Source organism: Tolypothrix sp. PCC 7601 (assembly GCF_025677855.1).
Lineage (GTDB): Bacteria > Cyanobacteriota > Cyanobacteriia > Cyanobacteriales > Nostocaceae > Aulosira > Aulosira diplosiphon.
This window is the reverse complement of record NZ_CP064879.1, coordinates 8996749-9038614: the sequence shown is the minus strand read 5'-3', so window position 1 is coordinate 9038614 and position 41866 is coordinate 8996749. Positions and strand designations below refer to the sequence as shown.

The window sequence follows — 41866 nt, the reverse complement described above, 5'->3', positions numbered from 1 at the left end:
CATTTGGTAATGGGTAATTGGTAATGGTAATTGCTCCCCTGCTCCCTCTGCTCCCTCTACTTCCTCATCCCCCCAGTCCCCAATACCTAATCCCTACCCAGTAAACTTGTAATTACACTAATCAACTCATCCGGCTCAACAGGTTTAGATAGATGCTTTTGAAAGCCTGCTAAGAGTGCTTTTTGCTGGTTGAGTTCTCCTGCATAGGCTGTTAACGCGATAGCCTTCGGCATAGCTTTGCTTACCGCCGGAACCGATTTTCTTTTTTCTGTTAGCAATGCTTTGATCTGACGCATTAACATATAGCCATCCATTTCTGGCATTCCAATGTCGCTAAGTAATATATCTGGCTGTGATTGTGCTAATGCTTGCAGTGCTGCTGCTGCTGATGCTACTGCAGTCACATTTGCACCACTCTGTTCTAGTACAAAGGTGTAGAATTCGCGGGTATCACAATCATCGTCTACAACTAAAATTTTAATTCCCGCCAACACTGCTGTATCAGCAGCCAGGTTAGCTGGCTCACTTTCGCCCTTTAGCCTTCTACCTTCATCCTGCAAAAGTGGTAGCCTAACTGTAAATGTCGCACCCTGTCCTTCCCCGGGGCTTTCGGCGCTGACGGTTCCGCCATGTAGTTCTACTAGATGGCGCACGATCGCTAATCCTAACCCCAAGCCGCCAAATTTGCGAGTTGTGGTACTGTCGGCTTGGCAGAAATATTCAAACACATAAGGTAGGAAACTAGAACTAATACCTTTGCCTGTATCGCTCACGGTAATTTGCGCTTGAGCATCAATGTAATCTAGGCTGATATTTATTTTTCCTCGCTCTGGAGTAAATTTAACGGCATTAGATAACAAATTCCAAACTACTTGTTGTAAACGGCTAGAATCACCCAAAACTAAGCCAAAAGAGGCATCTAACATAGTATGAATTTGAATATTTTTGGCTGAGGCTGCTAGGCGCACTGTTTCCATTGCTGCCTCAATCACAGATACTAAGTCAATAGATGCCATGTTGAGATTAAGCTTACCGCGTAAGATGCGGGAGACATCTAGTAAATCGTCAATTAATTGCACTTGTAATTGAGCATTACGCTCAATTGTCGCCAAGGCTTTCTGCTGACTGGCTGGGTCAAATTTATTAGTTTGTAAAAGCCTTGACCAACCGAGGATCGGATTGAGAGGCGATCGCAATTCATGGGATAAGACTGCAAGAAACTCATCTTTAATGCGGTTGGCTTTTTCGGCTTCGGCTCTTGCGGCTTGTTCTAGTTTCAAAAGGCGATCGCGTTCGGTTTCTGCGGCTTTGCGTTCGGTAATATCAATAACTGAGCCAATGTAACCGAGAAACTCACCATTCCAGCTTAACCAAGGAGTAGCCGCATCAATCACCCAGCGATATTCACCATCCTTGCGTCGCAAGCGGTACTCTATCCGAAATGCCTCATGGCGTTGATTCGCCGCTAAGAAAGCATTTTTGGCTGACTCGAAATCTTCTGGATGCACCGCATCTAACCACCCTAAACCTAGACCTGTGTCCTCGGTTTGTCCGGTGAAATTATACCAACTTTGGCTGAGATAAGTGCAATAACCGGTAGGGTCAGTTACCCAAACCATCACCGGGGCGTTGTCAGCCATATTTCGGAATCGCTGCTCGCTCTCCCGCAGTGCAGCTTCTGCTTGTTTTTGCTCGCTAATATCTGTGACAAAAACACTGACACCATCAGCAAAGGGGTAAATCCGATTTTCCAACCAGCGCCGCCAAGTAGGGTAATAATATTCAAATCGCACTACCTGCTGTTGGGCAAAGGCGTGATGAATTTGGGTATAAAATTCACTGTCAATTACATCGGGGTATAGTTCCCAAACCACTTTACCAAGCAGTTCTGCTTTGGACTTACCCACAAATACGGTTACTTGATCGTTAACAAAGCTGTAGCGCCACTCCCGATCTAGAACATAAAACTGGTCTTTGATACCTGCTAGCACAGTTTCTAGGTGAGCTTTTGCCATCTCCGCTTCTCGCCTTAGCTCCTGCTCCCGTTGCATAGCTTCGTCTCGCAGCCGCGCCAGTTTTAAAGCAGCTTCCACTCGCGCCAATAATTCACGGGCTGAGAAAGGCTTAATTAGGTAATCATCCGCACCCGCTTCTAAACCTTCCACCCTGGCTTCTTCCCCCGCCCGTGCTGACAGTAGAATAATTGGTACATTTTTTGTCTGTGGCTGGTTGCGTAATGCTTGTAACAGTCCAAAGCCATCTAGACCTGGCATCATTACATCCGTTAGGATTAAATCTGGTACAAGTCTTTGAGCCGCAGACAAAGCTGCTAACCCATCCCCTACTGCTTCCACCTGATATTGCTGACTCAACAACCGCTTCACATAATCGCGCATATCAGCATTATCATCAGCCAAGAGAATTCGAGCAGAAGGAGCAGAGGAAGCAGAAGAAGAAAAAGATAAAACTACTCCCTCATCTCCCTCATCCCCCTTATCTCCCTCATCCCCCTCATCCCCCTCATCCCCGACTATGGGTAGCCAACGCAGAGCTTCTTCTAGGTAAGAAGTGGCATTTAAGGCGGTGGAAGCTAGATTGCGAGTGGCGCTGATGCGATCTGGTGGTAAATGAGCCGAACCTGTAGGAATGGATACAGTAAAGCAGCTACCTTGTCCAAAAACACTGGTAACTTGCACATTTCCCCCATGCATTTGCACCAATTCCTGTACCAATGACAAGCCAATTCCTGAGCCTTCAAAGGTGCGCCCTTGCGCGCCTTTAACGCGGTGAAAGCGTTCAAATAAATGGGAAATTTCTTCGCTGGGGATACCAATCCCGGTGTCTTTAACTTGCAACTCTACAGAGTCGTTTAGCCAGTGTAAGCTAACGGTGATTTTTCCGGTAAATGTAAATTTAAAAGCATTTGAAAGCAGATTGAGGACAATTTTCTCCCACATCTCCCGATCCACATACACAGGTGCTGGTAAGGGAGGACAATTAACGACTAACTGCATATTTGCTCGTTCAATCGCGGAACGAAATACGCTGGCTAATTCGGTGGTAAAACTCGCCAGGTCGATAGGTTCATAGGAAGCTTGGACTCTTCCAGCTTCAATGCGGGAAAAATCTAGCAAAGTATTGACCAATTTCAACAGCCGCAGTCCATTGCGTTGCACCATTTCTAACTGTTCGCGTTCCTTAGCTGCAAGCAAGGTAGCAGAGTTATTTAGGGTTTCCTCTAACGGCCCTAACATTAGGGTGAGTGGAGTGCGAAATTCGTGACTGACGTTGCTAAAAAAGACTGTTTTGGCGCGATCGAGTTCTGCTAAAGTTTCCGCCCGTTTGCGTTCTTCTTCATAAGCTTGGGCGTTAGCAATGCTAGCTGCAATCTGCGCTGCTACCAGCTCGATAAATCCTTGATAGTTATTGTCAAACAGCCGAAATGGATTTAAACCGACAATTAATATCCCGGCTTTTCCCGTTTGTCCTGATGGGGCGATGGGTACAGCTACCGCTTGATGTGGTGCTTGTGGCCAAGCACCTGTAGGGAGATTGACAAAATGCAAAGGTAAATCATCAATTAAGCATGGTTTATGAGTTCTCAGCACTTCTGCAAACGGCCAAATCGTAGCGTCATCAATATCAGCAGTTTCAAGAACAGCTAGATGATCACGCCCAATCCCAGAAGTTCCCGCGAGAAACACGCGCTGTTGTTCTGGATCTACCAGATAAATCATCGCCAAGGGTAGATCGTAAGGGTTCGTTGCTAAACAACTAGCACTGAGAGAACAAGCTTCATCGAATGTCCGTGCATCTACAGTTCTCGCCGCTAATTCTCGTAATAATGCTAACTGACGTTCACTAATGATGCGTTGTGTATCGTCTGTGTTAGCGCAGATAATGCCGCCTGTACCACCTTGATCATTAGGAACTGGGCTATAGGAAAAGGTGTAATATGTCTCCTCTGGATAGCCGTTGCGCTCCATAATTAGCAGTAGCGCTTCGTCGTAAGTCCCCTCATTATTCAGCATTGCTGATTCAGCTCTGGGGCCTACCTGATCCCAAATCTCTCGCCATACATAAGCAGCTGGCTGTCCCAATACTTCTGGATGTTTACCACCCAGAATTGCTTTGTAGGCATCATTATAAAGGTTAATTAATTCCTCGCCCCACCAAACAAACATGGCTTGGCGAGAAGTAAGCATAATTCTGACGGCTGTTTTCAGGCTTTGCGGCCATTGTTCTGTAGGGCCAAGGGAAGTTTGTGACCAATCTTTTGCGCGCATCCGCGCCCCCATTTCACCCCCGCCCACCAGAAAGTTAACATCCGCACTGCTGGCTGAAGTTAACTTATTTTTTACACCTCCATCCTGATTAGCCATACAAATAAAGCCTACTCCTATTTGGGAAAATACATTATCCACAGGAATTGACCACGTTCACCTCATTGATTGAGTAGGCTATCAATTCGTTGCATTGCTCATTTAGAAGGTGTGACGCGTCGATTTTCCTTCATAATGCAATATATACTAATTTTTTCTGTAGATTAGGTCTTTTGCGATCAGCCTACAGATAGAGATGTTGTGCTTTGCTGTAATGGCAGGGTAGAGATGCAATTAATCACATTTCTACAAGCGCGGGATATGGGAGAAAAATGTTGTGTTGAGTCCAGAAATGAGAATGATCTGTTGTATGTGATTTGACGATGCGGAATTGCTAATGGGGAATAGAAAATAGAGGGATGAGGAAGAAGTAATCAAAAATCAACCCCAAACCGCAAACAGCAAATGATCAAAGCCAAACACCGCCTATTTTGGGCGATTTTACTTTTAGTTACAGCGCTGATAGTGACGCTAGCGCTTTCCTTGTCTCAAGGTGCAGTACCTTTGAGTTTAAACGAATTGTGGCAAGCTATTCTGCACCAAGGCGATCGCATTAAGCAAACAATCGTCTGGGATTTACGACTCCCGCGGATTGTTGCAGCTTTAATTGTGGGTGCGGCTTTGGGAATGTCTGGCGCATTGTTGCAGGGAATGTTGCGTAATAGCCTAGCCGATCCGTTTATTTTGGGTATTTCCGCAGGTGCAGGGTTAATTGTCATTGTGATGGTAGTGTTGCAAATCTTCCCCGCAGCGATTCCTCTAGCAGCTTGGCTGGGAGCAATTATGACATCGGCTATAGTAATTTTCCTAGGACGTGCAGGGTCAGGAATTGCGGTAGAACGCTTGATTTTAGGTGGTGTGGCGGTAAGTTCTTTATTTGGTGCGGTACAAAGTACGTTACTTTTAGTAGCAGAAGATGGTCAAATTCAAATTGCACTGAATTGGTTAGTTGGGAGTTTGAACGGACGAGGCTGGAAAGAAATTACTACGGCTGGGCCTTACATTATTGTGGCATTACTGGGCGGATGTTTGCTGGCGCGATCGCTTAACGTTCTGGCTTTAGGAGATGATTTAGCTTTAGGTTTAGGCGTATCATTAACGCGATCGCGTTTATTAATTGGTGGTGTTGCAACTTTACTCGCTGCTAGTGCAGTCAGCATTGGCGGTTTAATCGGCTTTGTCGGCCTTGTGGTTCCCCACGGTGTGCGCCTCATTGTTGGTACAGATCATCGCTTCGTATTACCACTTTCCGCCTTAGCTGGTGCATGGTTACTCATCTTTGCCGATTTACTCTCTAGGCTAGGAGCCATAGAATTACCAGTAGGTTCAGTCACCGCCTTGCTAGGTTCACCTTTATTTATTTGGTTACTTTATCGTCGTTCGGCGGGGTTGAATCAGTAGGCAACAAATTTATCAACTAGTATTTCTCACACTTTACTGCTAAATAATTAAGCTAGCACAACAGTGACTAATGTGAGTGTATGATTGACCACGACCGCCTTTTTAAAGAATTGTTATCTACATTTTTTGTAGAGTTTCTTGATTTATTCTTACCACAAATCGTGAGTCAAATTGATAGGAGTTCTATCCGGTTTCTAGCACAGGAAGTATTTACCGATGTCACTTCTGGAGAAAGGAAAGAAATCGATATATTAGCGCAGGTATATTATCAAAATCAGGATACTTGCTTTTTAATTCATGTTGAGAATCAGTCTTACACTGAGTCAGTATTTGCCAAGCGGATGTTTAAATATTTTGCTAGGTTATATGAAAAATATGATCTAGCTATTTATCCAGTAGTCATCTTTTCCTTTGATGAACCCAAGCGCCCAGAACTTCAAATTCACACTGTGACTTTTCCCGATTTAAAGGTCTTGGAGTTTCAATTTACTGCAATTCAATTAAATCGCTTAAGTTGGCGAGACTTTTTACAGCAACATAACCCAGTAGCTGCTGCTCTAATGGCAAAAATGAATATTCCGGTAAACGAAAGACCACAAGTAAAAGCAGAATGTTTACGTTTATTAGCGACATTAAAATTAGATCCCGCCCGAATGCAGTTAATTTTGGGTTTTGTTGATACCTATTTACAGTTAAATGCAGCCGAAGAAACTATTTTTAAAGCAGCAATCGATACAATGAACTTAGATGAAAAGGAGGAAGTTATGGAAATTGTCACTAGTTGGGAACAAAGAGGAATGCAAGCAGAAAGACAAGCAACCATTATTGAGGTTTTAAAACTACGATTTGGTGATATTGATGCTGCATTAGAAGAAATAATTCCTAAGTTAGCGCAGTTACCAAGAGAGGAGTATTTAAGTCTACTTTGGAGATTATCTCGTGAGCAATTGCTGGCAAGATTTAAAAGTGAATAAATCAGAAATGGGGATTGGGGGCTGAATAATGGATAAGGGGGAAATCACCAATACCAAACCCTAAACACTAATTACCAATTACCCAACACTAAATCAAATCTATGCCTTTAGAATTACAAAACCTTACTGGCGGTTACACCTCATATCCCATTATTCAAAACATTAACCTAACATTACAAACAGGAGAATGGTTAAGTTTAGTGGGTGCTAATGGTTCTGGGAAATCTACTTTATTAAAATTACTTAGTCGCATTCTTTCGCCGCAGCAAGGAACTGTGTTATTAGATGGCAAAGAAATTCACTCCCAACCGCCGCATTTAGTAGCTCAAAAATTGGCATTGTTACCGCAACAACAAACTGTACCTGTGGGCTTAACTGTGCGACAATTAGTAGGCTTAGGACGTACACCCCATCAACCTTGGTGGCAATGGGAATTAACAGCTAAAGATAAGCAGAAAGTAGAAGCTGCAATTACTAAAACCCAACTAGAAAAATTTAGCGATCGCCTGGTTGAACAGCTTTCTGGGGGCGAAAGACAACGGGCTTTTTTGGCTTTAGCTTTGGCGCAAGAACCACGGGTTTTATTGTTAGATGAACCGACAACTTATTTAGATATCAATTATCAGTTACAACTATTAGAATTACTCAAAGATTTAAATCAGCAACAAGAATTAACTATTGTCACAGTATTACACGAATTAAATTTAGCCGCGCGCTATAGTTCCCGCATTGCTTTATTAAAACAAGGTGAACTTTGGGATGTCGGTACACCAGCAGCCGTCCTCACCCCAGATGCGATCGCCCAAGTCTTCGGCGTGGAATCCGTTATTATCCAAACACCTGTCGGTTTACAGGTTTGTGCGATCGCGGCTGTGTAATGGGGAGGGGAAAGGGGAAGGGGGAAAGGGGAAAGGAGAAATTATTATTACCCATTCCCCATTACTCATTACCCATTCCCCATTACTCATTACTCATTACCCATTACCCATTCCCCATTACTCATTACCCATTACCCATTCCCCATTACTCATTACTCATTACCCATTACTCATTACCCATTACTCATTACCCATTACTCATTACTCATTACTCATTACTCATTACCCATTACTCATTACTCATTACTCATTACCCATTACCCATTACCCATTACCCATTACTCATTACTCATTACTCATTACTCATTACCCATTACTCATTACCCATTACTAATTACTCATTACCCATTACTCATTACCCATTACCCATTACTCATTACCCATTACTCATTACCCATTACTCATTACCCATTACTCATTACCCATTACCCATTACCCCTTCCCCATTACCCCTCCCATTTGTTATATACCTTCCCATTCATGGGAACACTAGTTAATAAATCAAATTTTATTAACATAGTGAGTTTTAGTGATATGGTGACTGCATTATTTAAAGTTCCAGGGTACCAAATTGAGCAACAAATTTATGCGGGAGATAGAACAGTTGTTTACCGGGGAATTAGAAAGCTAGATTCACATCCTGTAATTTTAAAATTGATGCGGAATGATTATCCGAGTCTCAATGAAGTTATCCAATTTCGTAACCAGTACAATATTACGAAAAATCTCAATATCTGCGGTGTTGTTAAACCATACAGCCTGGAACAATATGGTAATGGCTATGTGCTGGTAATGGAAGATTATGGTGGTGTATCTTTATCCCATTACGTGAAGCAACATCTGGTTGGGGATAAGTTACCTCTAGAAGAATTTTTTCCGATTGCGATCGCAATTACTGCAACTCTGGGTGAATTGCACAGACAACGCATCATTTACAAAGATATTAAGCCTGCTAATATCTTGATTCATCCCGAAACTAAGCAAATTAAAATTATTGATTTTTCTATTGCTTCTTTATTACCAAAAGAAAGTCAACAAATACAAAATCCCAATGTTTTAGAAGGAACTTTGGCTTATATTTCTCCAGAACAAACTGGCAGAATGAATCGGGGTATTGATTATCGCACAGATTTTTATTCGCTGGGTGTAACTTTTTATCAGTTATTGACAGGAAAGTTACCCTTTGAATCAGCCGATCCTATGGAGTTGGTTTACTGTCATATTGCTAAAATGCCTATGGCATTGGGTAACAGCAAAGAAATTCCCCAAGTACTATCTGATATTGTCATGAAACTGATGGCGAAAAATGCCGAAGACCGCTATCAGAGTGCGGCTGGTTTAAGATATGACTTAGAACATTGTTTTAGTCAATGGCAAAAAAACAGTGCGATCGCACCTTTTGCACTAGGACAAAGAGATATTAGCGATCGCTTTTTAATTCCAGAAAAACTCTATGGACGTAAAAGCGATGTTGAGGCTTTACTACAGGTATTTGACCGGGTTGCAGGTAATAGAGAACAGACAGCAAATTATAATTTATTATCTCAAAGTGAACTAGTTTTAATAGCAGGTTTTTCGGGTATTGGGAAAACTGCTGTAGTTAATGAAGTTCATAAGCCAATTGTGCGGCAAAAAGGCTATTTTATTGCAGGTAAGTTTGACCAGTTTCAACGGAACATTCCCTTTTTTGCTTTTGTGCAAGCTTTAGAGGATTTGATGTCACAAATTCTTACCCAAAGCGATAGCCAAATTGCTGATTGGAAAACTAAAATTTTAGCGGCTTTGGGAGATAATGCTCAAGTTATTATTGATGTGATTCCCGAACTGAAAAGAATCATTGGTAACCAACAACCTGTCACAGAACTTGCGGGTAGTGCGGCACAACAAAGATTTAATCGCTTATTTCGCAAATTTATTCAGGTATTTGCCACTCCCGAACATCCTTTAGTGATATTTTTAGATGATTTGCAATGGGCAGATACAGCATCATTGCAATTATTAAAAATGTTAATGAGTGAAATTAAAATTAGGAGTTTATTAATCATTGGTGCCTATCGGGATAATGAAGTTACAGAGAACCATCCCTTAATGCTGACATTAGATGAATTACGTAATACTCAATTTCAAAATAAAATCACCACAATTACTTTAGCACCACTCACCGCTACTGATATCAATCATTTATTTGCTGATAGTTTAAGCTGTACGTTAAAAGAAGCATTACCTCTGGCTAAACTAATTTATCAAAAAACCCAAGGAAATCCTTTTTTTAGCTTGCAAATGTTAAAAAGCCTTTATGCAGAAGGGCATATTAATTTTGCACCGGAATTTGGGATCTGGCGATATGACTTGCATCAGGTAGACAATTTAAAACTGACAGATAATGTTGTGGAGTTTATGGTGCTGCAATTGCAGAAATTACCAGCAGCCACACAAGATATTTTAAAGTTAGCGGCTTGTATTGGTAATACATTTGATTTAGAAACTTTAGCAATTGTCTATGAAAAACCTTTGGTAGAAACCGCCGCTAATTTATGGTCAGCTTTAACTGAAGGTTTAATTGTAGCTAGAAGCCAAACATATAAATTTTTCTACCAAGAAGATAACACATCTCAACTTCATAGTTCTGGCATTTTTTTTAATGGTGATGATTATATTTATGATTTTCTCCACGACCGCGTCCAACAAGCTGCTTATTCTTTAATTGATGAATCCCAAAAACAAGTTACGCATTTGCAAATTGGTAATTTACTGTTAAAAAATATTCCTAATGATGCACAAGAAGAGCATATTTTTGAGCTTGTCAATCATTTGAATATAGGATTACAATTAATTACCGAGCCAACCCAAAAAGAGCAAGTAGCGCGATTGAATTTGCAAGCAGGACGTAGAGCTAAAGCTGCCACAGCTTACGCCACAGCATCCCAATATTTAGCCACTGCTATGCAATTGTTAGTCGATAATAGCTGGGTAACAGAATATGAATTAACTTTTGCAATTTACAAGGAACTTGCAGAAGTTGAGTATTTAAATAGTAATTTTATTCAATCTCATGCCCTGATTAAAGAAGCATTAATCCAGATAAAATCAGCACCCCAGAAAGCTGAATTATATAATCTATTAATTGTGCAGCATACAATGCAAGCTGATTATGCCCTAGCAATTGAGGTGGGTAAACAAGCTTTATCTCTGTTGGATATTAATTTTTCTGATGCTAATATTAAATCTTTGATTGATGCCGAAATTGCGGAAATTACCGCTAGTTTAGCAAATCGCCCAGTCATTTCGCTGTTGGATGCACCCGTAAATACAAATCCAATTTATAGTTCTGCCATTAAATTATTAATTAGTTTAGATCCACCTACTTATATTAGTTCCGCGCTGGATTTATATATTTTTGTGACAGTTAAAGCGACAAATTTGTCAATTAAATATGGTAATGTGGCGGAATCTGCTAAAGCCTATGTTAATTATGGTTTTCTTTTAGGTTCGACTTTAGGAGATTATCGTACAGGATATGAATTTGGCATTCTAGCAACTCAAATAGCTGACAAATTTTACGATCGCGGTCAAAAATGTAAAGTAAATTTATTGTTGGGTAATTGGTTACATAATTGGAGTAAACCCGCGCATTTAGCAATTGCTATTAACAATGCTGGCTACCAAGCTGGTTTAGATACAGGAGAAGTACAATTTGCTGGTTATAACTTGCTGGGTAATATATGCAATCAATATTTTCAAGGCGCTAACTTAAATCATATTCGTGCAGATATTAGCAAATTTCTGCCTTTTACTCACCAAACAAAAAATACATTCATATCTGAGATGTTACTGGAAATCCAACAGGTAATTAATCAATTAATTGGCGATGACTCAGAAACATTCTCACCAGAATTACAACCAATGAGTCAATCAGCTATGACTCTGGCGATCGCGCATATTTTCAAAGCGCAATTAAATTATTTACAAGCACAATTTGATATTGCTTTATACCACATCACCCAAGCAGAAAAATATCTGCCGGCGATTTTTGGTTTTACCACTTCAGCTAGTTATCCTTTTGCTCACGCTTTAATTTTAGCAGCGCTTTATCCCCAAGCATCCCAAGAAAGACAACGTCAATATTGGCAAACTTTAATTACGCATCAAAACCAAATCAAAATTTGGGCAAATTCTTGTCCGGAAAACTTTGAGCATCGCTATTTGTTAATTCAAGCAGAGATTGCGCGGATTACCAACCGAGAATTAGAGGCGATGGATCTTTACGATCGCGCGATCGCCTCGGCGCAAATTCATGGCTTTACGCAAAATGTCGCTTTAGCTAAGGAATTAGCTGGAAAGTTTTGGTTCGCCAAAGGTAAAACCAATATTGCTCAACTTTATCTCAGCGAGGCGGTAGAAGCTTACATCCAATGGGGAGCCATCTCCCAAGTTAAACTTTTAGAAGCACAATATCCACGCTTATTCAAGAAAAATCAAAATTTATCGCTGCTAGCAACTGAATCTCGCCAAAAAAGCACTATATCTACCACTAACATTAATTTTTCAGCACAAATAGACTGTGCTGCTTTTTTGAAAGCCTCTCAAGCGATCGCCTCAGAAATTCAACTCGAACAACTCTTGGCGATTTTAATGCAAGTCATGCTAGAGAATACTGGCGCGAAAAAATGCGTACTGTTATTAACCAAGCACCAGCAGTTAGCGATCGCCGCCACAGCTAGCTTTGATGGAGACAAGATTCTCTCTCAAATTCACCTCTCAGCTATCCCTTTAGAAGCCAGCCAAGACATCCCCCTGGCTGTGATCAATTATGTCAAGCGCACCTTTGCACCCTTGGTAATTGATGACATCGCTAGCGAATCACGCTTTGCTAGTGATGCTTACATCACCTCCCAGCAACCGCGCAGTGTGCTGTGTACTCCCATCCTCAATCAAGGCGAGTTGATGGGTGTATTGTACTTAGAAAACCAACTGACAGCCGGAGTTTTCACCCGCGATCGCTTGGAAGTGGTGCAACTTTTAACCAGCCAAGCTGCTATCTCCCTAGAAAACGCGCAGCTTTACACCGATTTATCACAAACCACAGCCGAACTCCAACAAGCAAATACCCAATTAGCAGCATATTCTCATACTTTAGAGGCAAAAGTTGCCGAGCGCACAGCACAATTAAATGCTCAAACACAACAATTAGAAACAGCATTTAAAAACTTACAAACTGCTCAAATGCAACTGATTCAAAATGAAAAAATGTCGGCTTTAGGACAGCTAGTAGCAGGAATTGCTCATGAAATTAATAACCCCATTAGCTTTATTTTTAGCAATCTTTCCCCTGCCACAGAATACATTAATGATTTAATCCATGTATTGCAATGTTATCGTCAACAATATCCCCAACCCACACCGCAACTACAAGAGCAAATTGCCGATGTTGAACTGGATTTTATCACCCTGGATTTGCAAAAAATTCTCCGTTCTATGGAAGTTGGGGCAGAAAGAATTCGCGATATTGTCGTCTCACTGAGAAATTTTTCGCGTCTAGATGAAGCGGAAATTAAAGCTGTGGATATTCATGAAGGTATTGATAGTACTTTAATGATTTTGCAAAACCTCCTGCAAGCAAAATCCGAACGTCCAGAAATTATTGTCAGTAAAGAATACGGAGAAATTCCCGTAATTGAATGTTATGCAGGACAACTTAACCAGGTATTTATCAACCTGATTATGAATGCCATCGAAGCCTTAGATGATGCCATTATTCAAGGCAAGATGACTGATACTCCTCAAATTTGTATTCGTACAGCACTCGATGAATTAGATAAAATAAAAATTTACATTGCTGATAATGGTATTGGCATTAGCGACAGCATCAAGCCTTATTTATTTGATCCATTCTTCACCACTAAACAAGTTGGCAAAGGCACAGGTTTAGGCTTGTCAATCAGTTACCAAATTATTGTAGATAAACACCAGGGAAAATTAGAATGTCAATCAACACCAGATACAGGTGCAGAGTTTGTAATTACACTACCAATTCGGCGGCCAAGGTTTAATCTCGGTGTAGATATTGAAAATAGCTATATTTTAGAATCTGACGACACCTTGTAATTCTGATAGCATCTGCTCTAAAATATCTGCCATAATTTCCTGGTTCAAATCATGTAATATTCCTGGGCCATTGAGAAACTCTTGAATTGTAATTTTTTGTTCCTTAAAATCTTTTACAAAATCCCGAATTTCTGTCACCATATTCATTTGAGCGTCGATTTCATTTAACATTTGGGAAATCGAGTTTACACCTGCTTTGGCTGCTTTGCGATGATCTGCAACCATTGCACCTTCAGGAGTATGTTTCGCCTGACGCAGTTCCCGTTTTAAATTCTCATATTGATTTTTCAAAATTTGATTTTGCTGTTCTAGAGTCTTACATCTTCTAGTTAAATCATCCTCGCTATTATTATCAATAGATTCGCCTAATTCATGCTGACGTTCAATTTCTAAAAGTCTAGCTAAATCTCCTTCTTGGTAAGCTTTATTAATTTCCTTCATGATTTCTGTGTGGTACATTTGCGTTTCGCTGTCTTTCACCTTATCTGGATGAAAGATTTCCGCTAATCTGAGAAATGTTTGGCGAATTTTCCGAGATTCATCTTTTCGATTTCCCGAATTATCTCCCCATTCTTGCTGTCTTTGGTGATGTTGATCGCGATTTCCTTCACTCTCTTCCTCGAAATCAAACTCTTGTCGCAAATTTTCAAATAGTTCATCGAGTTCTGTATCTTCTTGCTGACTTTCAATCTTAGGACTAATCACTCCTGCCAACTGGAGATTACGATAAAGTAATTTAATATTTTTTAAGCTTTGTTTACCTAACTTCCTGGTAGTAAATATTGCCTCAAATAGCGCATGAATTTCCTGATCAATATCAGTCATTTGCTTTAACTTGGGAGTAGCGCGATGAAATATCTCCGTTGCTAAAGAGCGCATTTTTTCGACAAAGTTTTTTAATTCTGTGCGCTTGCGCTTAATCTGTTTTAGTAGCGATTGATGTTCCTTTTCTAACGCATCTAAATAGATATGTAACTCCGAGAGTGCTAATGGTGTAGCTGGAACTGAGTGAGATTTTGACGATTTTGTTCGCGGCATAAAATACCTAAAAAACTCAAGGGTTAAATAAATAACACAACTATTAAGTTTAGAAGTTATTAGTTACAGAAGATACTTTCTAGATGATACATGATTGCTGTAATCAGTAATCACCCAAAATTAAATTTCTGCGTAGAGGTAAACCACAATAGGCGACAAGTATATTTAATTTCTCAGGTACAAGGGTGGGTGAGCGCAGTGAGTACGGCATCATCTAAAACTTTTGGTATTATCAAGCAAGAAGTTATTAAATTGTTGTAAAAGCTACATTTTCGCGATTGAAGGCGGCTTTGTTAATTGCCAACTATGACTACAGACGTAGAAGTTAAACAATAAGAATAAATTTTAGGAAAAATTTAGAATTTTTATCGGCTTTCCTTTTCAGAATGAGCGCCATAGCTGTTGTAGTTCTTTAGATAATCAAGTACTATCTGACGAAATATCAATAAACCCCACTGGTTAATTCTAGAGGAGGTGATGCTTAAGAGGTTTGAGGTGCTATTTATGGTAATAGCAAATGTAATTCTAGCTATGCAACTGTCAAAACCATTGAGAGCATAGGGATTTCACACTTTAACTGAGTAAGACTTCTGATATTGCCATGTCTACTACTATTAGGTAGGTAACATTATGCATATTTCTATTTGGCTATTTATTGCCGCTACTTCTTATACTTTAGGTGCTATTATTCAATGGCTGCAACTGAGAAACAAACTCACCGAGATATACGAATATACTAATTTTCCCATAGTTTGGGCAGCAAATTTAGTTGCTATGTTTGTCTGTTGTATTAAAGCTTTACTTTGGCCTTATATTTTGTTGCTCGATCAAGAAAATTAGTACCGCTGTGCGGAAGTCAAACTTTGTACAGTTGATATTTTTTCAGGAATCAAATCGGATTCCTATATATAGCGTTTCGTAGTTTAGTGAAAGTACAAATTTATCAGCGTTTATCAGCGTTTATCCTCTATCATCTGCGGTTAATTTTTTATTGCTGTACCTTACCAATATCGGAAGCGCGATATTTAGCTATGCTGGTGCGTTGCGCTGCGCGACAACGCACCCTACGGTAATTTTATTTTTAAATAAACTCTAATGTCTTTTGAGAGCTAAAGTTAAACCATCACCAATAGGAACTAGAGAAATTGTTACCCGTTCGTCGTCGCGTAACTTTTGATTGAAGATGCGAATAGCTTGGGTACTTTCATTTTGAATTTCTGGATTGGCAACTCTGCCTGACCATAAAACATTATCGATCGCAATCAATCCCCCCGGACGGATCAATTGTAAAGCGCGCTCGTAATAGCCGTCATAATTGACTTTATCGGCATCAATAAAAGCAAAATCAAAGGTATGAGCTTGCCCAGTGGCTAACAAATTATCTAAAGTTGCTAAAGCTGGTGCTAATCGCAGGTCAATTTTATCGGCTACTCTGGCTTCTTGCCAATACAATCGCGCGATTGCAGTATATTCTTCGCTAACATCACAGGCGATAATCTTACCATCAGCCGGCAGCGCCAAGGCTACCGAAAGCGAACTATAACCCGTAAAAACGCCAACTTCCAAGGTTTTCTTCGCACCAATTAACTGCACCAGCAATCTCATAAACTGTCCTTGTTCGGGAGAAATTTGCATATTCCCGCTAGGATGGCTGGCTGTTTCTTGACGCAATCTCTGCAGAATTTCTGGTTCTCTGAGGGAAACTGCTAGCAAATAACTGTAGAGTTGTTCATTCAGTCCAAGAGTTCGCGTTGACATAGTAGATTAGAGAATTTGGCTCATCAACCGCTATACTATCGCTGGAGAGTGATCTGTAAAAAATAACTATGTTGCGGTTAGTGTTGACAGCTTTACTAGTGCTATTGACAGCCTGTGGTACGATTGGGCTGCTACCCACTAATCAGTTAGTGCAAAAAGCGATCGCACTTCAGCTAGAACAAACGCAACAACAACTTAGCCAAAAGCTGGATTTAGACTTAAAAGGCTTTGATATTGAAAAGCTAGCAATTAGCGAACAAAAACCCCTGACTATCGAAAATTTACCTGCTTTCCGGGTACGGGGAACCTACGACTTAATTATCAAATTACCTAAGAGACGCTTGACGCAACTGCAACAACCTTTTGAAGTTTATCTGCAAATTCAACGAGAAGGTAAAACTTGGCGATTGCTTTTACCAGAAAGGGTAAATAAAGATACTCAACCTATTTGGCATAGCTATCTCATCTTGTAGCTAATTGTGCAATTCTAAAAACTATCATAGGGATTACCGTAAAACTGCCCAAGCCTAGCCATGATTGAGGTAACAATTTCACTATAGGCAGGGCAATATGTATATTAATTTTTTTGTGAGTTCTATTGTTGGAATTTTAGTGATCGTACTGGGGACTTTTGGTATCCTGCAATGGTTGCACATCCCGGCTGGTAGCTTTCTCGATTGGGCTATTGGTGGCGCAAGCTTTTGGTGGCTATTGGTAATTGTTACCGTACCCTGGAATGTACATTTTCAAGCGAAAGAAGTGTTAGCAGAAGGCGCACAGTCCAAAGAAAAGGGAATTCCTGTAGATGAGAAACAATTAAAGTATGTCAAACTTTTAGCCAAGCGATCGCTGTGGTTGGCGATCGCTTTACATATCATTTCCACCATTGGACTTTATACCCTCGCCGCCACAGGTATTAGTGCTGTAGGATACATCAGTTCCGGTGCAGCTTTGTTACTAACTGTTCTCCGTCCAGCAATCCGCGCCTACGAATATTTATACACAAGATTGCGGATGATTCGTCAAGAATGGCAATATCCCCGTGAAGATATTGTGGAACTGCGCGATCGCTTTTCGATATTGGAAGAAAAAGTCAAATCCTTAGAAGAACAGCTGAATTCAGAAAACTCTTATTCAATTCCCGCAACTCAACAACGGTTTAGTGAAGAAACCCGCCGCGACTTAGCCAGAATCGCCGCCAATCTAGAAGAACTGCGCGCCACCAACCAAACCGAACACGAACGATTATCGAGAGAAGCCAGAAATGCGATCGCGCAACTTTCCACAGACGGACAATTTCTCGATCATGTGCGCGAAATTATCCGCTTTTTCAAAACAGCATAATGAGTGCTGATACCAAATCAAATAATGTTTGCGAAAACCTTAAATTGTAGGGTGCGTTACGCTATCGCTAACGCACCGAGAAAGATGGTGCGTTACTTGCTACAACGCTCTTAACCCGTGCAACGCAGTGGCTTCCCTACTTAATATTTACTGCTATATCAGCTGTTATTATTGGAAATCAAGTAAATTGACGAGGAAAAACAGCAGCTAAATCTAGCGTTGGAGATAAAGGCAAAGGTAATTCTACTGATTGATTCGCTAAAAATATCCGTTTGAAGCGATAGCCAAAATTACCTTGAGAATCTTGATAAGGTTCGCTGTAGGCTTCTAATTGCTTAACAACTAAATTAAATATCCAGTAATGAGGAATTTCAGCCTCAGCATATAAAGGCATTTTGACATTACGATCGTAATCTAAAGATGAATCCGCAATTTCAATAACTAAAAATATATCTGGCGGCGTAGGGTGTGCAGATAAATAGTTATCTGCTGTCGAACGAACTATAGCAAAATCAGGTTCTGGTTCACTACCTGATGGTAAATTTATAGGGTCTTGACACTGTAACTCAGCTTTCCCTGCGACTAGTTGACCTAGTTCTCGAATTAGATTTCTGCAACAGGTTGTGTGTGCTGTTCCTTTAGCTATCATCTGCACTAGTTCGCCGCGAATGAGTTCGACACGTTCGTCTTCGTGGAAAAAACCTAATTTAATTAAACGATGGTATTCGTTCACTGTAAAGCGTCGCGTTGTTATCTGACTCAGCATTTGAATTACAGTTGATGTTTTACGTCTTTTCTATTTTTACAAATTTATTACTTTGGTGCGATCGCCATTAGTAATTTCAATCCGGCTAATTCAAATACCATATAACCGTTTGACCATAGCTGTAATTTTCGCACCATAATCTAAATCTGCTGACCAGCGCCCGGATAATTGATCAATTAAGGGTGCAATTCCCCGTGTCACAAACCGAAATCTGGGGTCTACAACTTCATTTACTAAAGGTTCTAAACTAGCATAAGCTTTTAAATGTTGGATATGTGCCCTCACACCAATTCTGGCACTTTCAAAAGATGCTGCTTGTGTAGCGCCGCCAATTGTCCCTAAACCAGCAAAGTTATTTTGCTCGGGTTTAATATCACCACCAAAGCGTAAAAATCCAGTTTCTACACACATTTGGCAAAAGGCTATATCGTAATTAACTCCTTCTACGCTGGCTTCTTCTCGGTAGAGTTTTGGTATATCAGGAAATCTTACTAAAGCATTCTCATTATTATTTCTCAAGAATACTTGTAACTGCACTTCTGAAGTGTTGCCATTCGAGACTATTCTATCTAACTGTCCGGGGCAAACTACCAAAATAGAACGCAATTGTACAGTTTTTGTTGCCGCATCCCAACCCACAGAAACATTAAAGTCTCGCAGTTCAATTGCTTTAACATACACTACTTTATGATAGGTAATACGGCGAACTTCGGGAACTTTTGATAAATCAACTCGCAAGCGGTCTGCTAAATCAATGGGGATGTAAGCATTACCATTAACAAGTATGCCTTTTTCGGCGTAATTTTGCCCATTAACACTAATATTAATCGGAGGATAAGTTACCTCTGGTGTATTACCTTGGCTGGGGTCAACTACACGACTCCAGGATGCCAAGCCATCGGCAATCCCTAAAGCAAAATCACGGCGACGGGTTTGCAATAAAGACCTATCTTCTGGACTGCTGAGAAATCCTACTTGCATCAACAAAGCCGCGATCGCAGTTTGTCGGCAAAATGCTAACTTACCTAATCCACTATCAGTATCAGGTCTAACTCCGCGATTTGGTAATTGGGGTACACGGCGTACAAGTCCTACTAAAAGCAGTTCCGCATTGCTTTTACGCTGATCGTTACTCGCAATATAGAAGACGCTAGCCCCGCGCACATTTGGGCTAGTAGCTGCATCAGCGTGAATTTCTAACGCCACATCGGTGGAACGTCCACGAGCATTAATCCAGGCGATTGTATCCGCTGCACTCAAATCATCGGGAACAGACAAAACTTCAAAACTCCGCGCCCGCAGTTCTGTTACAATCAAATCCCGCAACAGAATCATTTCTCTAGCTTCTGTTGTCCCGCCTGCGATCGTCCCTGGATCGATTCCGCCAGCTTCTTTACCACCGTGAGCAGCAGAAATAAAAATACGCCCCATCTTCAGTATTTCCTCTTATAAGACTCAGCCTCAGCCATACTATCTATATTTCTTGGTTGAGCAACAACAATATAATATCCATCAGGAGTACTTAATCATTTGTCCTTTGTCTTTTCTCCCAAGTTGGTTGGGGATTGGGGATTGGGGACTGGTGATTGGGGAGATGAGGGAGATGAGGGAGATGAGGGAGCAGAGGGAGCAGAGGAAGCAGGGGTGCAGGGGAGAATAGCCATTACTCATTACTCATTACTCATTACCCATTACCCATTACCAATTACCCATTACCTAACGACAAATGACAAAGGACAAATAACAAACTATGCAAATCCCCCGCTTGCACCCGGATACAATTGAAGAAGTTAAACAACGTGCTGATATTGTAGATGTCGTCTCTGAGTATGTAGTTTTACGCAAGCGCGGTAAAGATTTTGTGGGATTATGCCCGTTCCACGATGAGAAAACCCCTAGCTTTACTGTTAGTCAGACTAAGCAAATGTATTATTGCTTCGGCTGTCAAGCGGCGGGAAATGCGATTAAGTTTGTGATGGACGTGGGTAAGCGTTCCTTTGTGGAAGTGGTACTAGATTTTGCACGGCGTTATCAAGTACCTGTACAAACCTTAGAACCTGAGCAAAGACAAGAATTGCAGCGTCAGCTGTCTTTGCGTGAGCAATTATATGAAGTTCTCGCTTCTACAGCACAGTTTTATCAACACGCTCTCAGACAATCTGCGGGGCAAAAAGCTCTACAGTATCTCAAAAGCGATCGCATTCTCAAAGAAGAAACAATACAGCAATTTGGTTTAGGTTATGCTCCCGCAGGTTGGGAAACTGTTTACCGTTATTTGGTAGATAGTAAACATTACCCAGTACAACTAGTAGAAAAAGCGGGATTGATTAAACCCCGTAAGGAAGGGGGCGGTTATTATGATGTGTTTCGCGATCGCCTGATGATTCCCATTCGGGATATTCAAGGGCGGGTAATTGGCTTTGGTGGGCGAACCCTCACCGATGAACAGCCAAAATATCTCAATTCCCCGGAAACTGAGCTTTTTAGTAAAGGTAAGACTCTCTTCGCCCTCGATCAAGCTAAATCTGGGATTTCCCAATTCGATCAAGCTGTGGTGGTAGAAGGATATTTTGATGCGATCGCTCTCCACGCCGCAGGAATTAATAATGTTGTCGCTTCCTTGGGTACTGCCTTAAGTTTAGATCAAGTCCGCTTGGTATTACGCTATACCGACTCAAAACAATTAGTTCTTAACTTTGATGCGGATAATGCAGGTACTAACGCCGCATCTAGAGCGATTGGCGAAATTGCCGAACTCGCTTATATGGGCGAAGTGCAACTGAAAATTCTTAACATCCCCGATGGTAAGGATGCTGATGAATACTTACATAGTCATACCTCAGAAGACTATCGCCAACTTTTAATTAATGCTCCCCTGTGGCTCAATTGGCAGATTGACCAAATCCTTAAAGACCGCGATTTAAAACAGCCTACAGATTTTCAGCAAGTCACTCAAAATATAGTAAAATTACTGATAAATATAGTCAATAAAGATACGCAAAATTATTATATTTCCTATTGTGCAGAAATCCTCAGCTTGGGAGATAGCAGACTAATTCCCCTAAGAGTCGAAAATCTGCTGACTCAAATTTCTCCCGCTAACAACACTTCTCAACCCATACAAATTAAAAAAAAATGGGAGAACAATAAAGCCTCTCAAGCTGCAGTTACTAATAGTGAACGTGGTTTGCTAGAACGTGCAGAAGGCTTATTATTGCGGATTTACTTACATTGTCCCGAACAGCGCGAAGCGATTTTAAATGCATTAGAAGAGAGAGATTTACAATTTAGCCTTTCTCACCACCGCTTTTTGTGGCAAAAAATTATCGAGTTAACCATAGAGCAAATAGACTTAATCTCCAATCTCCAAGATAGATACCTAGAATTAGCTGAAGATTTGAATTTAGTATCTCATTTGTTTCATTTAAATGAGAAAAGCAAGAAAGATATCATGCGGACTCCGCAAGTTGTTCAAGCTGCGATCGCTTGTATGGAAAGGGTAATGCGAGAAAAGCGCTATCGTCACTTTTTGGAACTATGGCAAGAAACCGATCCAGAAGCAGAACCAGAAAGATGGCAATCATATTATCAAGCTTTTTATACTGAAAAACTGCAACTTCAGGAACTAGACCGTCAACGCCAATTTTCCATTACAGACTTGGTTTAGATAAACGTTGTTGCTCAGATCCCCGACTTTTTGAAAAAGTCGGGGATCTAAATCTTGTGATTTTATCAAATTTTGCAAAAACTCCTAAAAACAACAACACCCAAGCTGCGACTTGCTTAGTGATTTCCTCTCGTTTATCTTTGCACACGGGGCTACAATTACTAATTACATACTCGCTATGTAATTAACCTTTTGTATGATCCCCCTCTTTACCACATTGAGGAAATATTAGCTTTCGAGTTGGGTGTTGTTGTTAGTTGGCGATACTGACTATCTAACAGCTTTTTTACCTCTTAACTAACTGGACTTTGTCAACTTGGCTGTTGTATTCGCCGAATGAAGCTTTATTTGCTTCATATTTTTAAAATAGCACGCTTCATTCTGATAGATTCAGTATGAAACTAAACTTTACTTTTAAAAATATTTTGATTTATAAATGGCAACAATTCTTTTTAATAAATACGCCAGACTCTAACTGATTGAGGTGCAGATAATTTTAAGGGCATAACAATGTTATGCCCCTACCTGAACTAACCGAATTCTATAAAATTTTGGCAAAAACCTCTAAAAACAACAACACCCAAGCTGCGACCTGCTTAGTGATTTCCTCTGACTTTGGCTTTGCAGATGGGGCTACAAAAATTATCTACATACTCGCGATGTAATAATAATTTACTTGTATTATCCCCCTCTTTACTATATTGAGGAAATATTAGCTTTCGAGTTGGGTGTTGTTGTTAGCTGACGAGACAGACGAATTAACAGCTTTTTTACCTCTTAACTAACTTGTACTTTGTCAACTTGGCTGTTGTATCTGCCAGGGAAGCTTGATTAGCTTCATGTATTTAAAATAGCACGCTTAATTTCTGATAGATTCTACTGAAAATAAACTTTACCTACTTAGACGTTTTCACTCATCAATTGCAACGTTTTCTTAAAGATAGACAATCAAATATATAGCTAACCTAAATTATTGCTGAAAAATAAATTGCCTGACTCTACATTTAGAGAATTCACCAAATAAAACCTCTGTTATCTATAAAAGGCGATCGCAGTTTTTACAGAGAATTCAGGAAAATATGCTCATGATTCTTTTAAGAAAATTAATTTACCACCTGCGCTCAACTTAAATTTTTGTCCGCGCCAAACTATGGTGCTACCAACAAAGCCACTACACCAAATCGCAAAGTGGAACAAATCACGTACAGGAATAAACCAAAAAAACTGTTTAGCGACTGAATCTTTCAGCATAGTTACGCCAACCACCCAAGCCATCAGCGATCGCATTATCCAGGTAATAGCGAGTACAACCCAAGCAAAGATTGATCCTCCTGTAGCTAGCAAAAACAGCAAGCTATTAACTGTACCGAAAGTAAACAGTAATCCCAGATAACCCCCAGGGCGGGAAACTCGGATACAACGCGCCCAACGGATTTGGCGCTGGATCACATCAGCCAAGCTGCTATCGTCTAACACATGATCGACGATGTAATCAGATAGCACTACTTTGTAACCAGCTTGGGCGGGTAAATAGCCTAGTTGGAAATCATCAGCCAGATGATCGGCGATCGCATCAAATCCCCCCATTGCGGCTAGGGCTTGTTTACGAATTACAATCGTAGAACCAAAGGCGAATTTAATCCCCTCCAGGTGGTTGCTAACTAAAACACCAGGATGAAAATCGCAAGCTGTACCAATAGCTTCTAAAATTGTTACCCATCCTTGAGCCAGAGAACGGTATAAACAAGTAACTACACCAACTTTCTCGTCTTTGAATGGTTGAATGACTCGTTGCAAATAGTCTCTACCAACGCGAATATCACTATCAGCGATGAGCAAAATTTTATGTTTCGCCGCAGTTACAGCATTCGCCAAATTACTGACTTTCAGGTTAGCGCCAATAATGCGATCGCTTACCACCAAATCAATATCGATATCAGGAAACTGCTGGATAATTTGATTGATAACTTCTATAGCAGGGTCTTGGCGATCGCGCACCGCAAAGATAATTTGATATTGGGGATAATCTTGTTGGCAAAATGAAGCCAGGTTATTCTCAGCATCGCGATCAACACCACAAATAGGCTTGAGGATACTCACCGGGGGGTGGAATTCTAAATCTAACTCGCGGGGTTGGCGAAAAAAAACGATCGCTGCGTATATGGCAAAACAGTAAAAAAAGATAGCTGATAAGCACAAGATAAATAGCAACGCTGCAATAATTGGGATTTGCAACCCGAAAACTGAACTCAACCCCACGTGACATCTCCTCAGGAAGTGCGCGATTCAAACAAAATATGTAAAGTTTTGCAGGGGAAAGGATCAAGGTTTTTCCCTGATTAATATAGTTATGTTCAATCGCTCAGTAGGTCGCTGCAAAGAAAGATAACTAGTTAAGGCTGTCATTTGTCCTTTGTCATTCTTACAAAGTTCCGATCGGAGGAAACCTCCGCTCAGACTTTGCGCTTTGTCATTGGTAAGAGTTTCAAGCCTTTTTAGATTTCGTAATCTAGTTTGCTTTATTTCTAACGGCTTACTTAATTAACTTAAACCGATTGCTAGCTTACCTGAAATCTTGATGTGAAATAAATCGATGAAAAACCAAACTATGTTAAGAACCGTCAATAAGCTTCAAACCCTTACTAATGACCAATGACCAATGACCAATGACAGCCTCAGCAGTTATCTTTAATTTCGCAGACCTACTTACATGAAACTATCTCAGCGCTGGAAATCTCTGGATGTATTTCGTGGTATTGCGATCGCTTCCATGATTTTAGTGAATAATCCCGGAAGTTGGAATGATATGTATCCACAGCTAGATCACGCCGAGTGGAACGGTTACACACCTCCAGATTTTATCTTTCCGTTCTTCTTGTTCATTGTCGGTGCAGCAATGCCTTTTTCCCTATCCAAATACACACAAGAAAACCGTCCTACTAAAGCAGTGTATTGGCGGATTGGGCGTAGAGCTTTAATTTTATTTGGATTAGGATTATTTTTAGCGTTATTTTCCTTAACTCTAGATTTCTGGCTCAATGGTGCGCCTGCATCCAAATTCGCCACAATTCGGATTATGGGCGTATTGCAAAGGATTAGTCTCGCTTATTTCATCAGTGCGATCGCTATACTCAATCTCCAGCGTCGTGCTTTATGGATATTAGCGGCAATCTTGCTCCTTGGCTACTGGGCTGCTATGCAACTTATTCCCGTTCCCGGTTATGGTGCTGGTAACTTGACACCCGAAGGTAATTTAGTAGGGTACTGCGATCGCTTAATTTTAGGACAGCAACACTTATTAGGTGGAAAACCCTTCGATCCAGAAGGTTTACTAAGTACCTTACCTGCTGTAGTTACCGTTCTCGTTGGTTACTTTACTGGAGAATGGCTAAGTAAACAACCTCAGCAAAGTCGTACCAGCATCAATTTAGTGATTGTGGGGATGAGTTGTATTTTAGTAGGGCATTTGTGGGGATTTTTATTTCCTATCAATAAACAATTATGGACAAGTTCTTATGTTATTTTCACTGCTGGTTTTGCATTGTTATTACTAGCCGCTTGCTATGAATTAATCGAAGTTCGCAATTTTAAGTGGCTAGGTTTTCCTTTTGAAGTCATGGGCTTAAATGCTATCTTCGCTTTTGTCGGTTCTGGTTTCGTAGCCAGAATCTTAATTAAAACGCACATCGGTAATGGTAGTGATGCACCGACTACTTACACTTGGATTTACGGGCATTTATTTAAACCTTGGGCGGGTGCGCTGAATGGTTCCTTATTATTTGCTATAACAACCGTAATTTTCTGGTGGTTGATTCTTTATTTCATGTATCGCCGTAATTGGTATTTTAAAATTTAGTTTTTATTGATTAGCAATGCAATCGAAAAACTAGATAAATAATGTATTAAAACTATTTTAGAGAATGTTTTAAAAGCCCTCTAGTTAGTAGAAAAAAGTTTTACCCCTAATTCCCCTGAAAATGGTGATTTTAAGAACTTTCCCCTTTTTAGTAGTTTATAAGTGTTAGGCTAATACCATTTTGAAAAAAGAATGCGACAGATGGGTAGCTAGGGGCACGGCACCAGTAAGATAATTCGATATACCACAAGATTGTGGATGCCGTGCCCCTACAAAGAATTTATTTGTCGCAAACATTATTTGAATTGGTATAAGAAAACTAAGGGGTTTAGGAAGTCGAGCATTCCTAAACCCCTAACGGAGAACATTACAGTGATGAAGATGTCATCTATATATTGCTACATTGCAAGTTTCCAGTTTGCTAAGTCAGCCAAAGAGCGATCGCGGTAGCGTCCATAGCGCTCTTGTTTATTCTTAATTTTTACACCCAATTCCGGGAAAATACCGAAGTTGGGCGGCATGGGTTGAAAGTGTTTAGGCGAAGCGGAACTGATAAATTCAAACAGCGCACCCATCATGGTTGTGGGTGGTAGAGCTAAAGTTTCTTTGCCTAAAGCTAATCTCGCAGCATTAATTCCCGCCAAGCAGCCACCCGCAGCCGCAGCGGTGTAGCCTTCAGTACCAATTAATTGCCCCGCCGCTAGTAAAGTGGGACGCTGTTTAAATTGCAGAGTGGGATGCATCAATTGAGGTGCATTAATAAAAGTGTTGCGGTGCATCACTCCCAACCGCACAAATTCGGCATTTTCTAAACCAGGAATTAATTTAAATACTCGCTTTTGCTCACCCCAACGCAGATTTGTTTGGAAGCCTACCATGTTCCAAAGTTGACCGGCTTTATCTTCTTGTCGCAACTGCACTACAGCGTAAGGGCGTTCTCCGGTGCGGCTATCAGATAACCCGACTGGTTTGAGGGGGCCATAGCGCATCGTATCTTCCCCCCGCAAAGCTTGTTCTTCGATGGGGAGACAAGCTTCAAAAAATTTCGCTGTTTCGCGTTCAAAATCCTTCAATTCCGTTTGTTCAGCTTTGCGAAGTTCTTCCCAAAAATGCAGATATTGCTCTTTATTCATGGGACAGTTGAGATAAGCTGCTTCGCCTTTGTCATAGCGAGAAGCCATAAAAGCAATATCGCGGTTAATTGATTCTCCAACAACAATGGGGCTAGCAGCATCAAAAAAGCTGAGGTATTCCATCCCCGTTAAGCGACGGATATCTTCTGCCAAATCCGGGCTAGTTAACGGCCCTGTTGCCAAAACCACAATACCTTCAGGAATGGCAGGAACTTCACCCCGGCGAAATTCAATTAAAGGATGACGAGATAATATTTCTGTTAAATCTTGGCTAAATTGTCCTCTATCTACAGCCAGCGCCCCACCTGCGGGAACAGAGTGTTCATCAGCTTTGGCAATAACAATGGAATTTAGCTGCCGCAATTCTTCATGTAATAATCCCGTAGCGCGATCGCTTGCCATTGCACCAAAGGAATTACTACAAACTAATTCTGCAACATGTTCTGTATGGTGGGCAGGGCTAAAGCGATTGGGACGCATTTCATGGAAAATCACCGGCACACCAGCCTGGGCAATTTGCCAAGCTGCCTCTGTCCCAGCTAGTCCACCTCCAATTACTTGTATCGGTTGTTGTTCCATATTTTGATTATAAATTCTTGGGGAAAGGGAAAGGGGGAAGGGGTAATGGGAACTAGGAATAAATAACTTTTTTGTACAGACGCGATTAATCGCGTCTCTGCAACTTTTACCCCATGCCCAATCCCCCATGCCCCATTCCTAATTAATTAGCTTTACCATTCTCTTGGAGTTGCTGCAATTGCACATCATTAATCCAAATTGCCTGTTGGGGAACAGGAATAAAAATTCCGGCTTGGTCGAAGGCGATTTTGAGACGGCGGCGGTATTCTCTCGCCACATCCCATTGTTTCAGGGGTTGGGTTTTAATCCACACACGAATAATTAAACCGCGATCGCCAAAGTTATCAACTCCTAAAACTTTTGGTGTTTCTACAATCTGATGTTTCCAGACTGGATCTTCATCCATCTCTAAGGCAACAGTAGTAATTAATTTCAAAACTTCGTCAATATCAGCTTGGTAGTCTACGGGAATGGTTAAATCTGCCCTTGACCAACGGCTAGAAAGATTGGCAACAATTTTAACTTCACTGTTGGGAATTGTAATTAAGCGTCCTTCGGAGTCACGAACTTGGGTCATCCGCAAGTTCAAGTTTTCTACTAAGCCGCCCACTGTGCCAACGTTAATCACATCGCCTAAGGCGTATTGGTCTTCTAAAATAATCAAAAATCCGTTAATTGCATCTTTGATCAGGTTTTGCGACGCTAGGGAAACGGCAACACCCACTAAACTCGCACCCGCTAATAAGGGTAGGATATCTATCCCCAAAGCGATTAATCCTAACAAAAAGCCGACGCTGACACAGGTAATTGTGGCAATACTTTTTGTTACACCCGAAAACGTAGAAACCCGTAGTTGTAACCGTTCCGAAGTTTCGGAGGCGAATAAAGCACCACTGCTGATGAGAGTGGAGGTAAAACGGTCTATCAGTGCATAACTAAATCGAATCACTACGTAAGTGCCTAATGCTACAATCCCCAATCTCAGAGGAATTTGAGCAGCTGAGAGAATTCCTAATTGCAGAACTCTGGTGTAGGGAAATAAACCCAAAATCATAAATGTACCACCACCCCAAATTCCAGCTTGAGTTAGCTGAAATAGGCGTTTTTTGACTTCGTGTAAATGCCGATGTTGCTGTTGATTTAGTTGTGTGGTGATTGGTTGGGTTTGGCGAGAAGTCGGGAGGTTAGGCTGTTTGACATTATGTTGAGAACGACGTTGCCAACGATATACACCCCAACTAGCAGCCATCATTGCCAGGGCGATCGCAGCTGCTATTTTCCCTTGGTCAATTAAAAATTGCGTATTCCGTTCTTGTTTTGCCCTTTGTAAGGCTTCTTGTAATGTATCTACTATTTGATTGGCTGAAAGGGTGGCATCTTCCTCACGCAGTCTCGCGTCTTCGGAAGTTACGGTCATCAGGTATTGACCGTTGATAGTAATTACAGGTGCTTCGTTAACTTTTTCTACCTGAACATTGACTGATTGTGCAGCTGAACGCAGGTAATTTTGGCTAATTTCATCCAAGTTTTGTTGAATATTTTGCGATCGCTCTGGAAAATTTATTCTAGTTGCTGCTATTTGGAACAACCTGCGACCGTCTAAATAGATCCAGCCTGTGACAATTCTATTATCTGAATCTTTACTTACACTACTAGGAGTTGGCAAGCTAGGTAAAAAGGGAATTTGGGCTGTAGCTTTGGGTACAGAGACAACAGCGATCGCCATTGAACTCATTAGCGCCAAAAATTGATAGCGCACTCCAACACCTCCTTGCTTAACATCTTTTATCAAATACCCGCTAAGTTATCCTCCACAATAAATTTAAGTAAATGTACCTATCTAAAGTTTAATTTGTCCTTTCAGGTAGATGTGTTTAATTTTCTTGCTTATCTATCTTTAGGCAGATGACATCATACGTTGTTTATTGTGAGCAATAACTACAGGAATTTTTGATATTACTCTGATCAAGGATAAATGAATTTTGGGCATTGGGCATTGGGCATTGGGCATTGGGCATGGGGAATGGGGAATGGGGAATGGGTAATAATAATTTCCCTTTTTTCCTTTTCCCCTTTCCCTTTCCCCCTCATCCCCAGTCCCCTCCTTGTTGACATTCCCCCCGATGAAAAGTCAAGCTAGTTTAAAGAGCCATTGACTTGGTTTGGAGATTACAGCCAAAAATGGCAAGTCGTGGAATAATCTAGTACAGTACGTAAGAGATTGCGTACCTTTTTTGACTTTTTAGAGGACATTTTTGATGACCGCAACTTCTCCCCGATTAAAGCACGAGGTTAAAGACCTCGCCCTCGCTCCCTTGGGAAGACAGCGCATTGAATGGGCTGGACGCGAAATGCCAGTTTTACGGCAAATCCGCGATCGCTTTGCTCAAGAAAAACCCTTTGCTGGGTTGCGCCTAGTGGCTTGTGCTCACGTAACTACAGAAACCGCACATCTAGCGATCGCTTTGAAAGCTGGTGGTGCAGATGCAGTGTTAATTGCTAGCAATCCTCTTTCAACTCAAGATGACGTAGCTGCTAGCCTCGTCGTTGATCACGAAATTCCTGTTTTTGCCCAAAAAGGCGAAGATAACGAAACTTATAACCGTCACGTCCAAATTGCCCTTGACCATCGTCCCAACATCATTATTGATGATGGTAGTGATGTGGTTGCCACCCTCATTCAGCAACGCCAACATCAAATTGCCGATTTAATTGGCACCACTGAAGAAACTACAACGGGAATTGTGCGGTTACGCGCCATGTTCAAAGATGGCGTTCTCACCTTCCCCGCAGTGAATGTCAACGATGCTGACACCAAGCATTTCTTTGATAACCGCTACGGTACCGGACAATCTACCTTAGATGGGATTATCCGTGCAACCAATATTCTGCTAGCTGGTAAAACCATTGTTGTTGTTGGTTACGGCTGGTGTGGTAAAGGTACAGCACTCCGCGCCCGTGGTTTAGGTGCAAATGTGATTGTGACCGAAATCGACCCCATTAAGGCAATTGAAGCTGTAATGGATGGTTTCCGCGTTCTGCCTATGTCAGAAGCTGCACCTCAAGGTGACTTGTTTATCACAGTTACAGGTAACAAGCACGTAATTCGTGGTGAACATTTCGACGCGATGAAAGACGGCGCGATCGTCTGTAACTCCGGTCACTTCGATATTGAACTTGACCTGAAATATTTAGCATCTCAAGCTAAAGAAGTTAAGCAAGTACGCCCCTTCACTGAAGAGTATAAATTGCCAAGCGGTAAATCAGTGATTGTTCTAGGCGAAGGACGCTTGATTAACCTAGCGGCTGCGGAAGGACACCCCAGCGCCGTTATGGATATGAGCTTTGCTAACCAAGCTTTAGCTGTGGAATACCTAGTGAAGAACAAAGGTAAACTCGAACCAGGTTTACACTCAGTTCCTAGAGAAGTAGATGAAGAAATTGCCCGCCTGAAATTACAGGCTTTGGGAATTAACATTGATACCCTCACAGCAGACCAAATTGAGTACATCAATTCTTGGACTTCTGGAACCTAAAGTACACCCTCGAATTGAAGGGTAATTAGCATAACTTAGGTTTTTTGTGGGATGGGCAATTGCCTATCCCATTTTTACTAGAAGTGAAGTGCCAAAATTCTTAATAGAGAAATGGCGATCGCGGAGATATCATCCAATACTTGTCGGTTAAGGGGAAGGGAAAAGGGGCAAGAAAAACCTTTAACCCTTACCCTTTCACCTTTTCCCCAAAGTAAATTCCGAGTTGAAAATCCTTAACCGAGCAATATTGAGATACCATCAACTCAAATGCGTTGGCCTAGCCAGCCGCAAGCATCGCGGCTGCAACTTGACAAAAAAGCTGATAAATTTATGATTTTACCAAGATGCAGCTAACGCATATTCAATATTTCAAGTCAAAATCATAGAAGAGAGTTAGCATTGCAGGTCACTACCATTAGCTACTGGCAACAAATACTAAAGTAATCATGACCAAACCTATTTCTGAGAATTTTGATGAATCGCATTACCAGCCTGAACCACCAGAACAGTTCTTTCCTGCTCAACATCTCAAAGTCTACCAAACAAGCCCTACAGAGCAACTATTAATTTGCGAATGTCAGAAATGCCAAGCACCACTGTCTATTGAAGTGGTTTTTATGACACCCCAAAACTCAAAGCCTCGTCCCAAAGGTAAAACCGACAGCAAACCAGATAACAGAGCGCAATGTCCTAATTGTGGGCAAATTCCTATTTATTTAGAAAGCTGTATTGTCAAATCAGTCAATCAATTACCGACTTCACCGTGGCAAAAAAGTGAAAGTTAGATATCAGCAGCGAAAAATTTATGATGAATGAGTTAGAAATCAAAACTTTTTGCATCAACCAATTCTTATGCTGTAACTAAATGTTAATCATCATCATCATCCTGTTCTTCAGTGATGATTAACTCCTGACTTTTGCCCTTTTTATTTTGACTACCTAGGCTAACGAAGGAGCGATTGAGCTTTTTAACTCCACTCAGCGTAATCAGCGTTAGCAACCCTCCTAATAATCCCATTTGCCACAAACCACAGCCAATTGCTGCACCCAATCCTGCTGAAGTCCAAACACAGGCGGCTGTGGTTAAGCCTCGAACTTTTGGCACATGAGATTTTCTGGGAGATTCTTGCAGAATTAATCCAGCACCCAGAAATCCTACACCTGTGGCTACACCCTGAATTGTACGACTTAAGGCATTGGTAGCTGCATAAGGGCTGTCACCTTCAGCTTGTAACGGGATCATCACGAATAATGCTGCGCCCATACTTACCAACATAAAAGTTCTCATGCCAGCAGGTCTACCTCCTTGCTGACGGTTCAAGCCAATCATGCAGCCTACTAGAAGCGCCATCGCCAGTCTAAATGCTATATGTGGCCAATCATTGGCAGTAATAAACATTGATCCCATTGATTTATCACTCCTCACAATAGAAGGAAATTTTCTGCCTCTTGTCAGTAGGCTCAAGGCTCAATAAAGTTTTCCGTAAAACTTGAGTTTTTAAATTGTAATTAGTTTAACAACATAAAATCAATAAAGTTACCGTATTTACATCAATAGGGAACACACACTTGATTAAAAATAGTTCTAAGGAAGAATTGACAACTCAATACTGAGAAAAAAAAGTCGCAATAATTTCGCAACCAGTACATCATTACGAAAAATCTCAACTCGCCTTTAATTGTCCAAACCTACAGCTTGGAACCTTACCAGAATGGTTATGTGCTGATGATGGAAGATTTTGGTGAGATTTTTCTGAAACAATGGAGATGACAGCAAACATAAAAATCTCTACAGCAGTTTTTAGTTTTAGCGATCGCTTGCCAAATCATCACAGAAAAACATGGCGGAACTTTGACTGTAATTTCCAGCCTATGTCAGAGAAGAAAATTTGCGATCGCTTTACCGATTCATGCTTAATCAACTAACAATACTCGTTCTTGATTCTGGCAGTTCCAAAACGGTTATTTAAACCAACTTTAAAAAAGAATGCGACAGCTTGTAGGGGCATTGCCTTGCCTTCTAAAATATATTGATGTGTCGCCAACATTATTTGAATTGGTATAACTTTGATTTTTCATCAATCAAACTAATTAAACTTTAATAACTTTCTGAAAAAATGGGTAACACATCGTTTACGATTCAGATATTTTGCGCTAACAATAACAATACAAAATAATTTTGGTCTGGTTCAATGTGGACAAAGCTGAGACAGGTGCTTTGGCAATGGCGTAGCTTATTGATTATTACTCCTAGTGTTACCGGATTGATTATCTTACTACGCTTTTCTGGTTTACTTCAGTTCTTGGAATGGGCAGCATTCGATCAATATATACGTTTACGTCCGCAAGAATCCCGTGACGATCGCATTGCGATTGTGGGTATTGATGAAACAGATTTACACGAGCTGATTGGTCAGGACTATTTACCAGATAAGCTTTTAGCTCAGTTACTTGTAAAACTACAACAGAGAAAGCCAAGAGTTATTGGTCTTGATATTTATCGCGATTTACCTGTAGACCCAGGACACGCAGATTTAACTAAGGTTTATCAAAGTTATCACAATATAATTGGTATCCAACAAGTAATTGGTGCAGGCGTTCCGCCTTCTCCTTTGTTGAAAGCTAAGGGACAAATAGGCGCTAATGGTTTACTGATTGATCCAGATGCGAAAGTGAGGCGTGGGTTTTTATCGATTAGCGATCGCCAAGGGAAAAAGATTTGGAGCTTTGGCATGATGCTGGCTTTACGATATTTACAGCCAGAAGGAATTAAGCCGCCAGAAATTGATGCACCTATATATCGCTTGGGAAAAACTACATTTCCAGCCTTTGCTGCAAATGATGGTGGTTATGTAGGCGCTGATGCTACAAGATATCAGATTTTATTAAACTATCGCGGGCCGAAACAGTCCTTTGAATTGGTTTCCATGTCAGATATTTTGCTTAATCGCTTACCTCCTGATTGGGGACGCGATCGCATTATCTTAATTGGTAATGTAGGGGAAATTTTTGAGGATTTCGTCTTTTCTCCCTTTAATAGTGGTTTTCCTCTCGGTTTTGAACACACCCCTAGAGTAGAAATCCACGCCAATCAGATTAGCCAAATTCTGAGCAGTGTACTCGATCAGCGTCCTTTAATTAAAACTTGGGCGGAACCATTAGAATGTTTGTGGATTTTATTCTGGTCTGGATTAGGTGCTACCTTAATTTGGCAATTACGATACACAGGGGGAATGAGCAAAGTCTCATTACCTAAAGTCTTGGCTCCGGTGATCGCCGCAGGTGGGTTAGTAGGTTTTTCTTATACTGCATTTTTAGCCGGCTGGTGGATACCAGTGATACCAGCATTATTTGCTTTAGCTGGAAGTGCGATCGCAGTTACGGCTTATTTTGCGCGTATGGCTGGTTCTATACGTAAAACCTTTGGTCGTTACCTAACTGATACAGTAGTTGCTAATTTACTAGAAAATCCCCAAGGTTTGAAGTTAGGTGGCGAACGGCGGAATATCACCATTCTCACTTCAGATATTCGTGGTTTTACAGCCATATCCGAACGCTTACCCGCCGAAGAAGTAATTAAAATTATCAATCTCTACTTGGGATACATGGCTGATGTCATCACCCAGTACCAGGGAACCATTGATGAGTTCATGGGGGATGGAATTTTAGTACTGTTTGGCGCTCCCACCCATCGCGAAGACGACGCAACCAGAGCGATCGCTTGTGCTGTAGGAATGCAATTAGCGATGCAGGCTGTTAACGAAACCATGAAACAACAAGGATTACCTAATTTAGAAATGGGGATTGGCATTAATACTGGTGAAGTTGTCGTTGGTAATATTGGCTCTGAGAAACGTAGCAAATATGGAATTGTAGGCGACCAAGTTAATCTCACATATCGCATTGAATCTTACAGTATTGGCGGGCAAATATTGATTTCCGAATCTACTTTCAAAGCGGTAGAAACAATATTAAAGATTGATGGGCAAAAACAAGTCCAACCAAAAGGTGTGCAACAACCCATCACAATTTATGAGATTGGCGGTATAGGTGGAAAATATAATCTTTACCTCCCTCAAGAAGAGGAGATATTTTTAAATTTAACTGAAGAAATTCCTCTACAATATACAGCTTTGGATGGCAAACATCTTGATGGTACTATCATGCAGGGAAAGGTAAGCAGACTTTCATTAAAGGGTGCAGAAATCTATATTATTCAAGATGAAATTTCTCATGTATTAGCACCTCTAACAAATATCAAGCTCAACTTACAAATGCCTAATACTGAAATATTCAGCGAAGATATTTATGCCAAAGTTTTAGAGCAATCAACAGATAATAGCTTTTATATTCGCTTTACCAATAGACCACCAGAGGTAGAGAAGCAGTTAAGCATCATCTACCAAAACTTGCACAAGCAATCGTGAATTATAAATAACTATACTTCAGTTAAGAAAAATAATTGCTAACAAAACCAAAAAACTAGTACAACAAGGCAAAAGGCAAAAGTCAAAAGTCAAAAGTCAAAAGTCAAAAGTCAAAAGGCAAAAGTCAAAAGTCAAAAGTCACAAGTCAAAAGTCAAAAGGCAAAAGGCAAAAGTCAAAAGTCAAAAGTCAAAAGTCACAAGTCAAAAGTCACAAGTCAAAAGTCACAAGTCAAAAGTCACAAGAAGAATACTTATACCACAAGCCTTTTAGCAATTACAGATAATCTGTTTCTCTTACAAAGTTTGGCGGGACGGAAACCGACACCGCCAACTTTGCGCTATTTACGCCTACTTGTACTAGTTACCCAACAAAAAAACAGAACAATAATTTTGGAGGGGGTTTGGGGGACGCAACCGTCACCCAATCGGGGGTTTGGGGGAGAATCCCCCAATTGATCTGGCTTTTTGAATAAGTGACAAATCAATCACTAATGAGCCAAGCATATTGAATTAGAAATTTATCATACAAATACCAATTTTGGCACAGATACTGGTCGCGATCGCTTCATTGCTCAAGCCACAAATTGCAATTTATTGTATTTACCAACAGATATCAATTATTACCCAAAACTATGTCACCACGCTTCACCCAACTGTGTGAAAAACAATTCAACCAAGTGGATGACCTCAGTGTGGGAGGGTGAATTTTGTCAAAAAGAGGATTCTAGTAATAGAGAACATTGATTGCACTTAACTCTAGTGCGGAGAAATTATGAAACTACTCAAAGCTTTGGCAGCTTCTGCCGTTGTTGTTTCTTCTGTTGTCCTCTCCGCTGGAATTGCTTCTGCTCAAACAGCTGGTACTAACAGCAATTACATCGGTGTTGGGATTGCCGCTGGCGCAACAAGCGGCGGACAAGGAAATGATGATGCTCAATTTGGTGGTAACGTGCAAGGACGGGTAACTATGCCCAGAACACCTGTATCGCTTCGGGGTTCCGTCCTGTTTGGTGGTGATGCCACTGCAATTATGCCTATAGTTACTTATGATGCGCCCATCGCCAAAAATACGAACGTTTACTTCGGTGGCGGATACTCGTTTGTCACCGATGAAGGTAAAAACACCCCACTAGGTAATCAAAATGCACCCGTAGTTACCTTAGGTGCAGAATCACAAGTTGCCAATAACGTCATCGTCTATGGCGATGCTAAATGGGGTATTGACGCTTACAGAAACAGTGATGCCGATGCCGTTAGCTTCCAAACTGGAATAGGTTATAGATTCTAATGGATGGGGCATAGGGCATAGGGCATGGGGCATTGGTAATGGGTAATGGGTAATGGGTAATCGGCATTTCTTCCTCATCTCCCTCATCTCCCTCATCTCCCTCATCTCCCCAATCCCTAGTCCCCAGTCCCCAATCCCCAATCCCTACAGCGCATTAATAAACTGCTTTACCTTATCCACTAGCGGCTGATATTCGATTTCCTGGGCTAACTCTTGAGCATTGAGGTAGCAGGATAGCGCTAATTTTTTACGTCTTCTGGTGGCGTAAAGGCTACCCATATTCAAGAGAGTCGAACTTTCTCCTAAGCGATCGCCTAGTTCTTGATAAATTGCTATAGCTTGCTTGTAATATTTGAGTGCTTGAGCATGGTTTGCAATGCTGTTGTAGGTAAAACCAAGGTTATTCAAAGTTGTGGCTTCACCAGAGAGGTCTTTGAGTGCCCGACGTGTTAACAGCACTTGATAATACAGTAATAGCGCTTGTTTGGGTTGCCCTAAATCACTATATATAGAGGCAATATTATTCAAGGTAGTCGCTTCGCCAACTATATTTTTAACAGCTTTTTGAATTGGTAATGCTGCTTGGAAATATTCTAGTGCTTGCTGTTGCTGACCTAAAGCACTGTAGGCGAACCCAATGCCATTTAAGGTTGTTGCTTCACCAGAAAAGTCTCCTAGCAAGCGACGCATAGCCAAAATTTGGTTTTGCAGCAATAGCGCTCTTTTTGGTTCTCCCAATCTGGTGTAAACCAGTGCTACATCATTGAGAGTAGAAACTTCACCTTGAGCATCTTCTAATTGCCGGAAAATTTGCAGTGCTTTTTCAAAAGATGCTAAAGCTAGGGAAAACTTGCCTATGCGACTGTAGGTAGAACCTAAATTGCTGAGTGCGGTAGCCTCGGCTCGCACATTCCCAAATTCTTGAGCCAAGGTTAATGCTTCATTAAAACAATTCAATGCTTTATCAGGTTGCCAGCAACCGAGGTGAGCCAGTCCAATGTCATTTAATGCATAACCTTCTCTGGCGCGATCTGGAATGATTCGAGCCAACTTTAAATTTTCGGTTGCAAGTACAAGATATTCTTGAAATTCTCCTCGCTTGTAATAGCGGGTTGCTTCATCACGACGTTGTTCCCACTCGGTGACTGGATTTGAAGGTTGCGACATCTGACCTCGGTTGCACTAAAAGTAAATAGGCAGGTTTGCTAGGGCCGTTGCATTTGGAATTAACCCTTCTCAGGTGATAATTTCCAAATAGGAGATAAACAATATTCTCTATCTTTAGATATAAGACGTAAATAGAGTGAATATAGTATAATAACTAACTTAAAAATCTACCTCAGAGAAATCCTGTAGTTATTAAGTTGAGTGCTGTAGTTGAAGTAATGAAGAGAATTACAGTCACTAAAGTTAAGGAAATATTAAGACTTTAAAGCAAGATACTGCTGATTTTTCGCGATCCCTCATATCTATCGAAGAGTTAATTTGGGCACAGATGCGATCGCTTTTTCTCTGTTATCAAACTCAATATACAGAGAAGCCTAAGATTATCTAGTAGCAAATTTAACTAAAAAACCTGAATTTAACCTTGGCAAAGCTGATCAGGAACTTTAAAAGCTTTGTCAAAATCTCATAACTTATAACCATTTAATTTATTTATATGCGCTTAGGTATTATTGTTAGTGCTGGATTAGTAAGTACAGGGCTATTACTGGCTTTGGGTTTAAACAAACCAGCAATATCTCAATCTCCAACACAGATAGCTCAGACATCCGCGATCGCTAACACAAACTTACAGGAATTTAGACAGAATCGCCGGGTATGGAGTCAGCAAAGAATCCGCAACTATCGCTACAAAGTTAGTAGAAGTTGTTTCTGTACAGAAGAAGCTAGAGGCCCAGTAGTAATTGAAGTGCGTAACGGGCAAACAACTTCAATTACCGATAAAAATGGTAAAAAAGTTAATCCCGAGCTATTCCAGGAATACAGTACAATGCCCAAGGTATTCAATGTCATTCGGGATGCGATCGCCAAAAAAGCATCCAACATGGCTGTAAACTACAATAAAAAACTCGGCTACCCTACCCAAATTGCTATCGATTACGAGCGTCAGATAGCCGATGAAGAGTTATATCTCACAATTGAAGATTTCAAAGAAATTAAATAATGGGCATAGAGCATAGGGCATTGGGCATGGGTAATGGGTAATTGGTAATAGGAATTTCTTCTTCATCTCCCCATCCCCAATCCCCAGTCCCCAATCCCCATTACCCCCCCCAGAGGGGGCCCCGAGTTCCCCAATCCCCAGTCCCCAGTCCCCAATCCCCAGTCCCCAATCCCCAATCCCCAACCTACTCCACCTGCTGCCACAAACTTTGGTAGCCAGTCACCAATCGGCTACCATCTTTGAAGACATGAATTTCTATCTGGTCGCTAGCCCAGGTAATTTTGTCTTGGAAAGCAGGATTAAAGATGTTAACTCGTTGATTGCTGGATGAGACTGGAGAAGTAGGAGAATGAATCGCCAAAGATTCTACAAATGGCCCATCAATCAGAATATCTAGCTGCTCTAATAAATCTTGCGAACCTGGGGGAGCAGATTCCGATTGCAGCTGCTTTAAGGTAAAGCCAGTAAATGACATCACGTTTAATCCAGCAGCTTTCAGCTTACGTGCTAAAGATGCCAATGCAGGTGCTTGCCAAAAGGGTTCGCCGCCAGAGAAAGTTACCCCTGTGTTGCGCGGCTTTTTCAAAATATTTTCAGCAAGGGTATCAACGGATATCAATTGGTTGACCTCGAATGACCAAGATGCTGGATTAAAACAGCCAGGACATTCGCGGGAACAACCTTGCACCCAAACAACAGCACGACAACCAGGCCCGTTAACTTCAGATTCATCAACGTAGCCCATAATATTAAGATGCTCAGGGGGAATTTCCATAAGTTGTTGCGATGGGTGATTTGGTTGGGATTCCATCTTTTTCCTCCTTTGAAGCTTTAGCTGTTAAATCAACTCATAACTGACTATTCGCTCCGTAGAGACGCGATTTATCGCGTCTCTACAGGATTTAAATGTCAATCGATTGGTTTTATCCGAACCCTATTGTCCCCACTCCCAATACTGCTCGGTTAAGGATTGTCAACTCTTAATTTGGTTTGGGGAAAAGGTGAAAGGGTAAGGGTTAAAGGTTTTTTCTTGTCCCTTTTCCCCTTCGCCTTTTGCCCTTAACCGACAAGTATTGTCCCCACTCCTGACTCAGCACTCTTGTACAGACGGGATTAATCGCGTTTCTCTAAACCAGCACAGCCATTCCTGGATAACGCACCGGGATTTTTATTGCATTGTGAATTTGATTAGCTAATGAAGCTAAGACGCTTGTGCTGACACATCTGAGATTTTGAACGAGGTAAGGGGCGGGTTGGAGAATATCGTTACCGCGTGCGTCTAATTGGCGTACCAAAACACGGGGACGGGAAGGAATATTGAGTTGGACTTCATCTGGTTGCAAAATATGAAGGATTTGGATGTAATCCATCACCCTTTCTGGTGTCCAAGGAGACAAGATCATGGTTTGAATAGCCAAATGTCCTGAATATTCCTGACGAAATTGCTCGATTCCTGCCACAAGGTTTGGTAGATTAATTGTCTCTACACAGCGATTGACTTGCTGCAATTGATTTGACGAAATGGCATCTAGTTTTGCAGCGACTGTATCTGCCATGATCAAATCCCTACGCACTTGGGGATCGGATAGCAAGGTGCTATTAGTCAGAACCACAGTGGGCTTTTTGGTAATTCTTTTGACAACACCGATAATTTTCTCTAAATTCAGGGCTAGTGTTGGTTCGCCACTACCACTGAGGGTGACTGTATCTACATTATCTAGTGATACAGTCTGCAACTCATCAACAATTTGAGATGTTGGGACAAAAATTTGGCGTTCAGTCGTCAGGGCTTCAATTTTTCCCAACTGGCAGTAGATGCAGTGAAAGGAGCAGGTAGATTTTGAACCAATAGGATCGATGCCAAGCGATCGCCCAAATCGCCATGATTCTACTGGCCCATAGACAGAAGCACAGGATGGATATTGTTTATATGCTGTAGCACTCATACTTGCTCCTTCATAAAATCAAACATACACTGGTATCAAAAAACAATCTAAAAATTTGGATTTAACACAAATTTAAATCTAGAAGTTGAGGAACTTGTGAGGTTAGCTAAAAAGGATGTACCCCTACGCTTAAGCAAGCTACGCGGAGCGTCTTTGCAGGAGAAGGTTGAACAAAATTAATTCTTTGACTATTGGCTCTTGTACAGACGCGATTAATCGCGTCTCTCCAACTCTTGACTCTTTGAAATCAAATAAAAAATCAATATGGCAATTAATATTCAGGAAATCAAAATTTTGGTGGTTGAAGATCAGCCAGAAGATTTAGAATTTTTAGCAGATATTCTTTGCTGTCAAGGGTATCAAGTTAAAAGCGTCAATTCGGGAAAACTCGCAATTAGTCAGGTAAATGCTTTTCAACCTGATTTAATTCTGTTAGGTTTAATGATGCCAGAGATGGATGGATATGAACTTTGGCAATATCTATTATATGAAAAGACTACACAAAATATTCCGATAATTTTCCTGAGCTATCCAGAGGAATTCTTTAAAAAATTTAAATCCTATGAAATAGGTACTGTTGATTATATTGCTAAACCCTTACTCTTAGAAGATGTTGTCTTA

31 protein-coding genes (1 of these 31 cut by a window edge) are annotated in these 41866 nt (G+C 41.0%); 19 read left to right on the top strand and 12 right to left on the bottom strand.

The window, feature by feature from the left end; genetic code table 11:
- Positions 1 to 86: 86 nt before the first annotated feature.
- Complete coding sequence (locus HG267_RS36550) at positions 87 to 4382, bottom strand: ATP-binding protein (RefSeq protein ID WP_155539310.1); 4296 nt, start codon at positions 4380 to 4382, stop codon at positions 87 to 89.
- Positions 4383 to 4787: 405 nt separating this feature from the next.
- Here HG267_RS36550 and HG267_RS36545 point away from each other — a divergent pair, with 405 nt between their 5' ends.
- The 5 genes from HG267_RS36545 to HG267_RS36525 all read left to right on the top strand — a co-directional run bounded on the left by HG267_RS36545 (position 4788) and on the right by HG267_RS36525 (position 13740).
- Positions 4788 to 5783 carry a FecCD family ABC transporter permease gene (locus tag HG267_RS36545; RefSeq protein WP_045871114.1) on the top strand — a complete coding sequence of 332 codons (996 nt, stop codon included), beginning with the start codon at positions 4788 to 4790 and terminating at the stop codon, positions 5781 to 5783.
- An 80-nt stretch (positions 5784 to 5863) separates the two neighbouring features.
- The gene (locus HG267_RS36540) at positions 5864 to 6757 is read left to right on the top strand and encodes an Rpn family recombination-promoting nuclease/putative transposase (RefSeq protein ID WP_045871113.1); all 894 of its coding nucleotides are present in this window, start codon (positions 5864 to 5866) and stop codon (positions 6755 to 6757) included.
- Positions 6758 to 6858: 101 nt separating this feature from the next.
- Complete coding sequence (locus HG267_RS36535; protein WP_045871112.1) at positions 6859 to 7635, top strand: ABC transporter ATP-binding protein; 777 nt, start codon at positions 6859 to 6861, stop codon at positions 7633 to 7635.
- A complete protein-coding gene (locus HG267_RS36530) occupies positions 7635 to 8132 on the top strand; it encodes a hypothetical protein (protein ID WP_235623066.1) in 498 nt (165 codons plus the stop codon). The genes HG267_RS36535 and HG267_RS36530 overlap by 1 nt, the downstream gene beginning before the upstream one ends.
- A 37-nt stretch (positions 8133 to 8169) precedes the next feature.
- Positions 8170 to 13740: an ATP-binding sensor histidine kinase gene (locus HG267_RS36525; protein ID WP_045871111.1), complete on the top strand. Its 5571-nt coding sequence runs from the start codon at positions 8170 to 8172 to the stop codon at positions 13738 to 13740.
- On the opposite strand, the gene HG267_RS36520 is transcribed toward HG267_RS36525, so the two are convergent.
- Complete coding sequence (locus HG267_RS36520) at positions 13717 to 14778, bottom strand: J domain-containing protein (protein ID WP_045871110.1); 1062 nt, start codon at positions 14776 to 14778, stop codon at positions 13717 to 13719. The two genes, HG267_RS36525 and HG267_RS36520, sit on opposite strands and share 24 nt — an antisense overlap.
- 630 nt (positions 14779 to 15408) lie before the next feature.
- On the opposite strand from HG267_RS36520, the gene HG267_RS36515 reads away from it, so the two are divergent.
- Positions 15409 to 15618, top strand: coding sequence for a hypothetical protein (locus tag HG267_RS36515; protein ID WP_045871109.1), 210 nt, complete (start codon positions 15409 to 15411; stop codon positions 15616 to 15618).
- An 86-nt stretch (positions 15619 to 15704) separates the two neighbouring features.
- On the top strand, positions 15705 to 15851 hold the full coding sequence (locus HG267_RS36510) for a hypothetical protein (RefSeq protein ID WP_155539308.1): 147 nt from the start codon (positions 15705 to 15707) through the stop codon (positions 15849 to 15851).
- 19 nt (positions 15852 to 15870) lie between these two features.
- Here HG267_RS36510 and HG267_RS36505 read toward each other — a convergent pair whose 3' ends face one another.
- Positions 15871 to 16536 (bottom strand): class I SAM-dependent methyltransferase, encoded by a 666-nt coding sequence (locus HG267_RS36505; RefSeq protein WP_045871108.1) that lies wholly within the window; start codon positions 16534 to 16536, stop codon positions 15871 to 15873.
- 68 nt (positions 16537 to 16604) lie between these two features.
- Between HG267_RS36505 and HG267_RS36500 the strand changes: the two genes are divergently transcribed.
- Both HG267_RS36500 and HG267_RS36495 read left to right on the top strand, forming a co-directional pair.
- Positions 16605 to 17009 carry a hypothetical protein gene (locus tag HG267_RS36500; protein WP_045871107.1) on the top strand — a complete coding sequence of 135 codons (405 nt, stop codon included), beginning with the start codon at positions 16605 to 16607 and terminating at the stop codon, positions 17007 to 17009.
- Between the two features lie 97 nt (positions 17010 to 17106).
- On the top strand, positions 17107 to 17880 hold the full coding sequence (locus tag HG267_RS36495; protein ID WP_045871106.1) for a hypothetical protein: 774 nt from the start codon (positions 17107 to 17109) through the stop codon (positions 17878 to 17880).
- A gap of 178 nt (positions 17881 to 18058) precedes the next feature.
- Here HG267_RS36495 and HG267_RS36490 read toward each other — a convergent pair whose 3' ends face one another.
- The gene (locus tag HG267_RS36490) at positions 18059 to 18646 is read right to left on the bottom strand and encodes a Uma2 family endonuclease (protein WP_045871105.1); all 588 of its coding nucleotides are present in this window, start codon (positions 18644 to 18646) and stop codon (positions 18059 to 18061) included.
- Between the two features lie 90 nt (positions 18647 to 18736).
- Entirely contained in the window at positions 18737 to 20077 is a 1341-nt protein-coding gene (locus HG267_RS36485; RefSeq protein ID WP_045871104.1) for an N-acetylmuramoyl-L-alanine amidase, read from the bottom strand.
- A gap of 141 nt (positions 20078 to 20218) precedes the next feature.
- Here HG267_RS36485 and HG267_RS36480 point away from each other — a divergent pair, with 141 nt between their 5' ends.
- Together HG267_RS36480 and dnaG are read left to right on the top strand one after the other, a co-directional pair.
- Complete coding sequence (locus HG267_RS36480; protein WP_155539306.1) at positions 20219 to 20431, top strand: hypothetical protein; 213 nt, start codon at positions 20219 to 20221, stop codon at positions 20429 to 20431.
- On the top strand, positions 20397 to 22313 hold the full coding sequence (gene dnaG / locus HG267_RS36475; RefSeq protein ID WP_096621656.1) for a DNA primase: 1917 nt from the start codon (positions 20397 to 20399) through the stop codon (positions 22311 to 22313). Before HG267_RS36480 ends, dnaG begins: the two co-directional genes overlap by 35 nt.
- A 1083-nt stretch (positions 22314 to 23396) precedes the next feature.
- Here the strand turns inward: dnaG and hpnI are convergent.
- Complete coding sequence (gene hpnI / locus HG267_RS36470; RefSeq protein WP_228045608.1) at positions 23397 to 24566, bottom strand: bacteriohopanetetrol glucosamine biosynthesis glycosyltransferase HpnI; 1170 nt, start codon at positions 24564 to 24566, stop codon at positions 23397 to 23399.
- 457 nt (positions 24567 to 25023) lie between these two features.
- Here hpnI and HG267_RS36465 point away from each other — a divergent pair, with 457 nt between their 5' ends.
- Entirely contained in the window at positions 25024 to 26169 is a 1146-nt protein-coding gene (locus HG267_RS36465; RefSeq protein ID WP_045871102.1) for an acyltransferase family protein, read from the top strand.
- A 398-nt stretch (positions 26170 to 26567) separates the two neighbouring features.
- On the opposite strand, the gene trmFO is transcribed toward HG267_RS36465, so the two are convergent.
- Together trmFO and HG267_RS36455 are read right to left on the bottom strand one after the other, a co-directional pair.
- Positions 26568 to 27881 carry an FADH(2)-oxidizing methylenetetrahydrofolate--tRNA-(uracil(54)-C(5))-methyltransferase TrmFO gene (gene trmFO / locus HG267_RS36460; protein ID WP_045871101.1) on the bottom strand — a complete coding sequence of 438 codons (1314 nt, stop codon included), beginning with the start codon at positions 27879 to 27881 and terminating at the stop codon, positions 26568 to 26570.
- 142 nt (positions 27882 to 28023) lie between these two features.
- Positions 28024 to 29640: a mechanosensitive ion channel family protein gene (locus HG267_RS36455; RefSeq protein WP_045871343.1), complete on the bottom strand. Its 1617-nt coding sequence runs from the start codon at positions 29638 to 29640 to the stop codon at positions 28024 to 28026.
- A gap of 499 nt (positions 29641 to 30139) precedes the next feature.
- Between HG267_RS36455 and ahcY the strand changes: the two genes are divergently transcribed.
- Together ahcY and HG267_RS36445 are read left to right on the top strand one after the other, a co-directional pair.
- Positions 30140 to 31417 (top strand): adenosylhomocysteinase, encoded by a 1278-nt coding sequence (ahcY, locus tag HG267_RS36450; protein ID WP_045871100.1) that lies wholly within the window; start codon positions 30140 to 30142, stop codon positions 31415 to 31417.
- Between the two features lie 446 nt (positions 31418 to 31863).
- Positions 31864 to 32202 (top strand): hypothetical protein, encoded by a 339-nt coding sequence (locus HG267_RS36445; protein ID WP_045871099.1) that lies wholly within the window; start codon positions 31864 to 31866, stop codon positions 32200 to 32202.
- A gap of 83 nt (positions 32203 to 32285) precedes the next feature.
- Here the strand turns inward: HG267_RS36445 and HG267_RS36440 are convergent, their stop codons facing one another.
- On the bottom strand, positions 32286 to 32825 hold the full coding sequence (locus HG267_RS36440; RefSeq protein WP_045871098.1) for an MgtC/SapB family protein: 540 nt from the start codon (positions 32823 to 32825) through the stop codon (positions 32286 to 32288).
- A 359-nt stretch (positions 32826 to 33184) separates the two neighbouring features.
- Here HG267_RS36440 and HG267_RS36435 point away from each other — a divergent pair, with 359 nt between their 5' ends.
- From HG267_RS36435 to HG267_RS36425, 3 genes are all read left to right on the top strand, one after another.
- Entirely contained in the window at positions 33185 to 33343 is a 159-nt protein-coding gene (locus HG267_RS36435; RefSeq protein ID WP_155539304.1) for a hypothetical protein, read from the top strand.
- A gap of 266 nt (positions 33344 to 33609) precedes the next feature.
- Positions 33610 to 35844, top strand: a complete 2235-nt coding sequence (locus HG267_RS36430) for a CHASE2 domain-containing protein (RefSeq protein ID WP_045871097.1) — start codon at positions 33610 to 33612, stop codon at positions 35842 to 35844.
- 772 nt (positions 35845 to 36616) lie between these two features.
- Positions 36617 to 37132 carry an outer membrane beta-barrel protein gene (locus HG267_RS36425; RefSeq protein ID WP_045871096.1) on the top strand — a complete coding sequence of 172 codons (516 nt, stop codon included), beginning with the start codon at positions 36617 to 36619 and terminating at the stop codon, positions 37130 to 37132.
- Between the two features lie 144 nt (positions 37133 to 37276).
- Here HG267_RS36425 and HG267_RS36420 read toward each other — a convergent pair whose 3' ends face one another.
- Entirely contained in the window at positions 37277 to 38299 is a 1023-nt protein-coding gene (locus HG267_RS36420) for a tetratricopeptide repeat protein (RefSeq protein ID WP_045871095.1), read from the bottom strand.
- Between the two features lie 493 nt (positions 38300 to 38792).
- Between HG267_RS36420 and HG267_RS36415 the strand changes: the two genes are divergently transcribed.
- Complete coding sequence (locus HG267_RS36415; RefSeq protein WP_045871094.1) at positions 38793 to 39299, top strand: DUF6174 domain-containing protein; 507 nt, start codon at positions 38793 to 38795, stop codon at positions 39297 to 39299.
- 184 nt (positions 39300 to 39483) lie between these two features.
- Here HG267_RS36415 and HG267_RS36410 read toward each other — a convergent pair whose 3' ends face one another.
- Both HG267_RS36410 and HG267_RS36405 read right to left on the bottom strand, forming a co-directional pair.
- Positions 39484 to 40110, bottom strand: coding sequence for a 4Fe-4S single cluster domain-containing protein (locus HG267_RS36410; protein ID WP_045871092.1), 627 nt, complete (start codon positions 40108 to 40110; stop codon positions 39484 to 39486).
- Positions 40111 to 40426: 316 nt separating this feature from the next.
- Positions 40427 to 41245, bottom strand: coding sequence for a radical SAM protein (locus HG267_RS36405; protein WP_045871091.1), 819 nt, complete (start codon positions 41243 to 41245; stop codon positions 40427 to 40429).
- 264 nt (positions 41246 to 41509) lie between these two features.
- Here HG267_RS36405 and HG267_RS36400 point away from each other — a divergent pair, with 264 nt between their 5' ends.
- A protein-coding gene (locus tag HG267_RS36400) for a PAS domain S-box protein (protein WP_063749831.1) crosses the window boundary here: on the top strand, positions 41510 to 41866 show its start. Its footprint extends 6534 nt past the window's final position; the window shows 357 of its 6891 coding nt (coding positions 1-357); it begins with the start codon at positions 41510 to 41512; its stop codon lies off the right edge, out of view.

Coding starts and splice junctions, on each gene's coding strand:
- HG267_RS36550 (WP_155539310.1), bottom strand. CDS start 4,382: ATGGCTAATCAGGATGGAGGTGTAAAAAATAAGTTAACTTCAGCCAGC.
- HG267_RS36545 (WP_045871114.1), top strand. CDS start 4,788: ATGATCAAAGCCAAACACCGCCTATTTTGGGCGATTTTACTTTTAGTT.
- HG267_RS36540 (WP_045871113.1), top strand. CDS start 5,864: ATGATTGACCACGACCGCCTTTTTAAAGAATTGTTATCTACATTTTTT.
- HG267_RS36535 (WP_045871112.1), top strand. CDS start 6,859: ATGCCTTTAGAATTACAAAACCTTACTGGCGGTTACACCTCATATCCC.
- HG267_RS36530 (WP_235623066.1), top strand. CDS start 7,635: ATGGGGAGGGGAAAGGGGAAGGGGGAAAGGGGAAAGGAGAAATTATTA.
- HG267_RS36525 (WP_045871111.1), top strand. CDS start 8,170: ATGGTGACTGCATTATTTAAAGTTCCAGGGTACCAAATTGAGCAACAA.
- HG267_RS36520 (WP_045871110.1), bottom strand. CDS start 14,778: ATGCCGCGAACAAAATCGTCAAAATCTCACTCAGTTCCAGCTACACCA.
- HG267_RS36515 (WP_045871109.1), top strand. CDS start 15,409: ATGCATATTTCTATTTGGCTATTTATTGCCGCTACTTCTTATACTTTA.
- HG267_RS36505 (WP_045871108.1), bottom strand. CDS start 16,536: ATGTCAACGCGAACTCTTGGACTGAATGAACAACTCTACAGTTATTTG.
- HG267_RS36500 (WP_045871107.1), top strand. CDS start 16,605: ATGTTGCGGTTAGTGTTGACAGCTTTACTAGTGCTATTGACAGCCTGT.
- HG267_RS36495 (WP_045871106.1), top strand. CDS start 17,107: ATGTATATTAATTTTTTTGTGAGTTCTATTGTTGGAATTTTAGTGATC.
- HG267_RS36490 (WP_045871105.1), bottom strand. CDS start 18,646: ATGCTGAGTCAGATAACAACGCGACGCTTTACAGTGAACGAATACCAT.
- HG267_RS36485 (WP_045871104.1), bottom strand. CDS start 20,077: ATGGGGCGTATTTTTATTTCTGCTGCTCACGGTGGTAAAGAAGCTGGC.
- dnaG (WP_096621656.1), top strand. CDS start 20,397: ATGCAAATCCCCCGCTTGCACCCGGATACAATTGAAGAAGTTAAACAA.
- HG267_RS36465 (WP_045871102.1), top strand. CDS start 25,024: ATGAAACTATCTCAGCGCTGGAAATCTCTGGATGTATTTCGTGGTATT.
- trmFO (WP_045871101.1), bottom strand. CDS start 27,881: ATGGAACAACAACCGATACAAGTAATTGGAGGTGGACTAGCTGGGACA.
- ahcY (WP_045871100.1), top strand. CDS start 30,140: ATGACCGCAACTTCTCCCCGATTAAAGCACGAGGTTAAAGACCTCGCC.
- HG267_RS36445 (WP_045871099.1), top strand. CDS start 31,864: ATGACCAAACCTATTTCTGAGAATTTTGATGAATCGCATTACCAGCCT.
- HG267_RS36440 (WP_045871098.1), bottom strand. CDS start 32,825: ATGGGATCAATGTTTATTACTGCCAATGATTGGCCACATATAGCATTT.
- HG267_RS36435 (WP_155539304.1), top strand. CDS start 33,185: ATGACAGCAAACATAAAAATCTCTACAGCAGTTTTTAGTTTTAGCGAT.
- HG267_RS36430 (WP_045871097.1), top strand. CDS start 33,610: ATGTGGACAAAGCTGAGACAGGTGCTTTGGCAATGGCGTAGCTTATTG.
- HG267_RS36425 (WP_045871096.1), top strand. CDS start 36,617: ATGAAACTACTCAAAGCTTTGGCAGCTTCTGCCGTTGTTGTTTCTTCT.
- HG267_RS36420 (WP_045871095.1), bottom strand. CDS start 38,299: ATGTCGCAACCTTCAAATCCAGTCACCGAGTGGGAACAACGTCGTGAT.
- HG267_RS36415 (WP_045871094.1), top strand. CDS start 38,793: ATGCGCTTAGGTATTATTGTTAGTGCTGGATTAGTAAGTACAGGGCTA.
- HG267_RS36410 (WP_045871092.1), bottom strand. CDS start 40,110: ATGGAATCCCAACCAAATCACCCATCGCAACAACTTATGGAAATTCCC.
- HG267_RS36405 (WP_045871091.1), bottom strand. CDS start 41,245: ATGAGTGCTACAGCATATAAACAATATCCATCCTGTGCTTCTGTCTAT.